Origin of the sequence: Pseudoalteromonas sp. K222D (assembly GCF_017653575.1) — a bacterium.
In the GTDB taxonomy this organism is placed as follows: Bacteria; Pseudomonadota; Gammaproteobacteria; order Enterobacterales; family Alteromonadaceae; genus Pseudoalteromonas; species Pseudoalteromonas nigrifaciens.
This window is the reverse complement of the sequence record NZ_JAGGDL010000016.1, coordinates 1-57,671: the sequence shown is the minus strand read 5'-3', so window position 1 is coordinate 57,671 and position 57,671 is coordinate 1. Positions and strand designations below refer to the sequence as shown.

General features: G+C 39.6%; 50 protein-coding genes and 1 tRNA gene (1 of these 51 running past the window's edge). 21 read left to right on the top strand and 30 right to left on the bottom strand.

The window, feature by feature from the left end; all coding sequences use genetic code 11:
* The 13 genes from J5X91_RS09830 to J5X91_RS09770 form a co-directional block, all read right to left on the bottom strand.
* On the bottom strand, window positions 1-113 hold the 5' portion of the coding sequence (locus J5X91_RS09830; RefSeq protein WP_197108445.1) for a hypothetical protein. 55 nt of this gene lie to the left of the window's left edge; only the first 113 of its 168 coding nucleotides appear in the window; it begins with the start codon at window positions 111-113; the stop codon falls past the left edge of the window.
* 272 nt (window positions 114-385) lie between these two features.
* On the bottom strand, window positions 386-1,252 hold the full coding sequence (locus J5X91_RS09825) for a beta-1,6-N-acetylglucosaminyltransferase (protein ID WP_208834529.1): 867 nt from the start codon (window positions 1,250-1,252) through the stop codon (window positions 386-388).
* Window positions 1,253-2,356, bottom strand: a complete 1,104-nt coding sequence (locus tag J5X91_RS09820) for a hypothetical protein (protein WP_208834528.1) — start codon at window positions 2,354-2,356, stop codon at window positions 1,253-1,255.
* On the bottom strand, window positions 2,349-3,395 hold the full coding sequence (locus J5X91_RS09815; protein ID WP_197108441.1) for an EpsG family protein: 1,047 nt from the start codon (window positions 3,393-3,395) through the stop codon (window positions 2,349-2,351). The genes J5X91_RS09820 and J5X91_RS09815 overlap by 8 nt, the downstream gene beginning before the upstream one ends.
* A 185-nt stretch (window positions 3,396-3,580) precedes the next feature.
* A complete protein-coding gene (locus tag J5X91_RS09810; protein WP_208834527.1) occupies window positions 3,581-4,327 on the bottom strand; it encodes a hypothetical protein in 747 nt (248 codons plus the stop codon).
* On the bottom strand, window positions 4,311-5,558 hold the full coding sequence (locus tag J5X91_RS09805; RefSeq protein ID WP_197108439.1) for an oligosaccharide flippase family protein: 1,248 nt from the start codon (window positions 5,556-5,558) through the stop codon (window positions 4,311-4,313). Before J5X91_RS09805 ends, J5X91_RS09810 begins: the two co-directional genes overlap by 17 nt.
* 3 nt (window positions 5,559-5,561) lie before the next feature.
* Complete coding sequence (tagD, locus tag J5X91_RS09800; protein WP_197108438.1) at window positions 5,562-6,032, bottom strand: glycerol-3-phosphate cytidylyltransferase; 471 nt, start codon at window positions 6,030-6,032, stop codon at window positions 5,562-5,564.
* 9 nt (window positions 6,033-6,041) lie between these two features.
* A complete protein-coding gene (locus tag J5X91_RS09795) occupies window positions 6,042-6,857 on the bottom strand; it encodes a glycosyltransferase (RefSeq protein WP_197108437.1) in 816 nt (271 codons plus the stop codon).
* The gene (locus J5X91_RS09790; RefSeq protein WP_197108435.1) at window positions 6,857-7,864 is read right to left on the bottom strand and encodes a sugar transferase; all 1,008 of its coding nucleotides are present in this window, start codon (window positions 7,862-7,864) and stop codon (window positions 6,857-6,859) included. Before J5X91_RS09790 ends, J5X91_RS09795 begins: the two co-directional genes overlap by 1 nt.
* A gap of 13 nt (window positions 7,865-7,877) precedes the next feature.
* On the bottom strand, window positions 7,878-8,816 hold the full coding sequence (locus tag J5X91_RS09785) for a Wzz/FepE/Etk N-terminal domain-containing protein (RefSeq protein ID WP_197108433.1): 939 nt from the start codon (window positions 8,814-8,816) through the stop codon (window positions 7,878-7,880).
* An 11-nt stretch (window positions 8,817-8,827) separates the two neighbouring features.
* Window positions 8,828-11,497, bottom strand: a complete 2,670-nt coding sequence (locus J5X91_RS09780) for an SLBB domain-containing protein (RefSeq protein WP_208834526.1) — start codon at window positions 11,495-11,497, stop codon at window positions 8,828-8,830.
* A gap of 123 nt (window positions 11,498-11,620) precedes the next feature.
* Window positions 11,621-12,403: a DUF481 domain-containing protein gene (locus tag J5X91_RS09775; RefSeq protein WP_089367703.1), complete on the bottom strand. Its 783-nt coding sequence runs from the start codon at window positions 12,401-12,403 to the stop codon at window positions 11,621-11,623.
* Window positions 12,404-12,435: 32 nt separating this feature from the next.
* Window positions 12,436-13,254 carry a mechanosensitive ion channel domain-containing protein gene (locus J5X91_RS09770; protein ID WP_208834525.1) on the bottom strand — a complete coding sequence of 273 codons (819 nt, stop codon included), beginning with the start codon at window positions 13,252-13,254 and terminating at the stop codon, window positions 12,436-12,438.
* Window positions 13,255-13,516: 262 nt separating this feature from the next.
* On the opposite strand from J5X91_RS09770, the gene J5X91_RS09765 reads away from it, so the two are divergent.
* Window positions 13,517-13,592 (top strand) — tRNA-His (locus tag J5X91_RS09765).
* A 295-nt stretch (window positions 13,593-13,887) separates the two neighbouring features.
* Here the strand turns inward: J5X91_RS09765 and J5X91_RS09760 are convergent.
* Entirely contained in the window at window positions 13,888-14,562 is a 675-nt protein-coding gene (locus J5X91_RS09760) for a tRNA-uridine aminocarboxypropyltransferase (protein ID WP_192532463.1), read from the bottom strand.
* Window positions 14,563-14,787: 225 nt separating this feature from the next.
* Here J5X91_RS09760 and J5X91_RS09755 point away from each other — a divergent pair, with 225 nt between their 5' ends.
* Window positions 14,788-15,240: a transposase gene (locus J5X91_RS09755; RefSeq protein ID WP_089367699.1), complete on the top strand. Its 453-nt coding sequence runs from the start codon at window positions 14,788-14,790 to the stop codon at window positions 15,238-15,240.
* A 318-nt stretch (window positions 15,241-15,558) separates the two neighbouring features.
* On the opposite strand, the gene lpdA is transcribed toward J5X91_RS09755, so the two are convergent.
* The 6 genes from lpdA to ampD all read right to left on the bottom strand — a co-directional run bounded on the left by lpdA (window position 15,559) and on the right by ampD (window position 24,735).
* Window positions 15,559-16,986 carry a dihydrolipoyl dehydrogenase gene (gene lpdA / locus J5X91_RS09750; RefSeq protein ID WP_011327104.1) on the bottom strand — a complete coding sequence of 476 codons (1,428 nt, stop codon included), beginning with the start codon at window positions 16,984-16,986 and terminating at the stop codon, window positions 15,559-15,561.
* A gap of 157 nt (window positions 16,987-17,143) precedes the next feature.
* The gene (gene aceF, locus J5X91_RS09745; RefSeq protein ID WP_208834524.1) at window positions 17,144-19,099 is read right to left on the bottom strand and encodes a pyruvate dehydrogenase complex dihydrolipoyllysine-residue acetyltransferase; all 1,956 of its coding nucleotides are present in this window, start codon (window positions 19,097-19,099) and stop codon (window positions 17,144-17,146) included.
* A gap of 10 nt (window positions 19,100-19,109) precedes the next feature.
* Window positions 19,110-21,776 (bottom strand): pyruvate dehydrogenase (acetyl-transferring), homodimeric type, encoded by a 2,667-nt coding sequence (aceE, locus tag J5X91_RS09740; RefSeq protein WP_208834523.1) that lies wholly within the window; start codon window positions 21,774-21,776, stop codon window positions 19,110-19,112.
* A gap of 83 nt (window positions 21,777-21,859) precedes the next feature.
* On the bottom strand, window positions 21,860-22,609 hold the full coding sequence (pdhR, locus tag J5X91_RS09735; RefSeq protein ID WP_011327101.1) for a pyruvate dehydrogenase complex transcriptional repressor PdhR: 750 nt from the start codon (window positions 22,607-22,609) through the stop codon (window positions 21,860-21,862).
* A gap of 706 nt (window positions 22,610-23,315) precedes the next feature.
* On the bottom strand, window positions 23,316-24,167 hold the full coding sequence (gene ampE, locus J5X91_RS09730; protein WP_011327100.1) for a beta-lactamase regulator AmpE: 852 nt from the start codon (window positions 24,165-24,167) through the stop codon (window positions 23,316-23,318).
* Between the two features lie 13 nt (window positions 24,168-24,180).
* Entirely contained in the window at window positions 24,181-24,735 is a 555-nt protein-coding gene (gene ampD, locus J5X91_RS09725; protein WP_011327099.1) for a 1,6-anhydro-N-acetylmuramyl-L-alanine amidase AmpD, read from the bottom strand.
* Window positions 24,736-25,290: 555 nt separating this feature from the next.
* Here ampD and nadC point away from each other — a divergent pair.
* From nadC to yacG, 8 genes are all read left to right on the top strand, one after another.
* On the top strand, window positions 25,291-26,136 hold the full coding sequence (gene nadC / locus J5X91_RS09720) for a carboxylating nicotinate-nucleotide diphosphorylase (protein ID WP_182684030.1): 846 nt from the start codon (window positions 25,291-25,293) through the stop codon (window positions 26,134-26,136).
* 550 nt (window positions 26,137-26,686) lie between these two features.
* Window positions 26,687-27,166 carry a pilin gene (locus tag J5X91_RS18155; RefSeq protein WP_208834522.1) on the top strand — a complete coding sequence of 160 codons (480 nt, stop codon included), beginning with the start codon at window positions 26,687-26,689 and terminating at the stop codon, window positions 27,164-27,166.
* A gap of 50 nt (window positions 27,167-27,216) precedes the next feature.
* Window positions 27,217-28,230 carry a hypothetical protein gene (locus J5X91_RS09710; RefSeq protein ID WP_208834521.1) on the top strand — a complete coding sequence of 338 codons (1,014 nt, stop codon included), beginning with the start codon at window positions 27,217-27,219 and terminating at the stop codon, window positions 28,228-28,230.
* A 31-nt stretch (window positions 28,231-28,261) separates the two neighbouring features.
* Window positions 28,262-29,491 (top strand): type II secretion system F family protein, encoded by a 1,230-nt coding sequence (locus tag J5X91_RS09705; RefSeq protein WP_208834520.1) that lies wholly within the window; start codon window positions 28,262-28,264, stop codon window positions 29,489-29,491.
* Window positions 29,492-29,528: 37 nt separating this feature from the next.
* Window positions 29,529-30,437 carry an A24 family peptidase gene (locus J5X91_RS09700; protein WP_208834519.1) on the top strand — a complete coding sequence of 303 codons (909 nt, stop codon included), beginning with the start codon at window positions 29,529-29,531 and terminating at the stop codon, window positions 30,435-30,437.
* A 1-nt stretch (window position 30,438) separates the two neighbouring features.
* Window positions 30,439-31,071, top strand: a complete 633-nt coding sequence (gene coaE, locus J5X91_RS09695) for a dephospho-CoA kinase (protein WP_208834518.1) — start codon at window positions 30,439-30,441, stop codon at window positions 31,069-31,071.
* Window positions 31,072-31,191: 120 nt separating this feature from the next.
* On the top strand, window positions 31,192-32,865 hold the full coding sequence (gene pilB, locus J5X91_RS09690) for a type IV-A pilus assembly ATPase PilB (protein ID WP_182676950.1): 1,674 nt from the start codon (window positions 31,192-31,194) through the stop codon (window positions 32,863-32,865).
* Between the two features lie 169 nt (window positions 32,866-33,034).
* On the top strand, window positions 33,035-33,265 hold the full coding sequence (yacG, locus tag J5X91_RS09685) for a DNA gyrase inhibitor YacG (RefSeq protein ID WP_011327088.1): 231 nt from the start codon (window positions 33,035-33,037) through the stop codon (window positions 33,263-33,265).
* 435 nt (window positions 33,266-33,700) lie between these two features.
* On the opposite strand, the gene J5X91_RS09680 is transcribed toward yacG, so the two are convergent.
* Window positions 33,701-34,186: a Spy/CpxP family protein refolding chaperone gene (locus J5X91_RS09680; RefSeq protein WP_086996570.1), complete on the bottom strand. Its 486-nt coding sequence runs from the start codon at window positions 34,184-34,186 to the stop codon at window positions 33,701-33,703.
* A 164-nt stretch (window positions 34,187-34,350) separates the two neighbouring features.
* On the opposite strand from J5X91_RS09680, the gene J5X91_RS09675 reads away from it, so the two are divergent.
* The 3 genes from J5X91_RS09675 to J5X91_RS09665 are packed head-to-tail and all read left to right on the top strand — an operon-like array spanning window position 34,351 to window position 37,369.
* The gene (locus J5X91_RS09675) at window positions 34,351-35,040 is read left to right on the top strand and encodes a response regulator transcription factor (RefSeq protein WP_208834517.1); all 690 of its coding nucleotides are present in this window, start codon (window positions 34,351-34,353) and stop codon (window positions 35,038-35,040) included.
* On the top strand, window positions 35,018-36,433 hold the full coding sequence (locus J5X91_RS09670; RefSeq protein WP_208834516.1) for an ATP-binding protein: 1,416 nt from the start codon (window positions 35,018-35,020) through the stop codon (window positions 36,431-36,433). Before J5X91_RS09675 ends, J5X91_RS09670 begins: the two co-directional genes overlap by 23 nt.
* Window positions 36,434-36,436: 3 nt before the next feature.
* Window positions 36,437-37,369 carry an alpha/beta fold hydrolase gene (locus tag J5X91_RS09665; protein WP_208834515.1) on the top strand — a complete coding sequence of 311 codons (933 nt, stop codon included), beginning with the start codon at window positions 36,437-36,439 and terminating at the stop codon, window positions 37,367-37,369.
* 642 nt (window positions 37,370-38,011) lie between these two features.
* Here the strand turns inward: J5X91_RS09665 and J5X91_RS09660 are convergent.
* Window positions 38,012-38,929 carry a cation diffusion facilitator family transporter gene (locus J5X91_RS09660; RefSeq protein WP_348272527.1) on the bottom strand — a complete coding sequence of 306 codons (918 nt, stop codon included), beginning with the start codon at window positions 38,927-38,929 and terminating at the stop codon, window positions 38,012-38,014.
* Window positions 38,930-39,038: 109 nt separating this feature from the next.
* Here J5X91_RS09660 and trmL point away from each other — a divergent pair, with 109 nt between their 5' ends.
* Entirely contained in the window at window positions 39,039-39,503 is a 465-nt protein-coding gene (trmL, locus tag J5X91_RS09655; RefSeq protein WP_011327082.1) for a tRNA (uridine(34)/cytosine(34)/5-carboxymethylaminomethyluridine(34)-2'-O)-methyltransferase TrmL, read from the top strand.
* 208 nt (window positions 39,504-39,711) lie between these two features.
* On the opposite strand, the gene gpsA is transcribed toward trmL, so the two are convergent.
* From gpsA to J5X91_RS09635, 4 genes are read right to left on the bottom strand one after another with little or no spacing between them, the layout of a single operon-like run.
* Window positions 39,712-40,719 carry an NAD(P)H-dependent glycerol-3-phosphate dehydrogenase gene (gpsA, locus tag J5X91_RS09650; RefSeq protein ID WP_011327081.1) on the bottom strand — a complete coding sequence of 336 codons (1,008 nt, stop codon included), beginning with the start codon at window positions 40,717-40,719 and terminating at the stop codon, window positions 39,712-39,714.
* 3 nt (window positions 40,720-40,722) lie between these two features.
* Window positions 40,723-41,211, bottom strand: coding sequence for a protein-export chaperone SecB (gene secB / locus J5X91_RS09645; RefSeq protein ID WP_011327080.1), 489 nt, complete (start codon window positions 41,209-41,211; stop codon window positions 40,723-40,725).
* A 39-nt stretch (window positions 41,212-41,250) separates the two neighbouring features.
* Window positions 41,251-41,520 (bottom strand): glutaredoxin 3, encoded by a 270-nt coding sequence (grxC, locus tag J5X91_RS09640; RefSeq protein WP_011327079.1) that lies wholly within the window; start codon window positions 41,518-41,520, stop codon window positions 41,251-41,253.
* Window positions 41,521-41,551: 31 nt separating this feature from the next.
* A complete protein-coding gene (locus J5X91_RS09635) occupies window positions 41,552-41,983 on the bottom strand; it encodes a rhodanese-like domain-containing protein (protein ID WP_011327078.1) in 432 nt (143 codons plus the stop codon).
* Window positions 41,984-42,611: 628 nt separating this feature from the next.
* On the opposite strand from J5X91_RS09635, the gene gpmM reads away from it, so the two are divergent.
* From gpmM to J5X91_RS09615, 4 genes are all read left to right on the top strand, one after another.
* Window positions 42,612-44,156, top strand: coding sequence for a 2,3-bisphosphoglycerate-independent phosphoglycerate mutase (gpmM, locus tag J5X91_RS09630; protein ID WP_208834514.1), 1,545 nt, complete (start codon window positions 42,612-42,614; stop codon window positions 44,154-44,156).
* Window positions 44,157-44,159: 3 nt separating this feature from the next.
* On the top strand, window positions 44,160-45,302 hold the full coding sequence (locus tag J5X91_RS09625; protein WP_208834513.1) for a peptidoglycan DD-metalloendopeptidase family protein: 1,143 nt from the start codon (window positions 44,160-44,162) through the stop codon (window positions 45,300-45,302).
* Between the two features lie 68 nt (window positions 45,303-45,370).
* Window positions 45,371-46,636 (top strand): S41 family peptidase, encoded by a 1,266-nt coding sequence (locus tag J5X91_RS09620; RefSeq protein ID WP_208834512.1) that lies wholly within the window; start codon window positions 45,371-45,373, stop codon window positions 46,634-46,636.
* Window positions 46,637-46,708: 72 nt separating this feature from the next.
* Window positions 46,709-47,449 carry a divergent polysaccharide deacetylase family protein gene (locus tag J5X91_RS09615; protein ID WP_179807181.1) on the top strand — a complete coding sequence of 247 codons (741 nt, stop codon included), beginning with the start codon at window positions 46,709-46,711 and terminating at the stop codon, window positions 47,447-47,449.
* A 200-nt stretch (window positions 47,450-47,649) separates the two neighbouring features.
* On the opposite strand, the gene J5X91_RS09610 is transcribed toward J5X91_RS09615, so the two are convergent.
* Entirely contained in the window at window positions 47,650-48,408 is a 759-nt protein-coding gene (locus J5X91_RS09610; RefSeq protein ID WP_197108411.1) for a class I SAM-dependent methyltransferase, read from the bottom strand.
* Between the two features lie 208 nt (window positions 48,409-48,616).
* A complete protein-coding gene (gene prlC / locus J5X91_RS09605) occupies window positions 48,617-50,668 on the bottom strand; it encodes an oligopeptidase A (RefSeq protein WP_011327072.1) in 2,052 nt (683 codons plus the stop codon).
* Between the two features lie 205 nt (window positions 50,669-50,873).
* Here prlC and gorA point away from each other — a divergent pair, with 205 nt between their 5' ends.
* The 3 genes from gorA (at window position 50,874) to J5X91_RS09590 (ending at window position 54,053) form a co-directional block, all read left to right on the top strand.
* On the top strand, window positions 50,874-52,235 hold the full coding sequence (gene gorA, locus J5X91_RS09600; protein WP_182676969.1) for a glutathione-disulfide reductase: 1,362 nt from the start codon (window positions 50,874-50,876) through the stop codon (window positions 52,233-52,235).
* A 266-nt stretch (window positions 52,236-52,501) separates the two neighbouring features.
* A complete protein-coding gene (locus tag J5X91_RS09595) occupies window positions 52,502-53,134 on the top strand; it encodes a hypothetical protein (protein WP_086996603.1) in 633 nt (210 codons plus the stop codon).
* Between the two features lie 91 nt (window positions 53,135-53,225).
* Window positions 53,226-54,053: a mechanosensitive ion channel family protein gene (locus tag J5X91_RS09590; protein WP_208834511.1), complete on the top strand. Its 828-nt coding sequence runs from the start codon at window positions 53,226-53,228 to the stop codon at window positions 54,051-54,053.
* 191 nt (window positions 54,054-54,244) lie between these two features.
* Here the strand turns inward: J5X91_RS09590 and J5X91_RS09585 are convergent, their stop codons facing one another.
* Window positions 54,245-56,116, bottom strand: a complete 1,872-nt coding sequence (locus J5X91_RS09585) for a methyl-accepting chemotaxis protein (protein ID WP_208834510.1) — start codon at window positions 56,114-56,116, stop codon at window positions 54,245-54,247.
* A gap of 437 nt (window positions 56,117-56,553) precedes the next feature.
* Window positions 56,554-57,417: an RNA polymerase sigma factor RpoH gene (gene rpoH / locus J5X91_RS09580; protein WP_011327068.1), complete on the bottom strand. Its 864-nt coding sequence runs from the start codon at window positions 57,415-57,417 to the stop codon at window positions 56,554-56,556.
* Window positions 57,418-57,671 lie beyond the last annotated feature (254 nt).

Below are 57,671 nucleotides of genomic sequence, written 5' to 3'. Positions count from 1 at the left end.
ATTGATTTTTGTGACTGGCTTTGGAGAAGTGTATTTTTATTTATTACGGGATACTCACGATTAATTTCGAGGTTTACTAATAATAAATACTGGCTTTCCGTAGCTATCTGCACATTTAATCAATTGCAAACAACACAATATAAAACTAAATGAGGCGGCATTATACCTAATGTAACCCGTATGTAAATGGTTGTTTGAGGTGTTTATAAAGTGAGTTAGAAATCATAAAATAAAAAGATGCCAAGCTCAAAATGTAAATTTATCTCGTGCTTTATCAAATTAAATAAATACTGTTCAAAAATATCTAGGTTAGCCATTGCTACCGAACTTAACCCAAATATTTACTGAGACATCGCCTTTGATACCAGAAAGCTAGCTTGCACTTTTACCCACTGGCTTTACTTTTCATTACTGCTACTTGTTGTGTTATTTTGCGGGCGAAATAGTAGTCTGGGTGCTCTTTTAAGCTATTGACGGTGTGCATATCAAGGTAGTTTGGACTGCTCGAGTGCACATCGAATTTTATATAATGAAGGTTAAACGGTTTAATTTCTTTTTTATATACTGAGTTAAAAAGCGCGATTTGAAAAAAGTGCTCATCGGCACAGGTGGTAAATTTAAATTTATCCAAAAATGCGTGGTTACCGACTTGCTCTAATACGTAATCTACGTGGGTGTTTTTTAATATAACCCAACTTGAGCCTTTATATATTTGATCGCAACTAAAGTTACTACGCTTTGGTAGTAGGCTTTGCAAAAGTAGGATTAGCTTGCTAATAAATTTAAACCATGACTTTCGATTGTTAGCGCTTCGTCTAAAAAAGTGATAGCGAAAAACACGCTGTTTTTGTATGTTACTTTTCACCAGCTCAATAAACGAGCTATTTTCTTGTGATAAAAATTGCTTAAGCTGCTTGCTACTTTTTATAAATACGTCCTCACCACTTAATAAAATAGCAAAGTCATATATTAGGTTTTGTGTTTTAGCGAACTGCAACATATTTATAGTTGCTTTGACTTGGGATAGATCTGACCATATAACATTAATACTGTTTAGCATTACACTTACATTGGCAGTATTGGAAAAATACTGAACTAATCGCGCTTTTACATCAATACTTTTTGCATCAATATTAACCACTACGTGATCTTTATTAGTTATAGATAACGACTCTATAAGCAAAATAACCTGCTCTGCATTTTTGTGACATTGAATTAAATAAAGTAAGCGTGATTCAGTCGTGGTTTTCACTTAGCTTCCTAGTTCGTGTTCGTTATTAATGAGTGTATGTAGTTTGTTTTTAAGCGCTTCTTGAGTGTTACTTGCTACAAATACTTTGATTGCTGCACTTTTTTTATTATGTTCAACAAAGTTAAAGCTTGCTAATTGCAGTTCCAGATCTTGCTGATTTCGATAGCAATATAAATAATCTGTTAGTTGTTGTGAATCATAAAATGACGATATAAACACAGGTAAGTAGGTTGATAATGACTGCATTATTTTGGCGGGTATTACGCCATCCATGCAACCTTTATAAGGAATAATTATACCGTCGGTATTAGTTATTATACTATTTAGTAAGCGAGATTCATTTGACTCGTAGCCTTGGTAATGAACAAAACTATATTGCTGACTAAGCTGCAGTTCGTCTTTCCCCCATATATATAACTCTATACCGAGCTTTTTACAGGTATTAAGCACAGCCGTATCGAAATGCGATGAAACACTGCCAAAAAAAGCAAGCTTTTGTATTTTGGCTTTTGATTGTTTTTTTACCTGCAACTCTTTATTTATTGTAGGTAATATTTGCGCTACTTTATTGTGCTTAGTATTTAGCTGGTTAAACAAATAAAACGAATCAACCCATATTTGATTAGCTATAGTGATTAGCTTTTGTTCTGATGATAAAACAGCAGGTGCAATACCAGGCCACTGCGCAAAATTACGAACACAGTCGTATATGAGTGTTTTATAGTTTACAGCCGCTATTATTTTTAATGACAATGGTGCTGGTATGTAACAAATAATTATGTCGTAATCGTTATTCAGCTTAGGTGTTATTTTGCGTACTGCGCGACTTGTTAACTCCCCTTCATAGGGTAAGTTAAACGCGCTAATTTCATTGAGCTGTTTTGGCTTGTTATTTAGAGTTGAATGCGCGTTAACATGTTGACTTGAGGCCAGCTTGCTTTTCAGTACATTAATGCATTTATAAAGCGTAAGTCCCGACGACTTTACTCCTGCGACAAAATCAATATTATAACCTTGCTCTATTAAAGCCGTTGCAATATTTTGATGACGCTGCCAAGTGTCGTGCCAAAAAATACCACTTATTATTAATGCTTTTTTAGTCATATTTACTCTTAAATATTAGGTTTATAAAGTGTGGTTCTACTATATTTTGTGGAAAGCCCGCCCCAACTTTGTAACTGTCGTAACTAAAAAACATGAATGTTCTGGTGTCTAAACATAATATTAGCAATAAAGAAATTAACGCTTTTTTAGCGAGGCTATGCTGCTTTAGTGCGTAATAAATTATAGGAATTAAAAACACGACTCCCGACAGTAGCAAGCGCACAAATATTGTTCTGAATGAAAAGAACATAATTACAAAACAAAAATAAAAAAATGAAAATTTTAATAAGCGAGATTTAAATAATATTTTATAGCTAAACTTGTTTCCGCTAAATAAAACATAAACTAAAGTGACTGCAAATATAATTAGCTGTAAAAACGTTAGGTATTCACCCGCCTCATGAAAACGATAATTTGCCCACTCACCATTTATATAGCTTTCCACCTTCCCGCCTAAAAAGGGAATGTTTAACAACATGCCAGATACACCTATTAACAATGGCTTTATAAATACTCCCACAGTTAACGATATAACTAACCATCCCTTAGCAGGGGTTAAATATTTGGATATTACATATATTGCTAAAGGTACAATAGTAATAGGATGAAACCCAACACCTAATAAAATAAGAGCAAAGCCGCTCCCTTTATTTTTTTGCAAGTAAACTAGCCCTAAAAAAAGACAGCTTAATGCGGTAAAAGTCCTGTAGGACGAAAATATAATAGGGATTGAAAAAAATAACGATAAAAACACTATAACTAATAGCGCATCCTTACGTTTACTCATTAAGTTTTTTGCTGCTAAATAGCTACATATATAGGCAATAAAAATACAGCTAAAAGTAACGTACTTAAATGGCAGTCCTAGATCTTTAACAATGGCGTTTAACATGTACCAGCTAGGGTAAAAAAACACATAAAGATTATCTTTGCTAAATAAAAAAAGCCCGTCGGTATTAAGCATATCGAAAGATATTATGTATTTAGAGATATCACCAGTATTATTAGTTCTTTCGTAGGCAGAGCCAAGCACAGCCATAAACAGACCTAAATATACACAAATAAAACTAATATCAGATTTTTTAATTTTAATTGGTGCTAATAAAAACAAGATTATTGGCGCTATAATTAAGCTCGGCACAAAAATAAAAAAAACAGCAAAAACACTCCAGCAAAAAAGCCTAAAATGAGTCTCTTTTACTTGCTCGTCATTAATGGTCACTTTTAATTACCGACATTTAATTTATTATTAGTAAAGTAAGTGTTTAATACTGCTTTTATTGCCTTACTAGAGCCATAGGCCGAAAACGCATTTTGCTTGATAAAACGGTAGTTTGAAAAGTCAATAAAGTTACTTTGTTTAGGTACCATCCAATCGCTTGCGTAATGTTTTTCGAACATAGATGCTGGGTTACTATGCTGATACAAGCCAGTACTGTTATTTAACTCAGTTGTGAATGGCGGGTAACTCACTTCAAAATGACTAGGGAACAAGTGAATAGCTAGCTCATCTTGCTGTATCATTTGCGGTTTGCTCTTTCTAAAATTGGGACAGCTGTGCACTACATCACTTGTGTTTTTTTGTAGATAAAACACATCTACTTTAGCATTAAGGTATTCAAATGAAAGTTCAACTAACTGCGTCCCGTTTTTGACCATTGAAAACGCAATTAATTTTGCCCCTCGCTGCTCAAACTCTTCTATAAGCTGCATCGACAACTTATCTTGTTGTGTTACTGCAAAGTCAAAGTCGTCTGCCATACCCACTTTACCTTCGCGATGCAGGGCCAGTAAGGTACCAAAAAATGGCTGTATATTTGGATCTATTGATTGCACTAACGCAAATACTTTTGGAGCGACTTCGCTCATATCAACTAAAGCGCTGTTTTTACAAAACCGCTTTTGAATCGCATTTTTCATTTCGAATAAATATGGGACTTTGTAATATACTTTTTTAATTAAGTTGATCATTTATAACTCGTAGTTGATTTTTATAATAAAAAAACAATAAAATTCTTGAAGTTAATACGCAAGATTCTACCAAGATCACCATTTTAACTAAATTTACGGCGGTAATATCATTAGTTAAAAACAAATATAAAATACCTATACACTGCATTACTAAACCAGCCCATACAGTAACATTTACTTTTTTAGGTATTTTTAGCATAGCGAACGCTGGGTAACCAAATAGTGATGAAATAACACTCACTCCACCGGCAATCAAAAACAGTTGCAAGATCAGCTCAGCTTGGGCAAATTGCTCACCAAAAACAACCGTTAAAATAGTTTTACTATATGGCCATATTAACGCTATAAAAAAACACCCTAGCACTGCTAAGCTACTTACCACAGTGTAAAATAATTTGTAATTATTTTGCTTAGATAGATATGGGTATAACGCTAGAGAAAAAGGTGAGCTGAGTGTCTGTATGGTATAAAATATTTTTTCACCTGCACCATATAGTGCGACCTGTTGATTATTTGTAAGTGCACCTAACAGTAAGGTATTGGTGTAATTGTAGCTGGCTACGGCGACTCTAGAAACAAAGAAGCTAAATCCATCTAACGTGTCATTTATAATTATTTTAAAGGTGATTTTATGCAGTTTATAGCCTTCGTGATAAATGCTATAAACCGCACAAATTGCACCAATAACATTAGCAATTGCAAAGTATTTAATTACTTCTTCGGGCGAGCTGTTATTATTTATAAAAATCACTATACACAATGCATATAACCCTTTAGATATAAAACTAAATAGTGTTATACGTGCCATTTTCTCTATGCCCTGAAAAAACCACATTGGCTGAAATGCTTGCGCCGCAATAGCTAAAAAGGTCCACAATAGCAATTCTAGACTAACTATAGCTGTGTATTTTATATACCAAACCATTAAAAATGCACATAGTATAATTAGTAAAATGATACTTTTAATAGCAAATGCACTGCTTAAGATTTCACAAATTACCGGCTTATTTTGATTATTATTAGCAATTTTATAACTAGCAGATAAATTAAAACCAAAATCAGTAATGACATAACAAAGCGACGTTATAGTAAAAACTAGAATAACCAAACCAAAATCGTCAATACTTAACATACGACTTATAATAGGAAAAACTAAAAAAGGGGCTAATAAATTTACCCCCTGTACTAGCATCATTGCGCTGGTATTTTTAAATAAGGTAAGTCGGCTCATTCGCTATTGTGTACTACCGCGTAAAGCTGTAAGCACTTCCATTGCTGTGTTTAGCGAGTCTTGCATCATTTTAAGTTGCTCATCGTCTATCATCGAGATACTTTTTTTTACTTCTGTAGTCGATATATCTTGAGTTCGCTCGAGATATACTACTTGGCAAAACTCTGAAAGGTGATCAAACTTTCCATACCAGTCTGATCCCATACCAAAAATATCGACTTGGTATTTTTCTATATCTTCCTGCTTCTGCTCCCAATTATTTTCGGCAATAACAAGATCAACATATTTACAGGCTTCTAAAATTTCTTTACGCTCTGCAAACGAAAAAAACGACTTCTTTCCTTTAAGTTCGTTAAATTCATCTGACGATATCCCCACGATTAAGCGATCGCCTAACTCACTTAATCGCTTTAAAAGCCTTACATGCCCTTTATGGAAAAGATCGAATGTGCCATAGGTTAATACTGTCTTCATTGCATATCCTTAATTACGTAATAACTTATAAACACCGCGTAGCATACCTACAGGCATTAACCGGCTTGCTCCGCGTAAACAAAGAAAAACTAACCCATCTATATAGCCTGTGATTTTTAGCGCTTTTTTTATTTTGTATAATTGTATTTCGCTTTTTAAGTAGCTTATACCGCGTCGGCGCGCGTGCATACCATTGCCTATTCGCGCACTTACTAATACACATGCTAAATTTTGCGCTTTATAGTTTTGGGCTAATAATCTGAGCCATAAGTAATAATCTTCTAAGAAGTGCAAATGCTTATACCCGCCCACATACAGTACATTAGACTTTTTAAACATAATTGCCATATGGTTAAACGGGTTACGGCTTCTAGCCTGTTTTTTTATTTCGTTGTTAGTATGCGGAAGTATTCTTAAAGAGTTGATGTCGCCAATTTGATAATTAAACTCTTCAACATCAGCTGATAACAACACGAGATCAGGATCGCTTGTAAAAGCATTTAATTGTTGCTCAAATCGCTCTGGATGATTTATGTCATCGGTGTCAAAGCGCGCTACTAACTCGTAACTACAGTGTTTTAGACCTTCGTTAAGTGCACAGCCTAAGCCTTTATTTTGTGGCAGCTTTACCTCAACAATAGGGAGCTTTTTTTGCCATTTATTAATACACTCATAGAGTTCTTGGGAAAGCACTCCATCGTGCACCAAAACAACCTCAGTAGCTGGGCACGTTTGTATATATAAGCTCTTTAATGCAGCGTCTAAATACTCTGCGCGTTCTTTTATATACACAGATGCAAGGGCAGAAAATAATGGTTTTGACATTATTGCCCCATACCTAATATAACAACTTTAACTGTTTTAAATAAAATACCAAGATCAGTTAATAAAGAATGGTGCTTAATATAATGGAGATCGTATTTATGTTTCCAAACAGCGTCCTCTACAGATGCACCATAAGGGTAGCTTACCTGTGCCAACCCGGTTACCCCCGGCCTAACTGCATGACGGAAACGGTAGTAAGGTATTGTTTTTTCTAATTTACTGATAAACACTTCTCTTTCTGGTCTAGGACCAACAATAGACATTTCTCCCTTTAATACATTAAATAATTGAGGAAGTTCGTCGATACGTGTTTTTCGAATAAATTTACCAACTTGCGTTATTCGACAGTCGCCTTGTGATGCCCATTGAGCGCCGTTTTTTTCGGCGTCTTGACACATGGAGCGAAACTTAATAACCTTAAACTCTTGATTATAGCGGCCCACCCTTTTTTGCAAATAAAAAACAGGCCCTTTACTTTCTAACTTAATAAGAAGTGCTGTTAACAACCCTATTGGTAATGCAATAACAAGCAGCAATAAGGCTGAAACAAAATCTATAATACGCTTTACTATTTGAGTGCGCTTAGTTGAAAGTATTGAAAATGCTTTTTCATGCAAAAAGTAACTGCTATGAATAAGGCTAACCTCTGTATAATGCAAGCGTTGATCTAAATAACTCACTAATGGCTCTACCCATGCGCCGTATTCAGTTGCTAGTATTAAAAACTGTCTTTGTTTTTTAGTTAAAAGGCCGCTTTGAAAATGACAAATGACTTTTTTAGTAAAGTTTTTTACTGAATAGTCATTAATGACTACTTTAAAAGAGTAGTTTTCTACTGCTTTTTTAATTGCAGCAATTTTCACTTCGGGGCAGTACACATATATTGTGTCTTGCTTTAAAGCTTCTTTTTTGGATTTAAAGCGGTGACGAACTCTAGCCGGCTTTAAGTCACTAATAAATTGCTCACTCCCTTCGAGCACATCATCAAGCTGTTTTTGATAATACATTAACACTTAATCCTTAGGAGTTTTTATAAAAATAACGCGTTAACACCACGAAAATACTCAATAATGAACCGAGTAAACCACCTACTAAAACAAACAATAATCTACGTGGTTTGTCTTTCATTTCGGGTACTAAAGCAGGGTCAATAACTTTTAATGCGTAGTTGTCACGTACCTTAGAGAGCATTATTGTTTTAACTTGTTCTTCCAATAGGCCATATAAAACTTCTCTAAGTGCTACGTATTCTGGTTTATTAAGCAATACCTTTAAATAAGCAATGTTTTTTTCGGCTTCATCTACATCTGTCGCGCGCATTACTTCATTTAAGTCATTAATAATAATATCTAACCATTGCTTAGCTCGCACTGCAGATAAATGCTCAACAGAAAGTAAAATAGTGCTACTTTCTGATTTTTTAGACACGGAGAAAACATCCATAAACTTTTCGTAAGCTTCTTGTCCCGATGGTTTTTGTTGTACCGGAAAACTAACCTCACGTATCCATTCGTTTGTTTGCTCTTTATACATTTTCGGATCGTAAACAAGCTTATTTTGCTGTGGTAACCAATTGGTTGCAGCTATCAACTCTGGATATAAATTGTGCTTTTCGATTAGCTCCATTACAAACTTTTTCGATTTTAATGTTACTAATATTATTTCGGTATTATCTGACTCTTGTGGCAGACTTATACCAGCTAAACTAGCAAAACCACCTAATTTACCGGCTAAATCACCCAAGCCTGACTGTTGATTTTGTTTTGCAGTAACTGTTAATACCTCTGATTTATATATATTTGGCTGATTATAAATATAAATACCAAAAGCTACTGCGCATACTACGCTCACTATGGCGATGATAAATTTATTTTTCCAGATAACAGAAATTACGTCTTTTATCGACACTTCAGCCTGACATAGCGAATCGTAATACTCATTTGGGCTTTGACCACTCATATCATTATTTCCTAAAGGCTACTAACAGCAGCAACAGCTACGCCAAGTTGATAAAGAATTTGTGTTGCAGTGCTCCACAGCGTTAGCTTATCTAAGTGACCAGCGTCCATTGGTACTACTATAGTATCGCCTGGCTGAAGTTGATCTGAATTGTTAATTGCAAACCAGTTACCTGTATTAGGAATTTTAACTGAGCCATTAGCTTTAATTATATAAATACGATCATCTGCAGCGCGCTCCTTTAAGCCACCACTAAGATTAATATATTCATCAACACTTATACCTGCTTTATACAAATGAGAAGTTGAATAGTTAACTTCACCAATCACACTTATAGAGTCGCGCTTACTAGGGACATACAATATGTCGCCATCTTGTAACACTAAATTTTGCTGGTTATTCACTATTAGCGGCAAATCGATAACTAAACGACCTACAGCTTCTACACTTGCGAGATCTTTTAGTAAGCTATCCATATCTTGATACGATAGAGAGTTACTGCTAACAGAGCTCTGAAAGCTCCTAGAGGCTATATCTCGGCGTAGTTCAGTAGATAAGCGCGCTAACTGTTGTTGCTCTTGCTTTTTAATTGACTGGCGAGTGAATATAGCTGCTTGTTGCTCTGCAAACTTAGAGAATCCACCTGCTCGCTCTAATAAATTGGTTAATGTTTCGCCTCGGCGAATAGTATAAGTGCCTGGAAACTTAAGCTCGCCTTTAAGGGTTACTTTTACATTTTCTTGCCAGTTAGGAATGGCAAAAACATTTAGGCTATCTTTACTTTGCAAAGCTGTGTCTATTACTTCGTCACCAAGCATTGCTGCTTGCAAATCAAATCTTAAATGCTTCACCTGTGAGGCGTCACCTGAAACTATACGTGTAATTTCTGCTTCTTTTGTATAAGCCGATTCAAGTAATCCGCCTGAAGCAGTAATCAAATCTTTGACTTGTCCACCTACTGATAATGGATAAACACCTGGATATGCAACATTGCCATTTACTTCAACTAATTGCATAGCTTGTTGCACTGAAGCTTGCTGTTTTAATTTAGAAACAATAGGCGCTAATAAGTTATAGCGGCTATATAGTGCGTAGTCTTCAGCCTCAAGTTTTTGCTCAGCCTTATGCTTTTTAATTTCGCCGATTGTTTGTGATTGTTCTTTATTATCTAACTCTTTTTTTTCGTTGGCTGAATTTAAGCCTATATATTTTTCGAACTCATTTTGCTGATATTTATGCCATTGCGATACTTTTAGCTGTTGTTCTTGCTGTTCTTGACTTAATGCCATGTCCTCGAGTGCTTGTTTCTCAGCTTTTTTATCTTCAAAGCGACTAAACACGATAATTTTATCGTTTACTGAAAGAGCTAAATCATTTTTTTTATTTTTAACTATGGCTTGAGCGATATCAAATTGGTGAATTTCTATATCACCATTTATATTCGTTTCGCGTACAACTAAGCCATAACTTAAATCAGCCTGCGGTAGCAAATCGCCACGTATAGATTTTAATACATCTGAAATATGCTTCCCTTGGCGCCATTGATAATTTCCAGGACGTGCGACTGCACCAATTAAGCTAATGGAGTTTTTATACTGTGAACTGATAGAATCAAAGCGAATACGATCTCCATCTTGAGGGATGTAATTTATTTTAGTACGTGTAAAGTCAACTGATAAAACCTTTTTACGGTCGTGACTAAAACGCTCCACTATTACATTTTTAGCATAGGCACTTGGTTTTAAGCCGCCAGCCATTGTGAGCAAGTGTTTTGCTGTTTCGCCATTTTTAAGTTCAAAAATAGCAGGGCGTTTAACCAAGCCTTCAACAGCGACTTGCTCACCAACAGTTGGAATAAATACTACATCACCAGGTTTTAGGATTATATCGTTACTGCTATCGCCATTTATAAGTAAGTCATACATATCAAAGTTAGTAATTACCTTACCTGCGCGCTTTACTTGAATGTTACGCAGTGAAGCAATATCTGACACGCCGCCACTTACAAATAATGCATGAGATACGGTAGTCAACGACGATACACTATAGCTACCCGGTTTATAGGCTTCGCCTAATACCATAATGCGCATACTACGTAGCTGCCCAAGTGACACAAAGGCTTTAACGCCAATTATTTCTTGCTCTACTTTAACTTTAATTAACTCTTTAACCTCAGCAAAGGTTAAACCTGCTACCTGCACAGGGCTTAAATCGGGTATGTTAATACGACCCTCGCGGTCGACTATTACTTCAAAGCTATCGCTTTCTTTACCATAAAAGTTAATAAGTAACTGATCGCCACGCCCTATTAAGTAGGTGTCGGGCACTGCAGCACTTTCATTTGGCATGAATGTAGTTGGCTCACCCGCAAATAGCTCATAACCAAATGGTTTCACTGGTTCTATCTCTGGTTGAAATCTTTCTTCGTCAGTAAGAGGTTCTTTGCGCTCTTCTGCGCGCTGATTTATAACTGTACTTTGTTCTGTAGCAGCTGTTTCATTTGATTGACTTATATTACCAATTGAGGAAAGGTCTACACCATATTGCTTAGCTAGGGCTTCTTGTTGAGATTTTGGTAATTTTTTAAACTGCTCTATTTGTGCATTAGTTGGTGTGAATGCTAAAGCACCAAAACCGCACGCTAAAATAAAAACAGCTATAAAATATTTAAAAACGTTCACGAGTAGGTATTTCCCTAGGTCTACAACCAAAAATGGCCGCCATTGTACATTATAATCAAAGCAATAAAAAAGGGGCTTAAGCCCCTTTTATTGTTACTAAAACACTGTATTTTGTTAAATCAGTTAAAAACTGTAAACCAATGTTAATGAGGTCTCTGTATCGGTGCTTTCTTTGTCATCAGCAACATCTGAGTTGTTAATAATATTGTAAGCAACCTTCATTTGTAATGAACCATTTATTTTAGCAAGTAGTGCAGTTTCTGAGCGTGTTTTGGTGTTGGTGTCACCATACTCTACTGTTACTAATTGCGTAAAACGAGCGTTATCAGAAATCTTCCAGTTGTAATCTAATTTACCTAAGGCAATAATTTCGCCTTCGTATTCACCAGCAAGTGAATTACCATTTTCATCAACTTCTGTGCTTACATCTGGATACTTAAAGTACTTATAACCAGGACCAATTTCGGCACTTAACCACATGGTTTTTTCGTTTAATAAACGTAAACCATAACCAGCAGAAACTACCGACTCACTTCTATAGGCACCAAAATAGTCTGAAACGTGTGAACCATAAATGAATAGGTGCGAGTGTTTTTCATTTAATTTGTAATTGCCTTGTGCAGAAATAGCGTATTTTTCGTTAGTACGCTGTTTGTCTTTTGTACCATCGTCGTTTTCTACTTCGTCTTCTTTATAAATACCGTCGATTTTGTACTCATTATTCCAACGTTCTAGATGATGCAATACCTTAATACCACCTTTAAGTGTGGTGGTTTCGGTGTTACCGCTGGTAATAATAGCGCCTAGCTCACTGGTAACTTCCCAGGTTTTTTGCTCAGCGTCGTCTGCAAATGCGTTAGTTGCTGCTGTTGCTGCAACTAAAATTGATAAAAGCTTTAGTTTCATTTAAAAATAACCTTTGTATAGCTGTAAGTAAATTAATCTTGTTTGCGTAAATGTACATCCACCTGAGGAGCTGGAATATTGATCCCTTGCTCATCAAATATAATTTTAATTTCTTCGAGTAAACTCCAGTACGTAGGCCAATAATCGGCTGACTCAACCCACGGGCGAACTATAAAGTTTACGCTTGATTCAGCAAGCTCAGATACTGATACGTTATAAGCCGGATCTTTTAAAATGCGTGACTCGCTATCGAGTATTGATTTAAGCACTTCTTTCGCTTTGCGTAAATCGGCATCGTAATCTACACGAATTACTAAATCTATACGGCGTGTTGACTCTCGTGAGTAATTAACGATTGCATCTGACATGATTTTTGAATTTGGCATTATGATAACTTTGTTATCTGGGGTGCGCAGCTCTGTTGAAAATATTTCGATTTTTTTAATAGTGCCGGCTTTATTACCTGCCTCTACGTAGTCACCCGATTTAAAAGGGCGTAGTAAAATAATCAGCACGCCTGATGCAAAGTTAGAAAGCGAGCCTTGTAGTGCTAAACCTACAGCTAAACCAGCAGCACCTAAAATAGCAATAAATGAGGTTGTTTCGATCCCTATTTGCGACAGCGCCATTAAAACGGTCGCCATAAATACTATGGCAAATACAATACTAGAAACAAAAGAGCCTACTGCTTTGTCTACTTTCTTTTTGTCGAATGCTTTTTCGGTTAAGTTTGCACAAAATTTTGCAATTCGCCCACCTAATAAAAAGATAACCAGCGCTATTACCGCTTGTATTCCATAGTGTAAAATTAGGCCTGAGTTTTCATTAAGCCAATTGAGTACCGATTCCATTTTGTGGTCCCTGAAAGTCGTTCATCTGATTTTATCGGCAAATTATATATTATTTACATTTTGGATTCATTAGATAATGGGTTTGCATAAATAAGTTTTAATCCAGTTACTTATTAAAACATTAGTTAACTTGACTGCTTTTCGTGCAAAACACACACTAAACATGCTATTTCGCTCTTTTTTTAATTTTTTTCACTTTTTTGCTTCACAACTTTTAATACTTTATGTATTATGCGCCTCACACCAACCAAGGTGTGTTGTGGCGGTTGTAGCTCAGTTGGTAGAGCCCCGGATTGTGATTCCGGTTGTCGCGGGTTCAAGCCCCGTCAATCGCCCCAATTTTTCTTTCCTCAAGAAAAATCAAAAAAGTATTAATCCTTTAAGTTGTTTATTCAGTTTTTATATTTTTAAAACCCACATTAAATAAGCTTAAAATACCTAGCTTGTAGTAGTAGTAGATTTACCTTACGCTTTTTTATCTTAATAACCGCGACATAAAGCCACGCCTACAACAAACACACCCCGTAAGCGGGAGTTTACCTCGCGCAAATTTTAGCAAGCGCGGCATAAAGCCCCGCCTACGAGCAACTTAAACACCGATTTTGGTTTAATCTCTGCCTAAAACCAGCCCTTTTACTCTGGCCTGCCTTTATTGCGTTTACCTAATAAGTACGCGTCGCGGAATTTTATAAAATGCTGTTCTAATTTAGAGGCTGCATCCTTCTCTCCCGCTAACGCTAACACCATAATGGCCACTTCTGCGGTGCCAAGTTGATGCGCATGGGGAGCAACGCGAAGGCGGTAGTCTGAGAGTTTGTCGGCAGTGATCGACAATACCGGAAGATTATCTAAATACGGACTTTTGCGGATCATTTTTTTAGCTTCGCGCCAGGTGCCGTCTAGAAATATAAATAGCGGTTTTTTACCGGCTGTTATATTTACTTCAGTTACGGCTCTGCCCGGCTCCACATCTTCAGCAGGAAATACAACCATAGGTTGATATTGCGGATCGTTTATTAATGCTAAAAGTTTGGCATCGGGATCGGTTCTATCCCATCTAAATGCATAGTTTTCAGGTACTATTTCGGCAATTAAACGCCCAGTATTTGAAGGTTTAAAGCTTTCATTATGATACATAAGTAAACACACAGCGGCGTCGCAATCGGCTTGTACAACCCCTTCACAAATACAGTAAAGCTCTGCAAGTAGGCATTGCTGGCAACGTGTCATTTTAGCGCCTCGAGCGTTAAACTCACGGCGCGATTCGCTTATTTGTTGGGCACGTAATGCTAAAACGGCATTTTTCACTGGGGGTTTACCTTAAATAAATTAGGCGCGCATTGTAGCTATATTTGATGAAAATAGATATGTGAGGGCTTTAGGTATTAACAAGGTGATACAACCCTATAGGCGGGAGTTTACCTCGCGCAATGTTTTTTGAACCTTAAACAAGCGCGGCGTAAAGCTTTACCTTAGGCAAATTTAAAAATTACTGCTACTTTTAAATTATGACTTTTCTAATGATTATTTTAAATGAAAAAATCACAGCTACTTCGTAAAGGGCGTGTATCTTTAGCTAATCACTATTACAACGTAACTCTAGTTACATATGACAGACAATGCTTATTTACTGATCTTTATTTAAATAGATTATTAATAAATGAAATGAGAATTCTGGAGGAACAAGACGCATCTAAAACGATTGCCTTTGTGTTTATGCCCGATCATATACATTGGTTATTTCAATTAAAAATGAGCTCTTCTCTTAGCTGCTTGATTCGTACATTCAAAGGTCGCTGTACAAAACAAGCAAGGGAGCAATTTTTAATACAAAAGCTGTGGCAACCTGATTTTTATGACCATTTAATTAGGGATGAAAGCGACTTAACTAATTGTGCTCGTTATATAGTAGCAAATCCCCTTAGAGCATCTTTAGTTAAGAGTGTTGCTTTTTATCCTCATTGGGATTGTATTTATATTACTTGAACTCGCGCAATGTTTTTTAATTTTAACCAGCGCGGCATAAAGCCCCGCCTACAACAAACACCCAACCCCGTAGGCGGGAGTTTACCTCGCGCAATGTTTTTTAATTAGCCAGCGCGGCATAAAGCCCCGCCTACGGACGGCCTAAACACTGAGCTTGGTTTGATCTCTGCCTGAAACCTAATACCTAATACCTAATACCTAATACCTAATACCTAATACCTAATACCTAATACCTAATACCTAATACCTAAAACCTGCTTTTTCGCCCATAAAAAACCCAAGCTGGGCTTGGGTTTTTAAACAATTAACTAAAAGAAATTACTTTTTCTTTTTAACTGCTTTTTTATTTGGTAAGTCAGTGATTGAACCTTCGTAAATTTCAGCTGCTAGGCCGATTGATTCATTCAATGTTGGGTGAGCATGAATGGTAAGCGCTAAGTCTTCGCCATCTGCACCCATTTCTACTGCTAGGCCAATTTCGCCCAGCATTTCGCCTGCGTTAATACCAACCATAGCGCCACCGATTACACGGCCACTTTCTTTATCAAAAATAAGCTTAGTAGAACCTTCAGTACGTGCAGATGCAATTGCACGACCTGATGCAGCCCACGGGAATACCGCAGTTTCAATGCTAAGGCCTTGCTCTTTTGCTTCTTTTTCAGTTACACCAACCCACGCCATTTCTGGATCTGTGTAGGCAATTGAAGGAATACATTTAGGATCAAAGTAATGTTTTTGACCAGAAATAACTTCAGCTGCAACGTGTGCTTCGTGAACCGCTTTGTGCGCAAGCATAGGTTGGCCAACAATGTCGCCTACTGCAAAAATGTGCTCAACGTTTGTTTTAAGCTGCTTATCAACATTAATAAAGCCGCGATCATCAACGTTAACGCCTGCTTTATCTGCATCAAGTAACTTACCGTTTGGTGTACGGCCAACTGCTACAAGTACTTTGTCGTAACGTACTGGTTCTGCTGGTGCGTTTTTACCTTCAAACGTTACATATAGGCCATCGTCTTTTGCGTCAATGCCCGTTACTTTAGTAGAAAGCATTACATTAAATTTGTCGCTTACGTACTTTTGGTAAATTTTAACAATGTCTTTATCAGCAGCAGGTACTAGTTGATCAGCAAATTCAACTACGTCGATTGCTGAACCTAGTGCACGGTATACTGTGCCCATTTCAAGGCCAATAATACCACCACCAAGTACAAGTAGCTTTTCAGGGATATCTTTAAGCTCTAGTGCGCCAGTTGAGTCAATTACGCGATCATCTTCTGGGATGAAAGGTAAGCTAACTGGTTTAGAACCTGCAGCAATAATTGCGTTATCGAAGGTAATTGTTGTTGTACCGTCGGTGCCTTCAACAGCAATGGTGTTACTGCCAGTAAATTTACCGTAACCGTATACAACTTTAACTTTACGCATTTTCGACATGCTAGTTAAGCCACCAGTTAGTTGGCCAATAACAGAGTCTTTCCATGAACGGATTTTGTCTAAGTCAATTTGTGGTGCGCCAAAAGTAACGCCATGATCGGCCATTGCCGCTGCGTCATCAATTACTTTAGCTACGTGTAAAAGCGCTTTTGAAGGGATACAACCCACATTTAGACATACACCGCCTAGTGTATCGCGAGACTCAACTAGTGTAACTTCTAAGCCCAAGTCAGCAGCACGGAAAGCCGCAGAGTAACCACCAGGACCACCGCCTAGTACAACAACTTGAGTTTTTAATTCGTTGCTCATGCTATTACCTTAATTATTTGAACGGGACACAGCCCCAAGGTTTAACTGCCATGCTTCTGCGAGGCAGAAATTCTGTGCAAAGATTGTATCATTGCAAATGGTAAAAATCCCAGCAAAAAACAACTGGCTGGGATTTGATTTCATACATTTTTAGCGATTACATCACTAATTGACGAATATCGCTCATGTAGCTTGCCAGCGTAACAGTAAAGCGTGCTGCTAGCGCACCGTCAATCACTCTATGGTCGTACGACATTGACAATGGCACCATAAGTTTTGGTTCAAACTCTTTACCATTCCATTTTGGCTTCATTTCAGATTTAGACACACCTAAAATAGCCACTTCTGGCGCGTTAACAATCGGCGTAAATGCCGTACCGCCAATACCGCCTAAGCTTGAAATAGTAAAACAGCCACCTTGCATATCTGCCGAGGTAAGCTTACCGTCGCGTGCTTTAACAGATACTTCCATTAGCTCGCGCGATAGTTCAATAATGCCTTTTTTATCAACATCTTTAAACACAGGTACTACTAAACCATTTGGCGTATCAACCGCTACACCAATATTAATGTACTTTTTAAGAATTAAGCTTTCGCCGTCGTTAGACAGTGACGAGTTAATAGTTGGAAATTCGGCCAATGCTTTTGCTGCGGCTTTCATTACAAATACTAGTGGCGTAATTTTAACACCTAGCTTTTTCTTCTCGTTAAGGGCATTTTGCTCTTTACGGAATTCTTCAAGGCTGGTTATATCGGCTTCGTCGAACTGAGTAACATGTGGGATTTGCACCCAGTTACGGTGTAAGTTTTTACCCGATAGCTTTTGAATACGCGATAGTTTTTTCTCTTCAATTTCGCCAAACTTAGCAAAATCAACTTTAGGCCATGGAATAAGCCCAAGCTCACTGCCGCCTGCGTTGCCTTTACCTGCCGACAATTGACCAGATTCAACTTGCTTAACTAAGTTTTTAACATAGTTTTGCACGTCGTCTTTTACTACGCGGTTTTTACGACCAGAGCCTTTTACGTTAGCTAGGTTTATACCAAACTCACGTGCTAAGCGGCGTACCACAGGCGATGCATGTGCATACGCGCTATTATCAGCAAAGCTTTCGTTGCTAGCTGCTGGAGCAGATTGCGTCGCTGTTTCGGCTTTTGGTGCTGGCTTTTCGCTTTTAGCAGCAGGTGCTGATTTTTCGGCTTCAGGTTTAGCGGCTGCAGCAGGTGCGCCACCAGCAACTTCAAAAACAAAAATTAACGAGCCGGTCGATACTTTGTCGCCAGTAGCTACTTTAATTTCTTTAACTGTGCCTGCAAACGGTGCCGGAAGCTCCATTGCTGCTTTGTCGCCTTCAACATTTAGTAACGATTGATCTTCAGTAACGCTGTCGCCAACGGCTACTAAAATTTCGGTCACTTCAACTTCGTCGCCACCAATATCAGGCACGTTAACTTCTTTTGTGCTTGATGCTGAGCTTTGCTCGGCTGCTGCCGGTGCTGCTTTAGTTTCGGCTGGTGTTGATTCAGCAGCTGGTGCTGCAGACTCGCTACCTGCTACTTCAAATACAAATACCAATGAACCGGTTTTTACTGTATCGCCAGTCGCTACTTTAATTTCTTTAACTGTGCCAGCAAACGGCGCAGGTACTTCCATTGATGCTTTGTCGCCTTCAACGCTTAAAATAGACTGATCTTCGCTAACGCTGTCGCCAACGGCTACTAAAATTTCAGTTACTTCAACTTCGTCATCGCCAATATCTGGCAAGGTTACGTCTTGTGCTGCAGAGCCAGAAGCAGCAGGTGCTGGCTTAGCGTCAGTTGCAGGCGCTTTTTGCTCTGCTGCACTGTCGCTTTTAGCTGTACTTGCGCTTTCGCCTTCACTCTCGCCTTCAAAGATAAACACTAAAGAGCCAGTAGCTACGTTGTCGCCAATGCTTACTTTAATCTCTTTTACCGTGCCAGCTGTGTCGGCCGGTACTTCCATTGACGCTTTATCGCCTTCAACGGTTAGTAATGCTTGGTCAACTTCAACAACGTCGCCAACGGCTACTAATATTTCGGTTACTTCTACTTCATCACCACCGATATCGGGTACTTTAATTTCAATACTCATTGCAAACCTCTTATGCGTACAGTGGGTTAAGTTTGTTGGTGTCGATATTGAACTTTTTAAGTGCTTCAATAACTACCGACTTTTCAACTTCACCACGTTTAGCAAGTTCAGATAACGTAGCAACTACAACGTAGTCTGCGTTAACTTCAAAGTGACGACGAAGGTTTTCGCGGCTATCAGAGCGGCCGTAACCATCGGTGCCTAACACTTTATAGTTATTGCTAGGAATAAACGAACGCGCTTGCTCTGCGTAGTTTTTCATGTAATCGGTTGCTGCAACCGTTACTGAATCGTTTAATACGCTAGTGATATACGCAGTTTTTTGCTCGCCTTCAGGGTTAAGCATGTTAAAACGCTCAACATCTTGGCCATCGCGCGTTAATTCGTTGAAAGACGTTACTGAGAATACGTCAGATGCAACACCGTAGTCTTCGCTCAATACTTTAGCTGCTTTACGTACTTCAGTCATAATAGTACCCGAGCTTAATAGCTGTACGTTGGCTTTTTTGCCTGCGTAGCTCTCTAGCTTGTAAATACCTTTACGAATACCTTCTTCAGCGCCTTCTGGCATAGCTGGCTGATGGTAGTTTTCGTTCATTAACGTTAAGTAGTAGTAAATGTTTTCTTGATCGTCACCATACATACGACGAATACCATCTTGAATGATAACCGCTACTTCGTATGCATACGTTGGATCGTAAGAAATACAGTTAGGTACTGTGCTGGCAAGAATATGGCTGTGGCCATCTTCGTGTTGTAAGCCTTCGCCGTTAAGCGTAGTACGCCCTGCTGTTGCACCTAGTAAGAAACCACGTGCTTGCTGATCGCCTGCCATCCATGCCATGTCGCCAACGCGTTGGAAACCAAACATAGAGTAGTAAATGTAAAATGGGATCATTGGTAAATCGTTGGTGCTGTAAGATGTTGCTGCAGCAACCCATGACGACATTGCACCTAACTCGTTAATACCTTCTTGCAGTACTTGACCCGATGTAGCTTCTTTATAGTAAGAAACAATATCGCGATCTTGAGGTGTGTAGTTTTGGCCATGCGGGTTATAAATACCAATTTGGCGGAACAAACCTTCCATACCAAAGGTACGTGCTTCGTCGGCAATAATAGGTACTATGTTTTTACCAATGCCTTTGTCTTTTAATAAAATATTAAGTGCACGAACAAAACCCATAGTGGTAGAAATATCACGTTTTTGTTCTTCAAGTAGCGGGTTAAACGCTTCTACTTCTGGCACTGTTAGCTTTTCGCTAAAGCGTGCAATACGCTTAGGTGTATAACCTTTAAGCTCTTCACGACGAGCGTGTAAGTAAGTGTGCTCAGGAGTGCCTTCTTCAAGCGTTAAATAAGGCAGTTCGGTTAGTTGCTCTTCAGATATTAAATCGTCAAGGCCTAGGCGTGAGCGTAGGTGTGCAACATGCGACATGTCCATTTTTTTAACTTGGTGCGCAATGTTTTTACCTTCAGCCGCTTCACCCATGCCGTAACCTTTAACGGTTTTAGCAAGAATAACAGTAGGACGACCTTTGGTTTCTTCTGCTTTTTTAAATGCAGCAAATAATTTAGATGGCTCATGACCACCACGCTTAAGCGCAAAAATTTCGTCATCTGTCATATCAGCAACAAGTGCTGCTGTTTCAGGGTAACGACCAAAGAAATGTTCACGTACATACGCGCCATTTTTTGCTTTATACGTTTGGTAATCGCCGTCAACCGTTTCGTTCATTAGTTGTAATAACTTACCGGTTTTATCTTTAGCCAGTAATATATCCCAACCGCTGCCCCACACTAGCTTAATTACGTTCCAGCCAGCGCCTTTAAATAGGCCCTCTAGCTCTTGAATAATTTTACCGTTACCCATAACTGGGCCATCTAGGCGCTGTAAGTTACAGTTAACTAAGTAACATAGGTTGTCTAGCTTTTCGCGTGCAGCAAATGAAATAGCGCCACGAGATTCTGGCTCATCCATTTCGCCATCACCTAAAAACGCATATACACGTTGGTTTTTAGTGTCTTTTAAGCCACGGCCGTCTAGGTATTTTAAAAAGCGTGCTTGGTAAATAGACGAAATTGGACCAAGGCCCATAGAAACCGTAGGAAACTGCCAAAATTCAGGCATTAATTTAGGATGCGGGTACGACGGTAAGCCTTCGCCACCTACTTCTTGACGGAAGTTATCTAGCTGCGATGCCGATAAACGCCCTTCAACAAATGCGCGCGCATAAATACCCGGAGAAATATGACCCTGGTAATAAACTAAGTCGCCGCCGTCTAAATCGTTTGGTGCTTTAAAAAAGTGGTTAAAACACACCTCATAAAATGCCGCAGACGATTGGTAAGACGCCATATGGCCGCCTAAATCGAGATCTTTTTTCGATGCACGCAATACAATCATAATCGCGTTCCAACGAATTATTGAACGAATACGGCGTTCAATATTTACATCTCCCGGGTAAGCAGGTTCTTGCTCTACCGGAATTGTATTGACGTAGTTAGTGGTAATACCCGTTGGCATATCTACGCCATCTAAACGGGCTTGCTCTAACACTTGCTCAAGTAAAAACTGAGCTCGTTCAACACCTTCTTCGCGCACAACCGATTCAAGAGCTTGTAACCACTCTTGTGTTTCTAGCGCGTCTACGTCAATTTTATTGACTTCAGACATATGGAGGTTTCCTTATGTTTAAAATACGAATGTTGTGTATTTAACACATCCCACTTACTAATTTTGAGTAAGGATGTATTTGCTTAATTTTGTTTGGTGCGTCTTAAACTGCGTTCAATTCGCGAATGTTCTTTACCCGCTTCCAGTAACGCTTCTTCTATATATGCTAAATGCGCATTACTAGCTAAGCGTGCTTCTTCGGGCTTACCTTCAATAACGGCATCCATTAGCAAACCACGGTGGTGGCCTAATTGGTTACTGATATCTGATTTTGTTAATAACACGGTTAAATTTTGTAATACATTTTGCTCAAGCAATGCCTGCATGCCTCTCACCAAATGTAGTAAAACAATGTTATGTGACGCCTCTGCAATACAAAAATGAAAAGCATTTATTGCTTTCGCTTTTTGTTGTAGGTCGTCTTGTACCAAAGCAATTTGATCAAAGCTTTGTTTTACTTTAATAAAATCGTTATTGGTGCCACGCAATGCAGCGTAATACGCGGCAATCCCTTCTAATGCATGGCGAAATTCAAGTAAATCAAACTGCGATTCTGGATGTTTACTGATCAAATCAAACAGCGGATCAGTGAGCCCTTCTTCGAGCTGATTTTTTACATACGTACCGCCGCCTTGGCGTCTGGTTACTAAACCTTTCGCTTCAAGCTTTTGAATCGCCTCGCGCAGTGATGGCCGCGACACTTCAAATTGCTTAGCTAACTCACGCTCCGGTGGCAGTTTTTCGCCTGGTGCCAACGACCCCTCAAGAATCATGTTCTCAAGTTGTTGTAAAATCACATCCGATAATTTTGCAGCTTTAATCTTTAAAGACATCAGTCAACGTCCGCGTTGTATAAATACCAAAAGCCCTTAAAACCAGGCTTTGAACTGAACAATTTAACCAAAAGGTAAATTGGTCATACCAAATTTTGACATACGGTAACAAAAAGCCTAATTGCTGTCAATTTACAGTAGCTTTAAGGACACTTAGCCAGCGTAACGCATTCAGCGCAAAGTTTAAAGAATACACAAAATAGTATAAATAAAGAAAGGTAAATGAGACGAAAATAAATTGGTCAGACCAGGGAGGGTAAAGTGATAAAGGAGAGTTTAGGTGTTAGCAGTCAAAAATAAGTAAACACCCCATAGCCCGCAGTGTAACTTTAATTACAGCCCGTTTATTCACAAAGAGGCTTAGAGGGCGCTGCGCTTTAGAGCAGTGAAAAGTAATAGCTTAAAATGTTAACTTTTTAATGTTTTCTCATTTACTCTCATTGCCTTCTCTTTGTGAAATAGTATCTTTGTTTGAAAAGAGAAATATAAAACCGCACTTACACAATCCACACACCGTGCTTAGTTTTATCTTTTGTCTGGAATTTGTAAGTGACAAGCTTGCTGGCGCGGTATTTTTAACAAAAATATAATTACTTAAAACATTCGCACTGTGTGCGTGCGGTGGCAAGCCCCTCGCCTACGTATAACCTCAAACACCGAGCTTGGCTTTATCTCTACCTAAAACCTGGCGCCTAAAGCCTGCCCTTTAATCCAACCCACCAAACAGGGTTAATAATGCAATCAGTACTAAATAAAACAATACATTACGTTTTACCAATTTAATCATACAAGTGGCTTCGTACGCGCAGTCGTAGTAGCGTTTTTCTACTTGCTCTGCGGCTAAGGCGGTGTAAGTAACCACTTTGCGGTTAGGGCTTGAAAAATCAAGCGCGTAGCGTAACCAGCAACTAGTGCCTTTATTAAAGTTACCTATTACTAAATAACCAAAGCTGGTAATGCGCGCTGGTAACCAGTCAAGCCAAAATAATAATCTGTGTAGCATTTTAGAATGCTTTGCTATTATTTCGTCGTCATCTTGCGTTACTAAATCGGCGAATGTGCGTACGAGTGCATATAAAACCGCACCGGCTACGCCTAATATTACAAACCAAAAAATCACCGCGCAGTAAAATCTAAAGTTAACCCATGCCAGGGTTTGCCCAACTGTTTCGCCGTCTTGCTCTTCTTCTGTGCGATTTTGGCCCATTTGCAGTGCATATAAGGTAGCCGCAGTTTTATCATCTCGGGTTAAAGCGTTTAAGTACGACTTATATAATGCACGCTGCTTAGCACAGCCAAAACACACGAGTAATATTGTTACATTAAAAATAAGTTGCCACAGCACAAAGTCAGACAGCAAATATAAACAACCAATAGCCAGTACAGGTAAAAGTAGCCACACTAAAAAGCCAACACCCGAGCCAAATACGCCTTTATTAGTGAGCAGGTTTGCCGAGCGATTTACATAACCGTCTGCGTAGTAGCTAATTTGCCAATGGGCTGAACGAGCACCTAAGCGCTCAAGTATTAATGCAATTATTATCGAAACCAAAATCATTGTTGTTACTCACTTAGCCTGATTGTTTAAGCATAGTTAAAAATAAATGCCAGTTAAAGCTACTACCGGGGTCTGTTTTTCGCCCTGGTGCTATATCGCAATGCCCTACAATTCGCTCTGTTGTTATATTTGGATAGCGTTGCATTATGGCTTCACTTAATATTTTTAAACTAGTGTATTGCGCTAAAGTATAAGCGGTGGTGTCGGTTCCCTCAAGCTCAATGCCAATGCTAAAGTTATTGCAGTTAGTTTGCCCGTTAAACTCAGACGCCCCAGCATGCCATGCTCGCTTAGTAAATGGCACGTACTGCACTAGCTCACCGCTGCGTTTAATAAAGCAATGTGCCGACACCCGCACACCGTGTAAATCGCTAAAGCTGCTATGCGCTTCACAATTAAGCGTACCCATAAATAAATCATCAACATAAGGTGTACCAAACTGCCCCGCCGGCAAGGATATATTGTGAATTACCAATAAAGAAACGTCTGTATCACTCGGGCGCTCATCAAAATGCGAACAACCACGCTGCAAAGCACAATTTACCACCCCATTTAAATCTATGTTCATAATTTAAATCAAAAGATCTACATAACATCGATGCTAAAGGATTTAATTTAAAAATGATAGATGAAGCAATAAAAGCTTACCAACCAGCGAACTTGTAGGCGGGAGTTTACCTCGCGCTGTTTTTTAATTTTAATCAGCGCGGCATAAAGCCCCGCCTACGTGTAACCTAAACACTGAGCTTGCTTTGCTCTCTACCTAAAACCGACCTTTTCACAAAGAGAAGACAATGAGAGCAAATGAGAAGCCACTTAAACAGCTAATTTATTTTTACTACTCTAAAGCGCAGCGCCCTCTTAGCCTCTTTGTGAATATGTTTTTCGCACTACGTGCGGCGCGGTGGCAACCCCTCGCCTACAGGTAATTTAAACACCGAGCTTATCTCTACCTAAAACCTGATACCTGATACCTGAAACCTGCTCTTCCCTAAAACCTGATACCTGAAACCTAAAACCTGCTTTCCCCAAAAACCTGATACCTGCCTTTACCACAAAGCTGGTTATTGCAATTCAAACATAGTAAAATTTGCTTAATTTATTTACTGTTACGAGCTTTTTTATGCCTATTCCACACACTTTAGTTAGTCAACTAGTTACTCTTGCACTCGGTGAAGATTTAAATTACCAAAGTGCTGAAAATGGCGACATTACCGCGCAACTAATTCCTGCAAACGAGCAAGCGAACGCTAAAGTAATTACCCGCGAAGACTGCATATTTTGTGGTAAAGACCTAATTATTGAAGTATTTAAACAAGTAGATCCTAGTGTTGTAGTAAATGTACTAGTAAACGATGGCGATGCAGTTAAAGCTAACAGTACTTTATTTACAGCAACTGGCTCGGCTCGCGCTATTTTAACTGCCGAGCGTACAGCACTTAACTTTGTACAAACACTTTCGGGCACAGCTACTACCACAGCTCATTATGTAAAAGAACTTGCGGGTACAAAAACCCAACTACTCGATACCCGTAAAACCATACCTGGTTTACGCATTTTACAAAAATATGCAGTTAAGTGTGGCGGCGGTGCAAATCACCGTATTGGTTTATACGACGCGTTTTTAATAAAAGAAAATCACATAGCTGCGTGTGGTGGTATAAACAAAGCCGTAGCGCAAGCTAAACAAAACCAACCAAACAAACCAATAGAAGTAGAAGTTGAATCACTTGTTGATCTAAAACAAGCGCTTGATGCGGGTGCCGATATTATAATGCTCGACAACTTTAACGTAGAGCAAATTAAACAAGCTGTAGTGGTTACTAACAAACGTGCAAAACTTGAGGTTTCGGGCAATATGACCTTACAAACGCTTAAAACTTACTCACAAGCTGGGGTAGACTTTATATCAAGCGGAGCGTTAACAAAAAACTTACAATCAATCGATTTATCAATGCGATTTGATTAATAATAACGCAGACTTTAAATTTAAACTGCGCTAATTCATTGACAATAGATACTATAAAGCATTAAATAACCCGAAAGGATTGCTTTTTAACATTTTGTTAAATAAAATACTTTTTTAAATATAATCCGTGTACTAAAAAGTAAAAAACAGTGGTAAACTCACGCTGTTGTACTATAGATGAATGTACCATTAATATAAAAGCACTAATTAGCTGGTTTAATATTAATGAGTGCAATGAAATGCATAAAAAAGTTAAGTATTTATACAGTTATACCTAAAAATATAAGCTAATTTATAAATATAAAAGTAACTAAATAACACATTAAAGTGCTAAATATTGGTAACTTTAATAACTAAATGCACAGCGTGTTCTTGTTTATACAAACTAAAATACGCTGTACAGTAAAGTTTGTTCTTTAAATAAACAGGTTAAGTAAACAGTTTAAATAAACAAATTAAGTAAACAGGTTAAATAAACAAATTAAGCTAAGCACTAATGCTACTTAAATGGCGTTTATTTACCACAACATTATCCTTTAGGAGAGGAAACATGAAAACAATGACACAACAGAACCAAAAGGGTTTCACCCTAATTGAATTAATGATCGTAGTAGCAATAATCGGTATTCTTGCTGCTATTGCGTTGCCTGCATATCAGGATTATACAGCTCGCGCACAAGCAACTGAAGGGTTAAGTGCAACATCTGGATTACGTTCAGATATTGGTGTTTACATGTCTGAAAACGGTGGCGCAACTGGTATAGAAAGTGATACAGCCATTGATGCACAAGCGGACGCATTAGCAGGTCGTTACTTTTCTGCAACAGGTGTTGCGGTAGCTGCCGATGGTGTAGTTCAAATAACTTTTGATGATGGTGCACATTCAGGTGAAACCATGTCTTTAACACCTACAGTTGAAACAAGTGGTCAAATTTCACGCTGGGTATGCTCTGGCTTAGATGCTCAATACTTACCTTCAGCATGTAGAGCTGCTGCAGCTTCTGCGCCTGCGCCTGCGCCTGGGCCATAATAAGATACATAAAGGGCACAGCTGTGCCCTTTATGTTCCCCGAGACAAATATGAAACATTTAATTTCACCTAAGTTAGATTTTCTCTTGATTGGTGGCTTGTCTATACTTTTCTACATTATTACCTATTTAATTCCTATAAAATTAATAAAGCTAGATTATATTTTTGTGATGTGGGTGTTAGCTTTTTTTGTTAATAGCCCTCATTTTATTATAAGCTACCAAATTTTCTATCTTGAACATAGAAATGATCTTTTCAGTAATAATCGGCTTTTATTATCGGGGATAATCATACCTATAGCATTACTCATGATAATTTCACTAGGTATGCTTTATAATTCCAAGATGGCCTTTTTACTTCTTCTTTTTTCAATGTTTTTTTCAGTCGGCTGGCACTATATTAAACAAGCATATGGATGCTTTATAGTCTACTCTGGAATTCAGGGGTACTTTTTATCTTCTGATCAAGTAAAGTTAATCAAGTTCTCACTTTACTCTTTATGGATAATTTCTTTTTTTAACATCTTTACATCTAGTTCAGTGAAGGATTTCTGGGGGTTATCTTATTCTACTCCTGCTATCTTTATTGAGGTAAGAACCTATTTATCTCTGTTCTCTTTAGTGTTTGCGGTACCTATTACTTTAATTCTTATTTCAAACACCGTAAAAAATAATGCAAACATATCTTTAACAGCAATGACCCCATTGATATGTATATTTCTTTGGTTATCACCAGCTTTTTATAATGAAGTTTATTTTTATATGATTCCTTTTTTTCACTCTTTACAGTATATCCTTTTTACATATACTTATACAAAATCTAAAACCAAGAATAAAAAAAGTAAAATATTTCAGTATTGGGGTATTGCTTTTATTGTTGGGGCATTATTTTTTCATTTAATTCCAAGTACTCTTGATAGTAACTTTAATTTTGGCAACGACATATCTCCCAATATTTTTTTAATTTCTTTTATATTTTTTATAAACATCCATCACTATTTTATTGACAATTGTTTATGGAGACGAGAAAACGAAAAAGTTCGGCAACATATAAAAAGCAGCTAATTCTATAAAAAGTTTAAAATTGAGCTAAAACATGGTAAAGAAAATAGAAAAGAGTAATCAGGATATTTTTCAATGGATCGGTGTTAGCACTCGAGGAAAGCGTTTAGAAGGCGAACTGACCGGCTCAAGTGTTGCTTTAGTTAAAGCACAACTGCGTAAACAAGGTATTACCCCTTCTAAGGTTAAGCGAAAAGCTAAACCATTGTTTGGTTTAGCTAGCAATCAAAAAATAACCCCAAAAGATATTGCGTTGGTGACTCGGCAAATTGCCACCATGCTAATGGCGGGTGTACCGCTAATTCAGTCAATCGAAATGATTGGCTCAGGCTCACCCAATAAAAGTGTAAGTAAACTGATGGAAAGCATTGCTGATGAGGTAAAGGCTGGCCAACCGTTATCGCAAGCCCTGCGACGTCACCCCCGTTATTTCGATGATTTATATTGTGATTTAGTGGCATCGGGTGAACAATCTGGTGCTTTAGATAAAATATTCGACCGCGTGGCCATTTATAAAGAGAAGTCTGAAGCGCTTAAATCAAAGATTAAAAAAGCAATGTTTTACCCTATTGCGGTATTAGTTGTTGCGCTTATTGTTACCTCAATATTGCTAATATTTGTAGTACCGCAGTTTCAAAGTATTTTTGATGGCTTTGGCGCTGAGCTCCCTGCTTTTACCCTATTTGTAATTGGTATATCGGAGTTTATGCAGGAATATTGGTGGATGATACTAATAGCAATTGCTGCGTTTGGCTGGGCGTTTAAAGAGGCGCATCTCAAAAGTTTAAAGTTACGTGATGCTACCGACCGAGCTATTTTAAAACTGCCAATTATTGGCATGATTTTAAATAAAGCTGCTGTTGCCCGTTATGCCCGTACGCTCTCTACCACTTTTGCTGCTGGTGTACCGCTAGTTGATGCGCTGGATTCTGCTGCAGGTGCCTCAGGTAATGCGGTTTATCGTTATGCAATTTTAGATATTAAAGCCGAAGTTAGCTCGGGTAACCAAATGAACTGGGCGATGCGTAACTCCAAAATATTCCCCGATATGGTAATACAAATGGTCGCGATTGGTGAAGAGTCAGGGTCCTTAGATGGCATGCTTGAAAAGGTAGCTAACATTTACGAGCAAGAAGTTGATGATGCGGTAGATGGGCTCTCAAGTTTGCTAGAACCATTAATTATGGCAGTACTCGGCGTATTGGTTGGTGGTTTAATTATTGCCATGTACTTGCCTATATTCCAACTTGGTGCAGTTGTTTAGGTTTTTTAAACTCATTATTTAATTATTTGGTCGTTATATGCAAAGTATTATAGAAGTAATGCAAAGCCAATTATGGTTTTATTTAACCACTATTGGCTTGGTGAGTTTATGTGTTGGTAGCTTTTTAAATGTAGTTATTTACCGCTTGCCACTAATGATGCAACGCGAATGGCAAAGCGAATGCCGTTTGCTGCTAGAAAGCGAGCTGAAAAGTAATAAAGCAAACACTAACGAGCCTTTTAGTTCAGATTTAAACTCAACTTTTAATTTAGTAAAGCCTAACTCTACCTGCCCTAAATGTAAAACCGCAATTAAAGCATGGCAAAATATTCCTGTTATTAGCTGGTTATTTTTAAAAGGTAAATGCGCCAATTGTAGTAACCCTATATCGGCTCGCTATCCTATTGTAGAGGCAATAACTGCACTATTGAGCTTAATTGTTGCGTATAAGTTGGGGGCTACTGAGCAGGCTTTACTTTATATAGCAATTACTTGGGCTTTAGTAGCGCTTACCTTTATTGATATTGACCATATGCTACTGCCCGACCAAATTACCCTACCGCTTGTATGGCTGGCGCTTATTGCAGCAGTACTTGGCTACACCGTTACCCCAGCTGATGCCATTATTGGGGCTGCTTACGGCTATTTAAGTTTGTGGAGCGTATTTTGGTTATTTAAATTACTAACCGGTAAAGAAGGCATGGGCTATGGCGATTTTAAATTACTTGCAGTATTTGGTGCTTTGCTTGGCTGGCAATCGTTATTGACTATTATTTTGCTCTCGAGCGTAGTGGGCGCAATTATTGGTATTGCGCTATTAACTGTTCAAGGTAAAGACAAAGCCACGCCTATTCCGTTTGGCCCCTACCTTGCTATTGCAGGCTGGATCACCATGTTATGGGGCGAGCAACTGCAAGCTAACTACTTTAGTTTAATTGGTTACTAATATGAGCGAACAAGCTGTTAAAGTAACAAACATAAATAATTGGGTACTGGGTTTAACTGGTGGTATAGGCTGTGGTAAAACGGCTGTAAGTAACATGCTTGAAGCGCTGGGTATTTGCGTTGTTGATGCCGACATTATTGCGCGCCAAGTAGTTGAGCCAGGCAGCGAAGGGCTAAAGGCAATTGTTGCACACTTTGGTGCTGATATACTCTTAGCCGACGGCAATTTAAACCGCAGTGCTTTACGCGAGCTAGTTTTTAGCAATAATGAGCATAAAAACTGGTTAAATACGCTATTACATCCACTTATTCGCCAGCAAATTATTACCGATTTAAATAATGCCACCAGCCCTTATGTGGTACTTGTTGCCCCGCTACTTTTTGAAAACGGCCTAGATAAATACTGTAACTGCACTTTACTTATAGACGTGCCAAAAAACGTGCAAATAGAGCGCACGGTTAAACGTGATAACATAAGCTTAGAGCAAGTAAATAGTATTATTGCCGCGCAAATGTCGCGAGAACAAAAACAACAACAAGCAGATGATATTTTAAATAACGATCGTAGCTTAGCTTTGGTTAAGCACGACTTAATAGCTTTGCATAAAGGCTATTTAAAACTGGCGTTAAAATAGCCATAAATTATAAAAACAGCTATTTAAATTGCTAAAATTAGCCTAGATTGTGATGGGCAATGTAATCCCTGCTTTTTTCTGATAAATTGCTAACTATTGAAGGATTTAACCAGGTGCGCAATGAATATTAACTCACCGTTATTAAGAAAATTTATTACCCTTGGCCGTGTTGATGCCGATATAGTAAAAACTAAACAGCAAGAGTTTGCCTCTACTGCTGAGCTTATTGCTAAATGCGGAAAAATTGACAGTAAAGATTTAGCGGCGCAATGCATTGATTTATTTAGGGTGCCTTTTTTTGATTTAAAAGACTTTAATACTGCACTTATTTCTCCTGAGTTAATAAAAGAAAAACTGATCCGTAAGCATCATATTCTGCCTTTGGTACAAAAAGGCAGAAAAGTGTATATTGCCGCCTCTGATCCTACCGATTACGGCGCATTTGAAAACTTTGAATTTAGTACTGGTTTGTCTTGCGAAGTGGTAGTGGTTGACTACATTCAACTCGATAAAAAAATAGAACAATTGCTTGATGCCACTGGCAGCTTAAATTTAAGTGATGACGAATTTAAAGAGTTTGCCGAACTAGACGCCGATATACAAAAAGACACCCCTAAAGACGATGATAAAGACGATGCACCAATCATTGTTTACATCAATAAAATATTAATGGATGCGATTAAAAAAGGTGCGTCTGATTTACACTTTGAACCCTACGAGCACAAATACCGAATTCGTTTTAGAATTGACGGCATTTTGCACGAAGTAGCCAGCCCACCAAACAGTTTAGCTACTAAGCTTTCGGCGCGTATTAAAGTAATGTCGCGCCTTGATATTGCCGAAAAACGTAAACCACAAGATGGCCGCATAAAGCTAAAAATAACCGAGCGTAAAAGTATCGACTTTCGGGTAAGCACCATGCCTACCTTATGGGGCGAAAAAATTGTAATGCGTATTCTTGATTCATCTAGCGCCATGCTTGGCATTGATGTATTAGGTTACGAACCCGAGCAAAAAAAGCTGTATATGGATGCGCTTGAGCAACCACAAGGGATGATATTAGTAACTGGGCCTACAGGCTCGGGTAAAACGGTATCGCTTTACACCGGCTTAAATATATTAAACCAGCCTGAGCGTAATATTAGTACCGCCGAAGATCCGGTAGAAATTAACCTCGAAGGGGTTAACCAAGTACAAATTAATATTAAAGCCGATATGACCTTTGCCAACGCACTACGGGCATTTTTACGCCAAGATCCCGATGTAGTAATGGTAGGTGAAATACGTGACCTAGAAACCGCTGAAATATCAATTAAAGCGGCGCAAACAGGTCACTTAGTGCTTTCGACCTTGCATACTAACTCAGCGCCCGAAACCATTACCCGCTTATTAAACATGGGCGTACCTGCATATAACGTAGCAAGTTCTATTAGCTTAATTATAGCTCAGCGCCTAGCGCGCCGCTTATGCCCTAAATGTAAAACACCTGAAAATTTACCTAGTGAAGAACTGCTACGCCAAGGTTTTAGCCAGCAGCAAATTAGTGAAATGACCTTGTATGCTCCTAAAGGTTGCGAAAACTGTACCGATGGCTATAAAGGCCGTGTAGGTATTTACGAAGTAATGAAAATTACCCCAGAAATAGCACAAATTATAATGCGCGGTGGTAACTCACTAGAAATAGCTGAAGTGTCACTTAAAGCCGGATTTAATAACCTGCGTTTATCGGGCATTCGTAAAGCCGCCGACGGCATGACCTCGCTAGCTGAGATTAATCGGGTAACGAGTTTTTAATATCAGGTATCAGGTATCAGGTATCAGGTATCAGGTATCAGGTATCAGGTATCAGGTATCAGAAAAATGATACGACTCGATAAAAGCCAATACAATACTAAAAGCATTTAAACTGACTTAGAGTTTGGCTATTAGACAGCACCATTTAAAACAAGATTGAGAGATTACTATGCCAACTATTGTTAACTGCCCAACCTGTAAAAGTAAGGTTGAATGGTCAGAGCAAAGCCCACACCGCCCGTTTTGTTCAAAACGTTGTCAGCTTATTGATTTAGGCGAATGGTCGTTTGAAAATAACAGAATTTCAGCCCCTATCACTTCAGCTGAAGATTTTAGCCAAGACATGATTGAAGACATAGAAGCCATGATGGCAAAAAATGAAGATGACTTTTTTAAGTAATAAATAGGTTTAGAGAGCAGCAAAGTATATAAGCCAAGCACCGTGCTTGGCTTTTACTTTTGTCTGGAGTTTGCAGGCGGGAGTTTACCTCGCGCAATAGTTTTAGAGTTTAACTAGGCGGCATAAAGCCCCGCCTACAATAAACCCCCAACCCGTAGGCGGGAGTTTACCTCGCGCAATAGTTTTTAAGTTTTAACCAGCGCGGCATAAAGCCCCGCCTACGAGTAATTTAAACACAGAGCTTGGCTCTAGCTAAAACCAGCCCTTTTCACAAAGAGAAGACAATGAGAGTAAATGAGAAGCCACTTAAGCAACTAATTTATTTTTTACTCCTCTAAAGCGCAGCGGCTCTTAACCTCTTTGTGAATATATCTTTAGCACTACGTGCGCGCAGCGCGGTGGCAAGCCCTCGCCTACGGGTAATTTAAACACCGACTATTTTGAATGCTTTTTCTTACCCATGCGCTTTTGCATTTTTGCAAACTTTTCTTGCTGCTCTGCATTTAGAACTTGCCACACTTGGTGCTGAGTTTTTAATTTAATTAAACCCATTTCTTCACCTTTTTCGTGGCGTTGAGCTAGTAGCTCTTTTGCTGCATTTTCGTCAAATGTTGCTGCCGATAATAAGCTTTCCATTTTAGCTTTGTGAGCGGTGCGCTGTGCTTTGCGCGCTTCTTTGTCGGTGCCTTTAAGTGCTTGCATTTGCGTTTTTTGTGCTGCAAATATAGCTTCTAATTTAGTTTGCTGCTCTTGTGTTAAATCGAGTTTATCAGCGCCGCGCTCCGATAGTAAAAAGTGCGCTTGTGAGTGGCGACCTTGCTTATGCATATCGCCTTTGGCCATAACACTGGTTGCACCGAAAGTAGCGGTTGCTAAGCCACAAATAAGTACTAGTTTTGAAAGTGTATTTACTTTAGTCATAATCATTACCTTTACTATTGGATTGGTTGTTTTAATCTGTTGAGGTAACTATACCCGCTGCAATGCAAAGTAACGCAAAGCAGTGTAAAGGTTATGTAAAGATTCACTTTTGTACTATTTAGCAGGTAAAATCAGTACATACGGCACAACCCAAGGGTTTGAAAATGAAACTATTAATGATTGATGACGACACAGGTTTGTGTGAGCTATTAAGCGAGTATTTAACCGCGCAAGGGTTTAGTGTGCAAAGCGTACACGACGGCGAGCAAGGCCTAAAGCTAGCGCAAGCGAACGACTACGCACTAATACTACTTGATGTAATGCTGCCTACCCTTGATGGTTTTGAAGTACTTAAACAACTTAGGCAAACCAAGCTTACGCCGGTAATTATGCTTACCGCCAAAGGCGAAGATTTTGATCGTATTTTTGGCCTTGAACTTGGCGCAGACGATTACATACCTAAACCTTTTAATCACCGTGAGTTACTTGCCCGAGTTAAAGCAATTACGCGCCGTATTGAACATATAACCACCATGAATGCCACTAGCAATAATAAATTAGTGGTTAACGGGGTTACTATTAATTTAGCCGCCCGTGAAGCCTTAATTAAACAAACAACCTTAACCCTTACTGGCACCGAATACGAAATACTCGCACTCCTAGCCAAGCGCGCTGGTGAAGTAGTTAGTAAAGAGCAAATAAGTGAAGATGTACTTGGCAGGCGCTTAGCCTCGTTTGATCGCTCTATTGATATGCACGTTAGCAACATTCGTAAAAAAATAGCTGAACACTTACCTAACGAGCTAATTAAAACCATTAGAGGGACGGGCTATGTCTTTATTCAAGGCAAATAAATTGGCAAGTTTTAGCTGGCTTAAACATCCTCGGCACTATTTGTTTTTTAAAATTTTCACTTGGTTTTGGTTAACTATTATTGGCACAGGTGCGGCACTTATATTTTTAAGTAGTGTTACAACTATTAACTCTGTTAGTTATAACCCTTTGCATGGCCCAATGGAAAAAAACTTAGCTTATACCGCTAAAAACATTGAGCGCTCTACCATAAAGCACAAGCGTTCGCTTAACGATACGCTAAAGCACCCTCGCCGTACTAATGGTAAGCTTTTATATTTAAATGCAGAGCAGCTAGAAGATTCGCTAACAAATAAAAGCATACCCGCCGATGTTGATTTAAGCTTGCTTAACTTTACTAAGAGCATGCCGCCGCAAGTTATTTATACCGAAAAATACCAAGCAATTGGGCCAATAAAAATTAGAGTACCTGAAGGTGATTTTTATTTATATGAAATAGATATTTACAACCATACGCCGCTATATCTGCGGTTAAAGTTAATGCCGGGTTGGATAAAAATATCAATTGCTATTATTGCCTCACTTATTTTAAGTTTTTTATTTAGCCGTAACTTAATTGCCCCTATTAATAGCTTAAAAAAAGCCGCTATAAAACTCTCTGCCGGCGATTTAACAGCCCGGGCTGCTATATCCGCTAATCGTAAAGATGAGCTGGGTATATTAGGTCGCGACTTTAACCGTATGGCCGACCAATTAGCCCAATTAATTAGCGCACAAAAGCGCCTACTAGCTGATATATCGCACGAGCTACGTTCGCCGCTTACTCGCTTAAAAATGGCGACAGGCCTTGCGCAAATGCAGGCTAACGAAGCCAGCCAATCGTATTTACTTCGCATAGAAAAAGAAGCCAACCAGCTTGATAAAATGATTGCCGATGTATTGCAAGTGTCGCGCTTAGAGGCAAATAGCCAAGCGTTATCGCTACACAAACAGTCACTGCAAGATATTGTTGATCATGTACTTAACGATGCCACCTTTGAAGCAAAACAGCACAACAAGCAACTGCAAGTAAGTGGCTCGGCGGCGGTAACACTAAATTGCGATGAAGCGCTAATTGCCAGCGCACTGGAAAACTTACTGCGCAACGCTATTAAGTATGCACAGCACACTATTAGCCTTACCCTAAAGCACGGTGATGCCATTTATATTGAAATATGTGATGATGGCCCAGGTGTACCAAACAACCAGCTTAGTAAGCTATGTGAGCCGTTTTTTAGGCAGTCAGATGCGCGTGACCGAGTGAGTGGTGGCACGGGTTTAGGCTTAGCGATTGCCAAAAATGCGATTATTGCTCATGGCGGCAGCTTGGTTTTATCAAATAAACCACAAGGTGGCCTGTGCGCCATGGTTACTTTGCCAATAATAAAAGAGTAGAGAATGTTTTACAGTAGTGAAAACGAGCTTGTTAATAATCAACCCAGTATTAATGATTTTTATAACAACACCCTAGTTAAAGCCTATTTAAATACCCCTGCCGGGCAGTTATTTTACGCCTATGCAAAACCTGAGCATGCGCATACCGCGATTGTTATTAGCTCAGGGCGCATTGAAGGGCTTGATAAATACAAAGAGCTATTGTGGGAGCTGTACAGTAATAATTTTGCCGTGTTTATTGTTGATCATCAAGGCCAAGGTCGCTCTTACCGACAGTTAGCCAATAAGCATAAAGGCTATGTAAAATGCTTTACTGATTATCGCCACGACCTGCATTTATTTAATCAACAAATTGTTGATAACCACTGGCAAGGCAAAAAAATACTGCTTGGCCACTCAATGGGCGGCGCAATTGCCTTTGACTATTTAGCTCATTTTGAAAATAACTTTAGTGGGTTGTTTTTATCGGCACCCATGTTTGATATTCACACTAAAACCCCCCCAAAACCGTTGGCAAAACTAATTGCTAACGCAGCTGTTTTTTTCGGTTTTTCACAAAGTTATGCCCTAGGGCAAAACGATTACAGCCCAGAAGAGTTTGCTTTAAACTCATTAACTAGCAGCCAAGTGCGTTATAAAAACTTTAGGCAAACTTATCAAGACCCACTACTGCAACTTGGTGGCGTAACCTATGGTTGGCTACAAGCCGCATTTACCTTTATTGCATCGGTTGATAAGTTAAGCATTAATATTCCGCTGTTTATTGCCAGCGCAGAGCGCGACGAAGTAGTAGATAACGCCGCGCAATATAAATTAGCAAACCGACATAACCAGGCAATAATAAAGAGCTTTGCCGGTGCTAAGCACGAACTATTATTTGAGCGTGATGAAATACGCCAGCCATTGCTAACAAGTTTGTACCAGTTTTGTGAATAGGTGTGGAAGAGCAGGTTTTAGGTATTAGGCGTCAGGTTTTAGGTAGAAAAAAACCAAGCTCGGTGTTTGGGTTAACCATAGGCGGGGCTTTATGCCGCGCTTGTTAAGCTTTTAAAACCCTGCGCGAGGTAAACTAAACTCACGCCTATGGCAAAGGTTTAGGTTTTAGGTATTAGGCGTCAGGTTTCAGGTAGAAAAAAACCAAGCTCGGTGTTTGGGTTAACCATAGGCGGGGCTTTATGCCGCGCTTGTTAAGCTTTTAAAACCCTGCGCGAGGTAAACTAACGTCTACGGCAAAGGTTTAGATTTGAGGTATTAGACGTCAGGTTTCAGGTAGAGAAAAAACCAAGCTCGGTGTTTAGGTTAACCTAGGAGGCGCTTTATGCCGCGCTTGTTAAATTTTTAAAACCCTGCGCGAGGTAAACTAAACTCACGCCTACGGCAAAGGTTTAGGTTTTAGGTATTAGGCGTCAGGTTTTAGGTAGAAAAAACCAAGCTCGATGTTTAGGTTAACCTAGGAGGCGCTTTATGCCGCGCTTGTTAAGCTTTTAAAACCCTGCGCGAGGTAAACTAACGTCTACGGCAAAGGTATCAGGTTAAATCCGGTGTTTGCTTGGTTTTAACCTGAGATACCAGTTTTGCTTACGATTCAGTTACTGCCGCGCCCTCAGTGTCACTCAGTTCCACGGAAGACAAAGGATCTAGGTGAATTAGAATATCAACTTCTGACTCAAATTCTTTAGTGATCATTGCCTCTACTTCATCGGCTACGTTGTGCGCGCGAATTAAGCTTAGGTGATCATCTAGCTCTAAATGTAATTGAATAAACTTAACTTTCCCACCTTGACGAGTACGCACACCATGTACACCGCGCACATCGATATGGCTTTTCGAAACATCTAAAATACGTTGTTTTTCTTCGTCTGGCAGCTCTTTGTCCATTAAGTGATCTGCGCTATCTCGGGCTATATCCCAGCTGTTATAAAGTAGGTAACCGGCAACGCCAACTGCAAAAATAGGGTCCGCGTACAACACCCCATAATACGAGAGTAAAATAGCCAGTAGTACCGCAGCATTTAAAATCAAGTCACCTTTGTAATGGACTGAGTCGGCCTTTATTGCAATAGATTCGGTATGTTTAACTACTTTATTTTGTACAAATACAATCACTAACGTACAGGCAATAGCAAAAATACTTACCCATACACCTAATAATGAATGAGTGAGCTCTAAAGGATTAAACAAGCGTTCTATACTATGAAACGCTAACAAACAGCCTGAACCTGCAATAAATGCGGCCTGCCCTAGCCCAGCGAGCGCTTCGGCTTTGCCGTGACCAAAACGGTGGTCGTCATCGGCGGGGCGCAGCGCATAACCTAATACTAAAAAACTCATAGCTGTGGCAGTAATATCCATGAGTGAATCGGTTAATGAGCCCAGCATTGACGCTGAACCCGAGGCAAGCCATGCCCAGGTTTTAGCTACAATCATTAAGCTCACCATGACCATAGTGACTAAACTAGAGGTTTTTACCCAAAATTCGTAACTGCGATTATGCACGTATTTATCCGTTAATATGTGTATTGAATAAAGTGAGTATATCAGTTTTTTACACGCTTTCGTGTATACTGCAAATCGTTAAATTACTGACTATTTTATAAGGCTCGTTATGCTGGATATTGTTTTATACCAACCTGAAATCCCACCGAATACGGGTAATATTATTCGCTTATGTGCAAATACAGGCTATTCACTACATTTAATTGAGCCACTTGGCTTTGCATGGGATGACAAACGAATAAAACGTGCCGGCCTTGATTATCATGAATTTAGCCATGTACAGCGCCATGCTTCGTTTGAAGCTTACCTAGAAGCATGCAAGCCTAAAAAAATATACGCTTGCACCACTAAAGGCAGCCAATTTCATCATCAGGCACAATACGAGGCCGGCGACTGTTTAGTATTTGGCCCTGAAACACGCGGCCTTCCAGATGAGCTAATTCAATCGCTTCCAAATGAGCAACGGGTACGTATTCCAATGCAAGCCAATAGCCGCAGTATGAATTTATCTAACGCGGTTTCGGTGTTTGTGTATGAATCGTGGCGCCAACTTGGGTTTCCGGGCGCAAAGTAAGGAGCTTTAGGCGCAAGGTTTTAGGTAAGTGAATAAACCAAGCGCCTAACTTGTAGGGGGAGCTTACCTCGCGCAGGTTTAAAGATTAACCTGCGCGACATTAAGCCCGTCTGTGGTTTAACCCACACACCGAGCTTGGCTAATGTCTATCTAAAACCTGATACCTAAAACCTGACACCTAAAACCTAGTTTTATGAAAGCTGCCCTTTTATTCTGAGCGCTGCTCTCGGCCTAATAAAGCCATAGCCGCTTCTTTCATGTCTTTATTTTCGTATAGCACTTTATAAATTTGCTCGGTGATTGGCATTTCTACACCGCTGCGCTGCGCTAATAAATACACTTCTTTGGTGTTTCTAAAGCCTTCGACCACTTGGCCTATAGACTCTATTGCAGCTTCTACGCTTTCGCCTTTGCCTAACGCTAAACCAAAGCGACGATTACGCGATTGATTATCTGTGCAGGTTAAAATTAAATCGCCAAGGCCTGCCATCCCCATAAAGGTTTCGGGTTTTGCACCCAAAGCACAGCCTAAGCGTGTAAGTTCTGCAAGGCCGCGAGTAATTAGTGCCGTGCGTGCATTAGCGCCAAAACCCACACCGTCGGAAATGCCTGCACCAATAGCAATAACGTTTTTAACCGCACCACCTAGCTGTATGCCAATAAAATCATCATTGTTGTACACTCTAAATGAGCGACCGCAATGCAGTAAATCAGCTAACTGTTGTGCAAACTCTGTAGAGGTGGATGAAACCGAAATAGCAGTAGGTGATCCCATTGCCATTTCTTTAGCAAATGTTGGCCCCGAAAGCACCGCTAATGGAATTGCATCACCAAGCTCTTGTACTGCAACTTCTTGTAATAAGCGTCCGGTATTTGGCTCTAACCCTTTAGTTGCCCACGCAACTTTTGCGCCTTGCTGTAAAGCTGGTTTAATTTGCTTTAAGGTGTCGCCAAATGCATGGCTAGGCACAACCACTAACACTATTTCATTACTTGCAGCAGCACGTTGTAAGTCGGCTTCAAGGGTTAAAGTGTCGGGAAAAGGAATGTCAGGTAAGTAACGTTGATTTTTTCGCTCAGCTGCAAGCGTGGCAACGTCGTCGCTATTGCGCCCCCAAAGTGTCACTTGGTGACCATTTCGGGCTAAGCAAATAGCAAGGGCGGTGCCATAAGACCCCGCCCCTAATACAGTAACAGCTGAAGTTGCTGTACTCATAATTTATGCGTCTACTGATGCCTGCTCAGCTTGCGCTGTGCGTTGTTGCATGTATTGTGCAAATAATGCGTCAAAGTTAACTGGCGCAAGGTTAAGTTGTGGAAAAGTACCACGGTTAACAAGGTTAGAAACTGCTTCACGCGCATATGGAAACAATACGTTAGGGCAAAATGCACCAAGCATATGAGCAAGTTGTGTTTCTTCAACGTCAGCAATAGTAAAAATACCTGCTTGTTGAATTTCACATAAAAAGGCCGTTTCTTCGCCAATAGATGCAGTCACTGTTAGTGCTAAAACCACTTCAAATACACCTTCGTCTAACTTATTAGAGCGAGTGTCTAGGTCTAACTTAACTTCTGGTGTCCATTCTTTTTGAAAAATAGCTGGAGAATTTGGCGTTTCAAACGACACGTCTTTTGTGTAAATACGTTGAATAGTAAATTGTGCGCCAGTTTCTTGTTGTGCTGCTGCGTTTTGCGTTTCTTCGTTCATTGTAATCCTTAACCTGTTCGTTATTATAATTAGTTAAATTTAAGCGTTTAGTGTGGCATTTAGCTTTTTATCAAGTTGACCTTGTGCTTCTATTGCCATCATGTCGTCGCAGCCACCTATATGCTCATCATTAATAAAGATTTGCGGTACCGTGCTTGCGCCGCCTGCTTTGGCGATCATTTCATCGCGCAGCTCAGGCTGTACACCAATATCAAAGTTTGTGTATTGCACACCTTTACTGTCTAAAAGTGCACGAGCACGTTGACAAAAAGGGCAATACGCTTTGGTGTATAAAACAACATTACTCATAATATATCCTCTATCGGACTGCTAATATTTATTAGCGACCGGTTGTAGTTGGTAAGCTCGCAGATTGCCACGCGCCCATACCACCAGATAACACACTTACCTGCTCAAAACCCGCTTTATGCATAGCGGTTGCAGTTCCTGAAGCGGTCATGCCTGTAGTACATACCAATATAATGGGTTTACTCTTATACTTTTCAAGGTTTGAAAAGTCAGATTTTTTCGCATTTTCAGGGCTTAAATGCTGAGCACCGGCAATATGCCCGGTGTTAAACTCTTTTTGCGCACGCATATCAATAACTTGACCGTCTTCACGGTTGATAAGCAGCGTTAACTGCTGAGGGTTTATTTGGCGCACTGCTGAGAGTTTACTTTTGATCCAACCACTAACAATAAGAAACACAATACCCACCCAAGCTGCACTTAAAATTGGGTGATTGGTGATAAATTCAATATATTGATCCATTCGACATCCACTATAAAATTACATCCTAAAACGTGATGTTTTAGCTATTTTTTTCGTTCAATACCAATTGCATTAACTCTATAAGCAAGTATAACAAGAGGTAAGCTACCCACAAACAACATAAAATTTAAACAGGAGTACTCACTTCTGTAAAAATTTTAAACACAATATATACCTAATTTACCTTACTCACATACACAGCGCTTTAATAAAGTTGGTATTATACCAATTGCATTAAATTAATGGGCTATTATAGCGTCAATGAAATGGGTCAATAACAAGTAAAAATGATGATATATAGTTGTTCTATATAAATTATTTTTAACGCAGTTAATGAGCTATTTAATCAGCTAGAATGTGCATGTTTTTAATAAAATTGGTATTAGCTGCGCAAGTATACCCAAATCAGCTAAAAATGCGAGTTAAGGCAAAGCATAATACGCTTTTACGAGGTGTTTTTAGTAAGAACAAAGTAACAGCTTGTTGTTAATTTTTAGTAAGATATTAAAAAGTTTTAATATCTTATTTTGATTGCTGATCCTAGCTATAAAACACGGTATGCTTAGCATCAGCATGTTAGCGGTAATGTTAGCGTGTTTTATCGCAACGTTAACCTTGAGGAGTGACTATGTCAGAGCATAAAAAACCACTGGTATTAATGATTTTAGATGGCTGGGGATACCGCGAAGATGAGCAAAGTAATGCGATTCTGGCTGCAAATACCCCTGTATTAGATGAATTATGGGCCACCCGCCCGCGCACATTAATTTCAGCTTCGGGTTTTGATGTAGGCCTTCCTGATGGTCAAATGGGTAACTCTGAAGTTGGCCACGTTAATTTAGGCGCAGGACGCGTTGTTTATCAAGACTTTACTCGTATAACAAAAGCGATAAACGATGGCGAGTTTGACTCCACTCCTGCACTAGTCGATAACATAGATAAAGCCGTAAATGCAGATAAAGCCGTGCACATTATGGGATTATTAAGCCCAGGCGGCGTACATAGCCACGAAGATCATATTGTGGCAAGTATTGAACTTGCTGCAAAACGCGGTGCAAAAGAGGTGTACTTTCATGGCTTTTTAGATGGCCGCGACACTCCTCCACGCAGTGCTAAAGCTTCTATTGAGCGCATTGAAGCGGTATTTGCAAAGCTACAATGTGGCCGCTTAGCATCGCTAATAGGCCGTTATTACGCAATGGACAGAGACAACCGCTGGAACCGCGTAGAAAAAGCCTATAACTTACTTACGTTAGCACAAGGCGACTTTAGCTACCCGACTGGCGTGAGCGCACTTGAAGCAGCTTATGAGCGCGACGAAAACGACGAGTTTGTAGCCGCAAGCACCATTACTCCTGCAGGCGCAGAGCCTGTACAAATTAACGATGGCGACACGGTTATATTTGCTAACTTTAGAGCCGATCGCGCCCGTGAAATTACACGTGCATTTGTTGAGCCTAACTTTGACGGTTTTGCCAAACAAAAATCACCTGCCCTTAGCGCCTTTGTAATGATGACCGAATACGCTGCAGATATAGACGCCCCGGTTGCATTTGGCCCCACGCCACTGGTAAACGTACTTGGCGAATGGTTTGAAAAACACGGTAAAACTCAACTACGTATTTCTGAAACCGAAAAATACGCCCACGTTACGTTTTTCTTTAGTGGTGGCCGCGAAGACGAATTTAACGGTGAAACCCGCGAGCTTATTCCTTCACCACAAGTTGCAACCTACGATTTGCAGCCCGAAATGAACTCAGAAATGCTTACCGACAAACTCGTTGCGGCAATTAAAAGCGGCAAATACGACGCTATTATTTGTAACTACCCTAACGGCGATATGGTGGGTCACTCTGGTGTATTTGCAGCGGCAGTTAAAGCCTGCGAAGCAGTTGATCACTGTATTGGCCGCGTAGTAGCAGCACTTAACGAATATGGCGGTGAAGCGCTTATTACTGCCGACCATGGTAATGCTGAGCAAATGGCCAACCTTAAAACAGGCCAAGCCCATACTGCACATACTAGCGAGCCGGTGCCATTTATTTATGTGGGCCGCGACGCAACACCATCTGAGGGTAAGGCGCTTAGTGATGTAGCGCCTACTATGCTGCACTTAATGGGCATGGAGCAGCCAACTGAAATGACAGGCAAACCTATCATGACGTTGAAATAATCTATGCAAAAATGTATTAATAGCGTTACTAAGCTAATTTTAATACTGACTTTTTTAGCGACTGCAACTGCAGTCGCTAATGAAGATCGTACCAAAAAAGATCTCAGCGAAGTACAAACGGCACTTAAGCAAAGCCAATCTGAATACAACGCGCAACGCAAAAAAGTTGCCACGCTACAAAAAAACCTACAACAGCACGAACTCGAAATAGCTAAAAACGCCAAAGCCCTAAATATGGCTGAGCAGTCGGTTAAAAAAAACGAACAACAGCAACAACTGCAACAGCAAAAAGCCGATCAACTCGAACAACAACATGCACAGTTTCAACACGCATTAGCTGCGCAACTTAAAAGTGCTTATATGGCCGGTGGCGACGATGATTATGCAAAAATGCTGCTCAACCAAGAAGACACGGCTAAATTTGAGCGCACTCTAAGCTATTATAATTATTTAAATAAAGCCCGTATTGAACAACTCGAAGAGCTAAAAGCGCTGCAGTTACAAATAGCGCAAAACCAGGCTGAACTGGCTAAAACAAAGCAAAAACTAGTCAACCTGCATGATGAACAAAAAAGACGCCAAACCGCATTAGTTAACGCCCAAAGTGAACGCCAAGCCAATTTAAAAAATTTACAGGCACAGCTAAACAGCACCAAAAGCTCAATTAACTATTTAAAAGAAAACCAACAAACGCTGATCACAACTATTGAAGAGTTAGAGAAAGAAAAAAATAAAAAAGTTGAATTACTCGGCCTCAATAATAGCAAAGGCAAACTAAACTGGCCAAGCCGAGGTAAGTTAGAGCACACTTTTGGACAACGAAAACACGGTGGTATTGACTGGAAAGGCGTATTAATAGGCGCAAAAGAAGGCAGCAATATTAACAGTGTTCATAACGGCCAAGTGGTATTTGCCGATTGGTTAAAAGGCTACGGCTGGGTAATTGTAGTTGATCATGGTGAGGGGTTTATGAGCCTTTACGGCCATGCACAAACCTTATTAAAAGATGTTGGCGACATGGTAAGAGAAGGCGAAACGGTAGCGCTAGTTGGCCAAAGCGGCGGGCAAGCAAGTTCTGGTCTATACTTTGAAATGCGCCATAAAGGGCGTGCAGTAAATCCTGAAAAATGGTGCAAACGCATTTAGCAAATACCAATCTTATGTAAAACATACCATTGGTATAAATTAACCGCTGCGCCGCATTGGAGCAGCCGATGGACAAAAAAAGCACCTTAGCAAAATGGTTTAAAAATACAGGCTTTACGCTTAGCTTAAGCCTGTATTTACTTGCCCTATTTGTTTTTATTAGCTTTTCAGCTAATGTGTTTTCTAGTTCGATTAAAGAATTAAAAAACCAACAAATAACCGAAATCCTATTTAATATTCATACCTACTACGTTGAAGATCTTGCACTACAAAACACCACACATACTAGCTATAACAACCAACAGTTTGCGCATTTATATGCCCAGCTCGATCCCTATTCTAAATACCTTGATGAACACGAATTAAATACTTTATTTGATAACACTAATGGCCGCTATACCGGTTTAGGTATTGAGGTTAAACAAATAAATAACAGTGTAACCATTGTAAATGTAGTGAATAACTCACCTGCTAAAAGTGCTGGGGTTATGGCCGGTGACATTATCATTAGCGTTAATAATCAAACAACACAAAACAGCACCGTAGAGCATGTTGCTCAACTAATAACAGCAAGCAAACTTAGTAATATTAGTTTAACCATAAAGCGTGATAACCAACCACAACCACTTAATTTTAATGTGAGTCGCCGTAAAATAAAGCTTGAAAGCGTTACTAGTCAGCGCTTAGATTTAGGCAGCGGTTATTTAGCTATAAATAGTTTTTCTAACCACACTTTACATGAAGTGGCTTTGCAAATAGCAGCCATGCAAAATCACTTTGGGCACCCACTTAAAGGCCTAGTTATTGATTTACGTGATAACCCCGGCGGTACACTTAGAAGCGCTGTTGCGGTATCGGATCTGTTTTTACAAAACGGTACTATTGTTACAACCAAAGGGCGCTATAACGAGGCAAATAAAGCTTTTTATGCCAAACACGGAGACATTTTAAAAGGCGCCCCTATTGTCGTGCTAATTAACGAAAACTCGGCATCAGCAGCCGAAATTTTAGCTGCCGCATTAAAAGATAATAACCGCGCCAAGGTTGTTGGCAGCCAATCTTTTGGTAAAGGCTCAGTGCAATCGCTTATTCCACTTGGTGATGGCAGCACTGCATTAAAGCTCACTACAGCTAAGTACTTCACTCCTTTGGGGAAATCAATCGAGGGTGTTGGTATTACGCCCGACGTGGCGATTAATCAAACAACCCTTTCACAAAGTGATAAAGCCGTTATAATCAAAAACCAGCAAGCTAAAAGTAAACAAACACAACTAGCCAGCAAGGTAACTGATTTACAATTAGCTAAAGCTAAACAATTACTTAACCTGCAATAATTTTAGCCTTACTGATGTTGAATTAATAAGCTCTAAAAATAATAAAAACTATAAATTTAAAAAGCGATAAAGATGAAAGTAATTATAGGGCTGATATTGATGCTTGGTTTTGCGTCACTCAATGCTAAAGCCAAGCAAATAGCGATAGTAATAGACGACATAGGCTATCACCAGAGAGATTTAGAACTGTTAACTTTGCCTGGCCAAGTGTCGTATTCAATTTTGCCTCACACTCCTTATGCACAAGCTTTTGCCACTTTAGCCAGTAAAACAAATAAAGAGTTATTACTGCATATTCCCATGCAAGCACTTAACGGCAAGGAGCTTGGCCCTGGCGCACTTACGTTAAATATGAATAAAGAGCAGATACAGCAAATACTTGGCACTGCTTTGGCCAGTTTACCGCAAGTTAAAGGGGTTAATAATCACATGGGATCGGCGCTCACCCAGCAAGGTCAAGCTATGAGGTGGATAATGGAAGTGCTTAAAAAGCGACATTTATACTTTTTAGATAGCCGCACCACTGAATTAAGCCAGGCACAAAATGCCGCTAACTTTTTAGGCGTTGAAAATATTGGCCGTCATATTTTTTTAGATAACATAACCACACCAGAACAATTACAACTGCGCCTAGATGAGCTAAAACAACACGCTACTGAGCATAAGTTTGCCATTGCAATTGCCCACCCCTACCCTGAAACAATCGCATTTTTACGCCACGTTTTACCACAGCTCAGCAAACAAGGTTTTGAATTAGTACCCGTATCTAAGCTGGTAGAGCGTAAATATATACAACTAGCAGAGAAGTACTAAAGAGTAAATTGCAGCGGTTAGTAAAAGCCAGCTCTTTAATAAGCGCGGCATAAAGCCCTGCCTACGCACAACTTAAACACTGACCGTGGCTAATTTCGACCTAGTACCTAATGTAGCTAATCCCTGGATATACCCACGTTATGTCGCAGTATGATTTCAGCGACAAAAAGTAGAAATTTGATAATGCATTAGAATAATATTTATTTATTCATCGCAGCTTTTACATATACGTCGAAGCGGTTTTTTTTCGTTTTAATTTGCATGCTAGGAGTTTTATCGTTTAAAAACGGGGCATAGTCGGGGCGCTTTACTACCACGCGCTTACTGGCAAGTGGGTAGGCAAATTCGAGTAAATCGTCGGCGTCGGTGTCGGCGCCTACTAAGTCTTGAAATACGCGCATTTCTTTTTTAACTAAGGCTGATTTTTCGCGATGCGGAAACATAGGATCTAAGTAAACTACATCTGGCATGCTTTCGCATTGAGCAAGTAAGGTATGGCTTGAGCCAAATATTAGGCTCATGTTTTGCTGCATCCACGGACCAATTTCAATGTCGTTGTATGCGCGCTGCAGACCATCGTATAAAAGTGCTGCAACTACGGGGTGGCGTTCGTGCAATATAACTTTACAACCAAGCGACGCTAATACAAAACCATCACGTCCTAGCCCTGCTGTAGCGTCGAGAACTACCGGAGTAGCCCCTTTATTTAAGCCTACTGCTTTGGCAATTGCTTGGCCTTTACCGCCGCCAAACTTTCGTCTGTGCGCTGCAGCGCCCGTAACAAAGTCAACGCTTATTGCGCCCAGTTTAGGCTCATCGGTTTTATATAAGCTCAGGCCTGTATCATCGTAATGTAGGCTAAAACCACTGCTTTGCTCTGCCCAATGGGCTAAGCCAAAACGTGTTTCTAACTCATTTAAATAAGGACGGCACTCTTTAAAGGCACACTTAATAACCACTCTACACTCCGACGATAAAATACTTTTTTAGTATATCAAGCGCCTTAGTTTAAAGCATTAAATTAGCAATGAAAGGAAAACAATAGTCTTGAATTTGAGAGTAATTAAAGTTCAGATGCTGTAAAAAATAAAGCGGTCAGTTTCATAATGAAAACTGACCGCTATGTATTGGTGAGTAACTAAAAGTATATAGAGTTAACTTTATACTTTAGGCAGCAATACCGCTGTGGCGAAGAAGTGCGTCAACATTTGGCTCGCGGCCACGGAAGTTTTTAAATAATTCCATTGGCTCTTCGCTGCCGCCTTTTTCTAGGATGTGCTGCATAAATGCTCGCCCTGTTTCTGGGTTAAAAATGCCCTCTTCTTCAAATTTAGAATAAGCATCGGCAGAGAGTACTTCTGCCCATTTATACGAGTAATAACCTGCGCTATAACCACCGGCAAAAATATGACTAAAGCCATGCTGAAAGCGGTTAAATTCTGGCGCTTTTATTACCGAGGTGCGACTGCGCACGTCGTTAAGCACAGCTTGAATATTACATGGCTCACCGGCTACGTAGTCGTTATGTATTTTAAAGTCGAATAACGAAAACTCTAACTGACGCAGCATTTGCATGCCCGAGTTATAGTTTTTAGCTGCTAGTAACTTATCTAGTAGTTCTTTAGGTAGTGGCTCGCCGGTTTCGTAATGCCCTGAAATAAAGCTAAGTGCTTGCTCTTCGTAGCACCAGTTTTCTAAAAACTGACTTGGTAGCTCTACCGCATCCCATGCAACGCCGTTAATGCCTGCAACAGGCGCTGCATCTACCTGAGTTAGCATATGATGAATACCATGGCCAAACTCATGGAATAAAGTAGTTACTTCGTTATGAGTAAACAAGGCCGGTTTATCGCCTATTGCCTTGTTAAAGTTACAAACTAAATACGCCACTGGTGTTTGCAATTCGCCGCTAGCGCGTACTTTACGCCCCATACAGTCGTCCATCCATGCGCCACCACGTTTATGATCGCGAGCATATAAGTCGAGATAAAAACGGCCACGTAACGTATTACTGCTGTCGTATATTTCAAAAAAGCGTACATCTTTGTGGTAGCTGTCAAAATCACTGACTTCTTTTACGCTAATGCCAAATAAACGGTTAACTGTTTCAAACAAACCACTTAATACTTTATTAGCTGGAAAATACGGGCGGAGTACTTCGTCTGAAATGGCGTATTTATCTTGCTTAAGCTTTTCGCCGTAATAACCAAAATCCCACGCTGCTAGTTCGGTAATACCGTGTTTTTGCTCTGCGTAGGCTTGTAGCTCTGCAAGTTCTTGCTCTGCTTGTGGTTTTGATTTAGCCGCTAGGTCTTCTAAAAATGAGAATACTTGTGCAGGCGTCTCAGCCATTTTAGTGGCAAGTGACTTTTCAGCGTAGCTATTAAAGCCAAGCAACTGTGCTAGTTCATGACGTAGCGCTAGCTCTTCGCTCATAATTGCTGAGTTATCAAATTCACCCGCATTAGGGCCTTGATCAGACGCACGTGTAGAAAACGCTGTGTATGTTTCTTCGCGTAGTTCGCGATTATCGGCGTAGGTCATAATAGGTAAGTACGATGGAAAATCGAGCGTAAATACCCAGCCGTCTAATTCTTTACTTTTTGCGGTATCGGCAGCTAAAGCCAACGCCGACTCTGGTAAACCAGCCAGTTCACTTTCATCGGTAATGTGTTTATGCCAAGCCAATGTGGCATCCATAACATTATTGCCAAATTTAGAGGCCAGCTCTGATAAACGCGCGCTAATTTCGCCATAACGTTTTTGCTGCGCGGGCTCTAGTGCAATACCCGATAATTTAAAATCGCGTAGTGCATTCGTAATCGACTTTTGCTGAGCGGTAGTGAGGGTTTTAAATTCATCACTGTTATATAACGCGTTGTAAGCTGCAAACAAACCTTGATGCTGCCCTACAAAAGTTGAGTACTCAGAAATAAGTGGTAAACATTGCTCGTATTGCTCACGTAGTTCGTCGTTATTCATTACCGAATTTAAGTGCGATACCGGCGAAAACATCCGTGATAATTTATCATCGGCTTCTTCTAGTGGCAGTACTAAATCGTTCCAAGTGTATGATTTTTTAGCAAGCACATCTTCAATGGCTTGGCGGCACTGCTCAATCCCGTGCTTTAGTGCTGGCACTACGTGCTCTGGCTTTATTTTTGAAAATGGCGGTAAGCCTTCAAGCCCAATTAATGGGTTAGTGTTTGCATTGGTCATATTTATCTCAAATTTGTGCATTATAAGCATTAAAGTTGGGGCAAAGTGACTAAATACAAGAGCATTTAAGCTTATGATGATCGCAATAAGATCTTTTTCGTTTATACAGCGTGTATGGTAATTTTACCTATGCTGATTAAGTGATTTGCCTTGAGCATATGCTATCATCGGCACAATACAGTTAAATAAACTTTGAGGATTAAACATGGCTCAGCATTTTGATTATATTGCAATTGGCGGTGGTAGCGGCGGTATTGCGTCGGCGAACCGTGCGGCAATGCGTGGCGCTAAAGTAGCACTTATTGAAGCAAAACATATGGGTGGCACATGTGTAAACGTAGGGTGTGTGCCTAAAAAAGTAATGTGGCATGGTGCTCAAGTTGCTGAAGCAATTAATTTATATGCGCCTGATTACGGCTTTAATGTTGAAGTAAAAGGTTTTGATTGGGGCAAATTAGTAGAAAGCCGCGAAGCCTACATTGGCCGAATCCATAAAGGTTACGATAATGGCCTTGCAAACAACGGCGTTACCGTAATTAAAGGTTTTGCTAAATTTGTAGATAATAAAACAGTTGAAGTAGATGGTGAGCATTATACTGCTGATCATATTTTAATTGCTGTTGGCGGTCGTCCAAGCATTCCAAACATTGAAGGTGCTGAGCACGGCATTGACTCTAATGGCTTTTTTGAGCTTAAAGAGCAACCTAAACGCGTTGCTGTTATTGGCGCAGGTTACATTGCTGTAGAGCTTGCAGGCGTACTACATAGCTTGGGCACTGACACGCATTTATTTGTGCGTAAACACGCACCACTGCGTAACTTTGACCCATATATAATCGATACGCTAGTTGAAGTAATGGCAAAAGAAGGCCCTACGCTGCATACCGAATCTGTACCACATAAATTGGTTAAAGAAGACGACGGCTCAGTAACCTTGCATTTAGATAATGGTAAAAGCCATAACGTAGACCAAGTAATTTGGGCTATTGGCCGCGAGCCAACCACAAATGCAATTAATATTGCTGCAGCAGGCGTAGAAGTTAACAGCAAAGGTTTTGTTAAAGTAGACGAGTACCAAAATACCACAGCTGAAAACGTATACGCTGTGGGCGACATTATCGAAAACGGCATTGAGCTTACCCCAGTAGCAGTTAAAGCTGGGCGTACTTTATCTGAGCGCTTATTTAATAAAGAACTGCCAGATGATTTAAAAATGGATTACAGCTTAGTTCCTACGGTAGTATTTAGTCACCCACCCATTGGTACTATTGGCTTAACAGAGCAAGAAGCTATATCGCAATATGGTGCAGAAAACGTAAAAGTATACCAATCAGCTTTTGCCGCTATGTATACCGCGGTTACGCAACATCGCCAGCCTTGTAAAATGAAGCTAGTGTGCGCAGGTCCAGATGAAAAAGTGGTCGGCTTGCATGGTATAGGTTTTGCTGTAGACGAAATGATTCAAGGTTTTGCTGTCGCCATGAAAATGGGCGCTACTAAAGCTGACTTTGATGCTGTGGTTGCTATACACCCGACTGGCTCAGAAGAGTTTGTAACGATGCGCTAAGTATCGACTTTAAACTGCAAAAGGCCTTTACTATTTATTTAGTAAGGGCTTTTTTATGCTCAATATATTTACACTTGCAACACACAACAAACCAACCAAACCATTACAAGAAAAACAACATAAAAACACCAATTACACATTTAACCCATTAATTTAACAGCAAAAGTTTTAGACCAATAAATATATAAAAAGTTTCCATAATATTTTGGCTTTCTGTCCTTTTTGTAATTAAAATCTCGCGCATGGTCTCCTATGTGGATTTTTTCATGTTTTTACTACGATCTTTTATTTACTTATTATGCTTAGCTGGTGTTGCCTCATTAATTCAGCTTGAAGGCTTTGAATTACAGCAAAATGCACTTTATAGTGAAGAAACACTCACTGAGCACATGCAAGATATTTTAACTTTTTTAAGTGCTATTTTGTTTTTTTATGCCTCGCGTATTAGCTCGAAACTTAAGGTAGCTTCGGTATTACTTGCAGCTCTAACAGCAATGATGTTTGTAAGAGAATTTGATACATACCTTGATATGTATGTTTTTGATGGCGCCTGGCAAACTATCGTTTATTCAATACTTGCTTGTACATTTGTTTACCTAATAAGAAAAAGAGGGACTATTTTTAGCTCCATCCAAGCCTATACTCAAACACCAAGTTATGGCATTTGCTTATCTGGCTTGGTTACGTTGTTAGCTTTTTCTCGCATTATGGGCAGAGGTGAATTTTGGCACTCTATTATGGGTGAGAGCTACGTGCGTATAGTTAAAAACATTGTAGAAGAAGGGATAGAAACACTTGGTTATACTTTAATTTTAATTTCAGCTATTGAGCTTGTACTTTTGTGTCGTAAGCAGCTTAATAAACAGCATCACCATGTTGGCAATGGAGTAACTGACTAACTCAACTTAATTTTTTTGAGGTTAAGTTTGCTAATTGGTTTCATAAATCAATATACTAAGCTTGTTTGCAATTACTCGTATTTTGGAATTTATGATCAAAGATATACTACTACATCCAGTTCTTATCTCAGTGGTGGTGCTCACTATCGCATTTAGTTTAAAAGTACTTGTTGATAAGTTGGCGCGATATAGAGCAGAAAAAAAAGAAAAAGATACTCGCTACATTGCACACAATATTAAGCACTTTATTAACTTTACTATGGTTTTGTTACTGCTGTTTATATGGTCGACTGAGATTCAAAACTTTGCACTGTCTATAGCCGCTTTTGCCGTTGCTATTGTGCTTGCCACTAGAGAGTTTATTCAGTGTGTAATTGGCTTTTTTTACTTAGTAACAACCCGCCCATTTAGAATTGGCGACTGGGTACAAGTTGGTGAATATTATGGTGAAGTAGCAGAGACTAACTGGATTAAAACCACCTTACATGAAATTGATATGAGAACTTATCAATTCTCCAGAAAAACAATATATATCCCTAATAACAAATTAATTACCAGCCCAATAAAAAACTTAAACTTTATTAAACGCTTCGCTACTCATCATTTTAATATTGTGCGCAAAGACAGCTTTAATCCGTACCCTATTTACGAAACTCTAAGTAATAAAGCCAAGCATTACTGCGAAGAGTTTGAAGAAGTAGCAAGTAGATATAACTCTATTATTGAAAGAAAGTTAGATGCAAAGATTTCAGGCCCAGAACCCGAAATTCACTTTGGTACTACTGAGTTAGGAGAGTTTAGAGCAAGCTTCACCCTATTTTGCCCAACCGATAAAGCTCTTGAAATTGAGCATAAGTTAACTGAGTGCTTTATGGAGCTGTGGTATAGCGAAGCAACTAAAAGTGATGTTAAGGATTAAATCTATTACTCGATTAGCAAAAAGGCGCACTTATTAAAGTGACTTTTTATCGAAGAAACCCTGTGTTCTGAGAAGTGATGTCGCAGGGCAGTTCACTTAGATGAAAGAGAATAATTTAAACTTTATTATTTTAAATATAACAATTGCTCTACCGCGAAGTAATAAGGCTGCAGTAGAGCAATTATTCACGCTTACAAAATAAAGGTAGCCACCTTATCGCTCAAATCAGCAGCGCGATCTTTAAGTACTTTTGCCTGGCTTAAATGGGTCAAAGCCGACTCAGTGATCTCATCTGTAACATCTTTTATAGCAACCGTATTTTGCGTTATTTCATTTGTTACTTGTGTTTGCTCTTCGGCTGCTATGGCTATTTGTCCTGCCATATCAGAAATTATATTAACCGCTTGAGTAATTTCTTCGAGGGCTTTTGCTGCAGCATTAACGTCATCAACACTATTATTAGCTAACCCTTTACTACTATCCATTAAACTAACGGCCTGCTTAGTCGTGTTTTGTAAAGTTTCGATAGTAGTATAAATTTCTGCAGTAGATTCTTGAGTTCGGCGAGATAAAACGCGTACTTCATCGGCAACAACCGCAAAGCCGCGACCGTGCTCACCGGCACGAGCAGCTTCAATGGCCGCATTGAGTGCTAATAAATTAGTTTGCTCAGCAACCTCTTGAATTGTAGTTAAAATACTAGAAATAGCTTGTGCATGCAGGCTTAGCTCTCCCATAACCACAGTGGTTTCATCAATCTCAGATGCTAATGAATTAATAGTGCTACGAGTTTTATCGACCAAGCCTTTGCCCTGTGCACTGCTTTGGGCTGATTGCTGTGATGCTGCTGCTGTGCTTTCTGCATTGGCTGCAATTTCATGTGTTGCACTAGACATTTCTGTTACAGCAGTAGCAACCATCGCTACTTCTTGTTGTTGACGTTGTAACTCTTCAACGCTCGTTTGATTGGTACACAAACTTCTCTCTGCATCTAAATCAAGCTCAGTTGCAAGCTGGCGAATATGGCTAATAAGCTCATGCTGACTACTCACAAAGCGATTAAAGCTATCAGCTAACACACCTACTTCATCTTGGCTATCGACCTCTATACGCTGCGTTAAATCGCCATTACCGTCTGCAATCCGTGATAATGCCTGAGATACTCGAGCTAATGGTCCGAGTAATAAACTTAACAACCATGAAATAGCCAAAACACTCACTATTAAAGCTAAAGCTGCTAACCCTAACTGAGTTAACATTAAGTTTGTTAATGGTGCTTCCAGTGTTTTTTTATCCAGTACAAAAGCTAACTGCCAATCAGTATTAGGAATATCTACGCCCCAAAGTAATTTATCTCGGCCTTCAGTTTTAAAATAAGCAGGAGTAAGCTCCCCACTTTGAATACTCGATTGCACCAGCTTAGTATTTAACTGATCATCAATATTACTGATTTGACCCATAACTTTACTTGCGTCTTTATAGGCAATCACTGTACCGTCATTATGCATCATGATTGCATACCCATTGGCTGGCAACGCCATGTTATTGACATTTTCAACTAAACTAGCAATAGATACATCACCACCAACCACACCATTTCGAGCCGGTTGGGCTATACTAACTACGGGTAAATTAGAAGTAACGTCTAAATAAGGCTTGGTAATAATAGTTTTACCTGCTTGTTGGGCGTATTGATACCAAGGCCTAGTTAAGGGGTTGTAATCGGTGTTATCGATACTTGGATCAGAGTCGAACATTTTACCATCGCTGTTACCAAAATAAGTCGACTGAAAATCCCCAGAAGCTTGTGCTTGCTGTAACGCGTTGAGCATATCCCCCTCTAACTTTGTCGCCACCGAGCTAATAATTCGCAGGCGATCAGCAAGCCATTGCTCAATCTGTGCTGCCTGTTGCTCACCAGATTGACTAACCTGATCAACACTACTTTGTAATAACAAGGCTTTTTGAGTGGAATAACTACGCCATGATAGCAACGCTACCACAATGACGAGTGCGAGAATAACCGATAACAATATCTTTTTCTTTAGTGAATATGAGTGCATATTGGGTACTAATACAGCTTAAAATTAAATTAGATGATGGGTGTAAACACAGCTAACTAACAGCTGAATTTAGAATATGGGTTAAACTGAAAGGCCAGTCTAAACCTGCAAATATTTTCGCATACACAGGGAGGAAACAAAATAAAAACTAACCTCTAGCAGCCTAAATCAGACTTATTCACTAGTATATAATGTTAACGTTTTAACTCAAATAAACCCCATGTAAATAGTAACAATCAAATGAGTGCGGTTGGTTTATTTTACGTTAAATATATATTTAACGTATTGACTCTAAATAAGACCTAGCTTAAATGGTATGCGCTAACTTCATCGATTGTGAATAGAAAAAATAAAATTTTAAGTAAATATCGTGAAACAAACGAAAAAACCCCGCATTTTATATACGGGGCTTTTTTTTGTTAGCTAAATGGTTAGGTTTACACCATTGCAGCTTGTAGTTTTTTCATCGCTGTTTTTTCTAGCTGGCGAACACGCTCAGCCGATACACTGTATTTTTCGGCAAGCTCTTGTAGCGTTGCTTTATCGTCGGTTAACCAACGTGCGCTTACAATGTCTTGCGAGCGTTCGTCTAGCGTTTTAAGAGCGCTAAACAAACGAGTATGTGATTGTTCTTGCCATTGTTGCTGCTCAATATCATCAGCTAAATCAGCAGTGCCATCAGTTAAATACTGTACTGGTGAATAGGTGCTGCTTGGTGCGCTGTCGTCGTCATCACCTGTAAGGTCAAAGCCCATGTCTTGGCCGCTCATGCGCGATTCCATTTCACGTACTTCTTTTTCACTCACACCTAGCTCGCTAGCTACTGTGCTAACTTCTGCTTGGTTAAACCAGCCTAAACGTTTTTTATTTTTACGAAGGTTAAAAAACAATTTACGTTGCGCTTTAGTGGTAGCAACTTTTACGATGCGCCAGTTTTTAAGTACAAACTCATGAATTTCTGCTTTAATCCAATGCACTGCAAACGATACTAAACGCACACCCACTTCTGGGTTAAAACGCTTTACCGCTTTCATCAGGCCAATATTACCTTCTTGGATTAAATCTGCTTGTGGCAAGCCATAACCCGAGTAGCCTTTTGCAATATGCGCTACAAAGCGTAAGTGCGACATAATGAGTTGCTTTGCAGCACTAAGATCACCTTCTTCCTGAAGACGTGTTGCCAGCTCTTGTTCTTGCTCTACTTTAAGCATAGGAATAGTGCTTACCGCTTGAAGGTAACCGTCCATGCTTGCGCTTTGCTGTCCAACTGTAAGTGCCATTGCGTATAAATCTTTACTCATTTTTCACCTCGGTGATAAACATTTGAAACCATCTTAGCACTCTTTACCTAAGAGTGCTAACCCCAATTTAAAACTTTTCTTAAGTATAAATCAAGTGGTTTTTTGTATTTTTTAAGTCTACGCTAAGCGACTGAATAAGTGATGAATTAAGCCCTGCTATAGCTTTAAAGTACTTTTGTGAACTACCCATCGACGCCACTCCGTGTCGATCAATGGGCTTCTACAGCCTTGACTTAGAGACTAGGCTGCTTCTT

Excerpts from the sequence above, each read along its gene's own strand:
- trmL (WP_011327082.1), top strand. The coding sequence starts at position 39,039 with ATGCTGGATATTGTTTTATACCAACCTGAAATCCCACCGAATACGGGT.
- J5X91_RS09785 (WP_197108433.1), bottom strand. The coding sequence starts at position 8,816 with ATGAGTGGTCAAAGCCCAAATGAGTATTACGATTCGCTATGTCAGGCT.
- nadC (WP_182684030.1), top strand. The coding sequence starts at position 25,291 with ATGCCTATTCCACACACTTTAGTTAGTCAACTAGTTACTCTTGCACTC.
- coaE (WP_208834518.1), top strand. The coding sequence starts at position 30,439 with ATGAGCGAACAAGCTGTTAAAGTAACAAACATAAATAATTGGGTACTG.
- J5X91_RS09710 (WP_208834521.1), top strand. The coding sequence starts at position 27,217 with ATGAAACATTTAATTTCACCTAAGTTAGATTTTCTCTTGATTGGTGGC.
- gpsA (WP_011327081.1), bottom strand. The coding sequence starts at position 40,719 with ATGAGTACAGCAACTTCAGCTGTTACTGTATTAGGGGCGGGGTCTTAT.
- grxC (WP_011327079.1), bottom strand. The coding sequence starts at position 41,520 with ATGAGTAATGTTGTTTTATACACCAAAGCGTATTGCCCTTTTTGTCAA.
- gpmM (WP_208834514.1), top strand. The coding sequence starts at position 42,612 with ATGTCAGAGCATAAAAAACCACTGGTATTAATGATTTTAGATGGCTGG.
- J5X91_RS09680 (WP_086996570.1), bottom strand. The coding sequence starts at position 34,186 with ATGACTAAAGTAAATACACTTTCAAAACTAGTACTTATTTGTGGCTTA.
- J5X91_RS09635 (WP_011327078.1), bottom strand. The coding sequence starts at position 41,983 with ATGGATCAATATATTGAATTTATCACCAATCACCCAATTTTAAGTGCA.
- prlC (WP_011327072.1), bottom strand. The coding sequence starts at position 50,668 with ATGACCAATGCAAACACTAACCCATTAATTGGGCTTGAAGGCTTACCG.
- J5X91_RS09665 (WP_208834515.1), top strand. The coding sequence starts at position 36,437 with ATGTTTTACAGTAGTGAAAACGAGCTTGTTAATAATCAACCCAGTATT.
- J5X91_RS09705 (WP_208834520.1), top strand. The coding sequence starts at position 28,262 with ATGGTAAAGAAAATAGAAAAGAGTAATCAGGATATTTTTCAATGGATC.
- gorA (WP_182676969.1), top strand. The coding sequence starts at position 50,874 with ATGGCTCAGCATTTTGATTATATTGCAATTGGCGGTGGTAGCGGCGGT.
- ampE (WP_011327100.1), bottom strand. The coding sequence starts at position 24,167 with ATGATTTTGGTTTCGATAATAATTGCATTAATACTTGAGCGCTTAGGT.
- rpoH (WP_011327068.1), bottom strand. The coding sequence starts at position 57,417 with ATGAGTAAAGATTTATACGCAATGGCACTTACAGTTGGACAGCAAAGC.
- J5X91_RS09795 (WP_197108437.1), bottom strand. The coding sequence starts at position 6,857 with ATGTCAAAACCATTATTTTCTGCCCTTGCATCTGTGTATATAAAAGAA.
- J5X91_RS09805 (WP_197108439.1), bottom strand. The coding sequence starts at position 5,558 with ATGAGCCGACTTACCTTATTTAAAAATACCAGCGCAATGATGCTAGTA.
- yacG (WP_011327088.1), top strand. The coding sequence starts at position 33,035 with ATGCCAACTATTGTTAACTGCCCAACCTGTAAAAGTAAGGTTGAATGG.
- J5X91_RS09790 (WP_197108435.1), bottom strand. The coding sequence starts at position 7,864 with ATGTATTATCAAAAACAGCTTGATGATGTGCTCGAAGGGAGTGAGCAA.
- pdhR (WP_011327101.1), bottom strand. The coding sequence starts at position 22,609 with ATGTCTTTAAAGATTAAAGCTGCAAAATTATCGGATGTGATTTTACAA.
- aceF (WP_208834524.1), bottom strand. The coding sequence starts at position 19,099 with ATGAGTATTGAAATTAAAGTACCCGATATCGGTGGTGATGAAGTAGAA.
- secB (WP_011327080.1), bottom strand. The coding sequence starts at position 41,211 with ATGAACGAAGAAACGCAAAACGCAGCAGCACAACAAGAAACTGGCGCA.
- J5X91_RS09595 (WP_086996603.1), top strand. The coding sequence starts at position 52,502 with ATGTTTTTACTACGATCTTTTATTTACTTATTATGCTTAGCTGGTGTT.
- J5X91_RS09585 (WP_208834510.1), bottom strand. The coding sequence starts at position 56,116 with ATGCACTCATATTCACTAAAGAAAAAGATATTGTTATCGGTTATTCTC.
- J5X91_RS09675 (WP_208834517.1), top strand. The coding sequence starts at position 34,351 with ATGAAACTATTAATGATTGATGACGACACAGGTTTGTGTGAGCTATTA.
- J5X91_RS09620 (WP_208834512.1), top strand. The coding sequence starts at position 45,371 with ATGGACAAAAAAAGCACCTTAGCAAAATGGTTTAAAAATACAGGCTTT.
- J5X91_RS09820 (WP_208834528.1), bottom strand. The coding sequence starts at position 2,356 with ATGACTAAAAAAGCATTAATAATAAGTGGTATTTTTTGGCACGACACT.
- J5X91_RS09775 (WP_089367703.1), bottom strand. The coding sequence starts at position 12,403 with ATGAAACTAAAGCTTTTATCAATTTTAGTTGCAGCAACAGCAGCAACT.
- J5X91_RS18155 (WP_208834522.1), top strand. The coding sequence starts at position 26,687 with ATGAAAACAATGACACAACAGAACCAAAAGGGTTTCACCCTAATTGAA.
- J5X91_RS09615 (WP_179807181.1), top strand. The coding sequence starts at position 46,709 with ATGAAAGTAATTATAGGGCTGATATTGATGCTTGGTTTTGCGTCACTC.
- J5X91_RS09700 (WP_208834519.1), top strand. The coding sequence starts at position 29,529 with ATGCAAAGTATTATAGAAGTAATGCAAAGCCAATTATGGTTTTATTTA.
- J5X91_RS09670 (WP_208834516.1), top strand. The coding sequence starts at position 35,018 with ATGTCTTTATTCAAGGCAAATAAATTGGCAAGTTTTAGCTGGCTTAAA.
- J5X91_RS09625 (WP_208834513.1), top strand. The coding sequence starts at position 44,160 with ATGCAAAAATGTATTAATAGCGTTACTAAGCTAATTTTAATACTGACT.
- J5X91_RS09770 (WP_208834525.1), bottom strand. The coding sequence starts at position 13,254 with ATGGAATCGGTACTCAATTGGCTTAATGAAAACTCAGGCCTAATTTTA.
- J5X91_RS09815 (WP_197108441.1), bottom strand. The coding sequence starts at position 3,395 with ATGGCTGTGCTTGGCTCTGCCTACGAAAGAACTAATAATACTGGTGAT.
- pilB (WP_182676950.1), top strand. The coding sequence starts at position 31,192 with ATGAATATTAACTCACCGTTATTAAGAAAATTTATTACCCTTGGCCGT.
- J5X91_RS09810 (WP_208834527.1), bottom strand. The coding sequence starts at position 4,327 with ATGATCAACTTAATTAAAAAAGTATATTACAAAGTCCCATATTTATTC.
- aceE (WP_208834523.1), bottom strand. The coding sequence starts at position 21,776 with ATGTCTGAAGTCAATAAAATTGACGTAGACGCGCTAGAAACACAAGAG.
- ampD (WP_011327099.1), bottom strand. The coding sequence starts at position 24,735 with ATGAACATAGATTTAAATGGGGTGGTAAATTGTGCTTTGCAGCGTGGT.
- J5X91_RS09755 (WP_089367699.1), top strand. The coding sequence starts at position 14,788 with ATGAAAAAATCACAGCTACTTCGTAAAGGGCGTGTATCTTTAGCTAAT.
- tagD (WP_197108438.1), bottom strand. The coding sequence starts at position 6,032 with ATGAAGACAGTATTAACCTATGGCACATTCGATCTTTTCCATAAAGGG.
- J5X91_RS09590 (WP_208834511.1), top strand. The coding sequence starts at position 53,226 with ATGATCAAAGATATACTACTACATCCAGTTCTTATCTCAGTGGTGGTG.
- lpdA (WP_011327104.1), bottom strand. The coding sequence starts at position 16,986 with ATGAGCAACGAATTAAAAACTCAAGTTGTTGTACTAGGCGGTGGTCCT.